Genomic DNA, 54490 nt, shown 5'->3' with positions numbered 1-54490 from the left:
CTTGCATGTATTAGGCACGCCGCCAGCGTTCGTCCTGAGCCAGGATCAAACTCTCCATAAAGTGTTTGACTTGCTCGTTGTTGTGACCGGAGTCACGTTGACGAAGCTTGCGCTTCATTCATTGTTTGTATCCGAAGATACGTTTTTTGCCTCATCGTTCAGTTTTCAAAGTCCGATATGTCGTTTGACGAATTTTAAATCTTACAGTAAAGTATTAACTGGTGTCAATGACTTTTTTATAAGTTATTTTTCGTTTTTAACGTGTCTGTGTGGCGTGTGCCTCAGCGACATGTATTAATATATCAACTCTGCTTTTTCCCGTCAACTGTTTTTCTAAAAAAATATTAAAAAAAGAGAGTCACCGTTCTAACAGATGATTTTGTTAGAACGGTGACTCTTCGTTTATGCTCTTTTTCCAGAAGGTGCCTTGGCTACAGCCGGTTTTTCCTGCAAGCGGTGCAACATCAAAATTTGATACGCATTACAAACGAGTAACGTGGCAAGTGCCGCCCATAACATCCGCTTGTCTTGCGTCGCCTGAAGTGCCGGAACCCATTCAATCAATGTAATGACCGTCATCAAAAATAACGTCGGCACGAATGCCGTGAAGTTCGTCTCTCGTGCTTTTGTTCGAGCGACAAAAAACGCAATGATTAATAACACGACCATTTCCCCGATGTATAGATTCGTCTTTTCGAATCCGAATGCCAATCCCCGTAAATAGATCCCGTCGAATAAGGCAAATGCAATCAAGACGATTTGGACCCGATCCCAGAGCTTAGCCCCTCGGAAGATATCCAGTCCGACCCGGTGAAGGATCAGGTATGAAAAGAATCCCATCAAGCTGATTGCAGTCCATGTACTACTGTAAGCCAGTGCTGTGACATATCCGCTAATCGATTGATTCCGGACATATCCTGGTTCAGCGACAAGGTTAAACACGAAGCCGGCGAGCGTCCCGATCAGGAGCGTCATCCAAAACAGCTTCAAAAATCCTCTAGTCTTCATTTTTATCCCTCTACTTTTTCGATGACACGCGTTGCGAGTTCATTATAGTGTGTTTCAAATGGATGACCGTCACGATAGATCGACGGTGCGAAGTCCGTCTCATTCGCATACGGCTGACCAAGTGGAATCTTAGCTAGAATATCTGTTTTTAACGCTTCTGACAACTTCTCTCCGCCACCTGAACCAAAGACATACTCTTTTTCACCTGTCGTCTTGCTTTCGAAATACGCCATGTTCTCGATGATACCGAGCAGGCGGTGGTTCGTTTTGATTGCCATCGCCCCGGCGCGTGCTGCAACGAATGCTGCGGTCGCGTGTGGTGTCGTGACAATCAGTTCCTGACAGCTCGGCAACATCGAATGGATATCGAGCGCCACGTCGCCTGTGCCTGGAGGTAAATCAAGCAATAAATAATCCAGTTCGCCCCACTCGACGTCTGAGAAGAAATTATTTAACATCTTCCCAAGCATCGGACCACGCCAGATGACAGGTGCGTTGTCTTCGACGAAGAAGCCCATCGAAATGACTTTGACCCCAAAACGTTCAGGCGGCACGATCCGGTCATTGACGACAGTCGGACGTGTTTCGATTCCCATCATATCCGGAACGCTGAATCCGTAGATATCCGCGTCGATCAAGCCGACCTTCTTCCCTGCACGTGCCAAGGCAACCGCTAAGTTGACGGATACCGTCGATTTTCCGACGCCCCCTTTACCGGAAGCAATCGCGATGAACGTCGTCCCTGAGTCTGGTTTGAGGATCGATGGTGTTGTCGCGGCTTGGATGCCGTGATCACCGAGTGCCTCAAAACGTAAACCAACTGTCTTGAATCCTTTTTCTTTTAACTCTTTGACGATCTGTTGCTGTAACGTCAACTGTTCACCGGTTCCTGCTTGTGCTAGCGCAATCTTGAGACTGACATAGTCTCCCTTGATGCGGACATCCCGAATCCCGTTCGTATCTGTAAGCGAGCGGTCAATCGTCGGATCGACGAGCTTACCAACCACCTCGCGAATTTCTTGTTCATTCAACATAGTGCCTTCCCCCTGAGAACGTTCGATTTAATCCATTTCAGTATAACAAAAATAAGATAGCGCTTGCACATTTCGACTCGGAAAGGATGACATTTCCTTGTCGACTTGGAAGAACCTACGTTGACGATGCCTAAAAAAAGAGATCGTCCTCTTCGCTACCGCAAAAAGAAGATCCCTTGTCTTTAAAACATACGATTCCACGTTGCGGGGCCGACGACCCCGTCGACTGCTAATCCTTGACGCGTTTGATAGGCACGGACCTTTTCAACCGTCTCGGCGTCAAATCGTTTTGTGACCGTCGCTTTGACAGCGCGTTGAATCCGCTCGATGTCCCGACTGTTCATGTTGACCGCCCCTCTATAAAGGGGTTGACCCGGATACGGAACTAAGGCATCCGTCGTTGATTTGTTTAATTCAAAGTGTGGATAATCCTTAAATCCGTCCCAATCCCCGCCCCAGGAGAAACCTTGTCGTTTCATCGCTAGGACGATTTGTTGAAAGTTAGCATCGGTATTAAAGATCGCCTCTGCCCCGTCCATCGAATACTGAAACAGATCAACAGCAATGCCCCGGTTATGATTCGATTGTCCGCCGCGGGCATTCGTGACGATTGCACCCGGAGCCGTGCGTCCTTGCGCATAGAGCTTCTCCTGCTCGGCATAGGAACGGAATCCTTGGGCGACGCCGACATAAATGCCTTTGACATGGAGCTCCCGGATGACTTGACGTGTCTTTCGGGCGACTTCCGGCGAGAGTCCCGGAACATTTAGTTTCCGATTGGCTCGTTCAAGCAACCAACTGACTGATACTGTCATCTTTCACCACACTCCTTTCTCATCTGTTCCCGAAAACGGAATCCGGTATACTTGACGGTGGACTTGTTCTCACAATTCATTCGGAAAAAGGAGTTTTTTGATGAAAAAGATTTTAGCCGTTGCGGGTGTCTTGACCGTTCTCTTACATATGGGTTATGCGATCTACTTTTATGCGGTCCATGAAGCGAACGCGACTTATCAGCCCGCTCTCCCTGAGAACAGCACCGTGTTAAGTCAGGATACATCATTTGTCGGTCAGGTCGGTTCACAAACGGAGTACGATCCTATTTCTTTTTTAAAGGATCTTTTCCTGTGGAGCATTCCGCTGACATTCATTGGTTTGATGGCACTTTTATTCCTCATCCGAACCATCCGACGTCGTACATCCTGAACAATAGACCGTTTTTTGACCATTTCCGGTCAAGAAGCGGTCTTTTTCAAACAAAAAAACCTCCCACCCGTAAGGATGAGAGGTAAAAACGATTAACGTTTTGAGAACTGAGGTGCACGACGTGCTGCTTTAAGACCGTATTTTTTACGTTCTTTCATACGAGCATCGCGTGTGAGGAAACCTTTAGCTTTAAGTGTGCCACGGAAGTCTGGATCCGCTTGAAGAAGAGCACGTGAGATACCGTGACGGATTGCGCCTGCTTGACCAGTGAAGCCGCCGCCTTTGACCGTTACCATGATATCGTATTTGCCTTCTGTTTCTGTGAGTACAAGTGGTTCTTTTGCAGTCATGATTAAAGTTTCATAACCGAAGTATTCGCTGATATCGCGCCCGTTAACTGTGACTTTACCGTCTCCAGCAACGAGGAAAACGCGAGCTGCCGCGCTTTTACGGCGACCAGTGCCGTAGTAACGTACATCTGCCATCGTGTAGTTCCTCCTAAATTCGTATTAACCGCGAAGTTCGTAAACTTCTGGTTGTTGTGCTTCTTGCTTATGAGTATCTCCAGCGTAAACGTGGAGTTTGTTGAACATTTGACGACCGAGGCTACCTTTTGGAAGCATCCCTTTGATCGCGAGTTCAAGCATACGCTCAGGTTTGTTAGCGAGTAAGTCGCGTGCGACAGTCTGCTTCAAGCCGCCTGGATGACCAGAGTGACGGTAGTAGACCTTTTTGTCGAGTTTGTTACCAGTTAATACGATTTTCTCAACGTTGATGAGGATAACGTGATCCCCACAGTCAACGTGTGGTGTGAACGTAGGTTTGTGCTTACCGCGGAGAAGTGAAGCCACTTCGCTCGAAAGACGACCGAGTGTTTTGCCTTCTGCGTCGATAAGGAGCCATTTGCGTTCTACATCAGTAGCTTTCGCCATGAAAGTTGTGCGCATGTAAAATACCTCCTAAGGAATTTAAAAATTTCTTTTTTGATTTTTCATTTATTCACTGTTTGAATCTATCAGAATCTTAGGTGTACGGGGCTAAGATTGTGGTTTCATAATAAATGAAATGCCAATAAACATTGTATGTTTTTTAGCGGCTAATGTCAAATGCCTTTTTTAGACTCTGGGTAGAAAACTTCCCAAAGGTATAACCCGTGCGGTGGTGCCGTCACACCAGCGACGTTTCGATCCTTCGCTTCGAGCATTCGTTTGATGTCTTCCGGAGCAAAACGCCCGCGTCCGACATCAAGCAACGTGCCGACCATGATCCGAATCTGATTGTAGAGAAAACCACTTCCGTGAAAACGGAAAATCAGTTCGTCTCCTTGCTCGATCAGTTCCGCCTCATAAATCGTCCGAACACGATTGTCCGTCTCTGTCTTCGCGACACAGAACGAACTAAAGTCATGAGTCCCGACTAAATACGCTAATCCCAGACGAATTTGCGCCACGTCGAGTGAATACGGAATCAAGACCGATTGATGACGCCGAAACGCATCTTCCGTCTGACGCACGAAGTACCGATATTCTTTCCCTACTACATCATACCTTGCTTCGAAGTCAGAAGCGACCTCTTTACAATCACGAATTCGAATATCGTCCGGTAATAACGTATTTAATGCCTTCACCATGCTGGCTGGAGCAATCGATAACTCCGTATTAAAATGAATGACCTGTCCCTGAGCGTGTACACGGGCGTCTGTACGTCCGGAGCCGATGATCTTGACCGGATGCTTGTGCATCCGCTCCAGCGTCTTCTCGATCACTTCCTGGATCGTCAGACCGTTCGGTTGGACTTGATACCCGGAATAGTCCGTCCCATCATACTGAATCGTACATTTAAAACGTCGCATCAAAACCCTCCTCGTAAATAAACTAAAAGGAGTCCGAGTGCGACAAGGAGAATCATCAGACCCGTATCTCGCCCTGTCCACTTCGACTCGCGGAGCCGTGTTCGGCCTTCACCACCACGGTACCCCCGCGCTTCCATCGCTGTCGCGAGATCCTCGGCCCGTTTAAAGGCCGAGATGAACAGGGGAATCAGCAGAGGAATGATGGCCCGCAACCGTTCCTTGATGGGTCCTGCCGATAGATCGACGCCACGTGCCTGTTGCGCCTTCATGATCTTCTCCGTCTCTTCTGCCAGGGTCGGCAGGAAACGGAGCGAAATCGACAGCATCAAGGCAATTTCATGCGTCGGGACACGGACGACCTTAAACGGTTTGAGTAACAACTCAATCGCATCCGTCAGTTCAATCGGTGACGTCGTCAGCGTGACGAGTGTCGTGATCGAGACCAGATAAAAGAATCGGAGCGAGACGATGATCGCAAGACGTAACCCTTCTTCGTAGATCTTGAACCAGCCGAATTCGAGCAGTACCGCCCCTTCCCGGGTAAACAGCAGCTGAATGATAAACGTAAAGACGATTAAAAATAAAATCGGCCGTAGTCCTTTTAAGACATAACGGATCGGTAATTTACTGCTCGCGAGCGCCAAAAATGTAAACACGAGTAAAAAAAGATTGGTTGCTGCATTGTTGGCCAAAAAGACGAGCGGAATGAAACAAAACGCAAAAATGATTTTAGCGACAGCAGACGAACGGTGTAAATACGATGTTCCCGGTATATGTTGGCCAACGATCATCGTCTTCCCTCCCGTACATGCAAAATCCACTCAATCAATTCGGCTTCTGTCTGAAGGGTCGGCCGGTTGATGTTCAACTGATCCGCCATTTGCCAAGCGAATGCTAAGACATGGGGTAAGTCGAGATGGAATTGACGCAATAACGTTTCTTGACGGAATAGACCCATTGGTTCTCCATCATACGCCACTTGCCCATCTTCCATGACAACGACCCGGTTCGTATATTCGAGCACTTGGTCCATATCGTGTGTGATTAACAGTAACGTCATCCCGGATTGTGCATGAAGCTCAGCGAACAGACGAAGCATCTGCTTACGTCCTTGCGGATCGAGTCCTGCCGTCGGTTCATCGACGATCAACACGTCTGGTTGACTAGCGAGTACGCCCGCAATCGCAACACGCCTCATTTGCCCACCAGACAGGTCAAACGGTGAACGTGACCAGAACACTTCATCCAGCCCGACGGTACGTAGTGCGTCCTTCGCCAAACGTTCAGCTTCTGACGGTTCGTGTCCGAAGTTCATCGGACCAAACATGACATCCTTCAAGACGGTTTCTTCAAACAGTTGATATTCCGGATACTGGAAGACAAGCCCAACCCGTTTCCGTAACGCTTTTAAATCTTGTTTACGTTTTGGTTCAATGATGATGTCATCGACCTGTACTTTTCCAGCAGTCGGTTTTAACAATCCGTTGATATGTTGAACAAGTGTCGATTTCCCGGAACCGGTATGTCCCACAAACGCAACAAGCGCCCCTGACGGAATCTCAAGATTCACATCACGCAGCGCGACTCGTTCAAACGGACTATTGAGTTGGTACGTATAATTCAATTCCTGGATTAAGATTGGCATAAGCGGTTCACCAAGTCTCTTTCATCTAGTATCGTGTCCTCATAAGTAAGACCACGTGCCGAAAGTTGCTCCTGCACCCGGACGACAAATGGAACATCCAGTCCAATCTGCTCAAGAAACGCGGATTGTGCAAACACCTCTTGCGGTGTTCCTTCTAATACGATTTGACCCGCATCCATGACAATCACACGACTTGCCCGTAAGACTTCGTCGAGTTCATGCGTAATGGCAACGACGGCCATCGGATGTTGTTCATATAATTCTTGAACGGTCGACATAACCTCAGTTCGTGCAATCGGATCAAGCATCGATGTTGCTTCATCGAGCACGAGAACATCAGGGCGCATCGCAAGCGCCGAGGCGATTGCGACACGCTGCTTCTGTCCGCCGGATAGTTGATGGGGTTCCCGATCAACAAAATCCGTAAGGCCAACGCGCGCTAGACTGTCGTCGATACGACGAACCATTTCCTCGCGTGGCACACCCCAATTTTCGAGGGCAAATGCCACGTCGTCGCGCACGGTCGTGCCAACGAATTGATTATCCGGATTTTGAAAGACGATACCGATTGCGCGGCGCATCTCCCACAGTTGCTCCGGCACTGCACTCGAGAACATCTCGTTGACAGTGACCGTTCCTTGTTCAGGAAGCAACAATCCGTTAAACAGCTTCGTCAGCGTTGATTTTCCAGAGCCGTTGTGTCCAACGATGGCGACCCATTCCTGCGAACGGATCGTCAGAGAGACATCTTGCAACGCTGGTTGTTCTTGTTCCGGGTAACGATAGGTCACCTGTTCCAACTCAATCAGCTTTGCCATGTCTGCTCCTCCTTCATCAAATCAAAATAATTTCATTTGTAACAAAAGGGCAGAAGCGAGTTACGCACTGCCCTTTTATCCGAATCATTTAAAAATTAAACGAGTTCGATGATGACCATTTCTGCGCCGTCACCACGACGTGGTCCCATTTTCATGATACGTGTGTAACCACCTTGACGCTCAGCAAAACGTGGAGCAACATCAGCAAACAATTTTTGGATTGCATCTTGTGTTTTACCAGCTTCGTTTTGACCAGCAGCTTCGCGACGAACGAACGATGCAACTTGACGACGAGCGTGGAGATCACCGCGTTTACCTAAAGTGATGAGTTTCTCAACGACTGGACGAAGTTCCTTCGCTTTTTGTTCTGTAGTTTGGATACGCTCATTGATGATGAGATCAGTCGCAAGGTCACGCAAAAGTGCCTTACGTTGTGAGCTTGTACGGCCTAATTTCGAGTATGCCATGGATGGATTCCCTCCTTCGTGCAATTAATAGTTTTAGTCTTCTTTACGTAGGCCCAGTCCGAGTTCATCGAGTTTCGCTTGAACTTCTTCGAGTGATTTACGTCCGAGGTTACGAACTTTCATCATCTCGTCTTCGCTCTTGTTCGCGAGTTCTTGAACCGTATTGATGCCGGCACGTTTCAAACAGTTGTACGAACGAACTGAAAGATCGAGTTCTTCGATCGTCATTTCAAGTACTTTTTCTTTTTGATCTTCTTCCTTTTCGACCATGATTTCGGCATGGAGCGCTTCGTCCGTAAGACCAACAAAGATGTTTAAGTGTTCTGTCATGATTTTTGCACCGAGTGACACTGCTTCTTCAGGGCGGAGTGAACCGTCCGTCCAAACATCAAGTGTCAATTTATCGAAGCTCGCATCTTGACCGACACGTGTTTTTTCAACTTGATAGTTTACACGTTGAATTGGCGTGTAAATGGAATCAATTGGGATGACGCCGATTGGCATATCGTCCCGTTTGTTATCTTCAGCCTGAACGTAACCACGACCACGACGAGCGGTCAGACGCATATGAAGTGATGCACCTTCTGCAAGTGTTGCAATGTGGAGTTCTGGGTTGAGGATTTCGACGTCGCTGTCATGCGTAATGTTCGCAGCCGTGACAACGCCAGCGCCTTGGATATCGATCTCAAGTGTTTTCTCTTCTTCCGAGTAAACTTTGAGGGCGAGTTTCTTAAGATTCAAGATGATTTGGGTAACGTCTTCTACAACGCCATCAATTGTCGAGAACTCATGAAGAACGCCATCGATTTGGACTGCAGTGACTGCAGCACCCGGAAGTGAAGATAATAGGATACGACGCAAAGAGTTACCAAGCGTTGTACCGAATCCACGCTCAAGCGGTTCTACCACGAATTTACCAAACGTAGCGTTGTCGCTTAATTCGATCGTTTCAATCTTCGGTTTTTCGATTTCGATCATCTGAACCCCTCCTTGAATATCGTCATGTTGGCCATCGCGTTCAATCGCCAACCGTCTTGTGTACGTGTCTACTGCCATGCTTGGTCAAACGATCAACGAAAGTCTACTCGAATTTCCGCTTTGCAGTACAAGACGGGTTACACGCGACGACGTTTTGGAGGGCGGCAACCGTTGTGTGGAACTGGAGTTACGTCACGGATCGCTGTTACTTCAAGACCGATTGCTTGGAGCGCACGGATTGCAGCTTCACGACCTGCACCAGGACCTTTAACGTTAACTTCTACAGTACGCATACCGTTATCCATCGCTGTTTTCGCAGCAGTTTCAGAAGCGAGTTGCGCAGCAAATGGAGTTGATTTACGTGAGCCTTTGAAGCCCATGTTTCCTGCAGTTGCCCAAGAGATTGCATTCCCTTGCATGTCAGTGATCGTAACGATTGTGTTGTTGAATGTTGAACGGATATGAACGATACCAGACTCAATATTCTTTTTGACTTTACGTTTACTACGAACATTCTGTTTACGTTTTGCCATCTTAGTTTACCCTCCCTTACTTCTTCTTGTTCGCTACTGTACGGCGTGGGCCTTTACGAGTACGCGAGTTGTTTTTAGTGTTTTGACCACGAACTGGAAGACCACGACGGTGACGAACACCACGGTAGCAACCGATTTCGATCAAACGTTTGATGTTGAGTGAGATTTCACGACGAAGGTCACCCTCAACTTTTACTTTATCTAATCCATCACGGAGTTGGTTGAGTTGTTCTTCAGTCAATTCACGAGTACGAGTATCTTCAGAGATACCAGCTTCTTTCAAGACTTTCTGAGCAGTCGTTTTACCAACACCATAGATGTAAGTGAGTGAGATAACGATGCGTTTCTCACGTGGAATATCTACACCAGCAATACGTGCCATGTGTGCACCTCCTTGTTTAATTACCCTTGTTTTTGTTTATGCTTAGGGTTTTCGCAAATAACCATTACTTTGCCTTTACGGCGGATAACTTTACACTTTTCACAGATCGGTTTAACCGAAGGTCTTACTTTCATTGTGAATACCTCCTCCTGAAAAAATCGGAGTTTTTATTTGAAACGGTATGTGATCCGTCCGCGAGTCAAGTCGTATGGTGACAACTCAACTGTTACTTTATCTCCTGGCAGGATCCGAATGAAGTGCATCCGAATTTTCCCTGAGACGTGCGCGAGGACCGTGTGGCCGTTTTCTAACTCCACCTTAAACATCGCGTTTGGAAGCGGTTCGATAACCGTACCTTCCACTTCGATTACATCTTGTTTCGCCATCAATTATACCCCTTTCTCTATAAAGTTGATTGGGAGCCCAGACGATTTGTAGCGCTTAGGGGCTTTCTACAGTAGCCGTGAGAGAATCATCGGTCACAAACACGAGTGGATAGCGGCTTATAGAAAGGTGACACCAATAACGCGCACAGCTCACTCTGCATCGACCGTTAAGATCTCGTAGCCTTCGTCTGTGATGGCGATGGTGTGCTCAAAGTGGGCGCACATGCTACCGTCCACTGTCACTACCGTCCAATTGTCGGATAGCGTGCGAACATAGCGTTTCCCGACATTGACCATTGGCTCAATCGCCAAAGTCATGCCGGTTTTCAGGCGCGGCCCTTTCCCCGGTGGTCCATAATGTGGGATTTGCGGATCTTCATGCAAATTTTGTCCCACGCCGTGGCCCACATATTCGCGGACTACAGAAAAATTCGCAGCTTCAACATGTGACTGGATCGCATGCGAAATATCTGTCAGGTGCACGCCAGCTTTGGCGCGCTCCAATCCTTTATACAGAGATTCTTCAGTTACGTCAAGTAACCGCTTCGTCTCTTCAGAGATTGTACCTACCGGATATGTCCAGGCTGAATCTCCGTGATATCCGTTATACTCCGCCCCGATATCAATCGAGATGATGTCTCCATCGTGGAGTACGCGGTCACCCGGAATACCATGGACAAGTTCTTCATTTACTGACGCACAAATGCTCCCAGTAAATCCATTATAACCTTTAAACGATGGTGTTGCCCCTTGACTTCGAATATAACGTTCAGCAATCGCATCGAGTTGCCCCGTTGTGACCCCTGGACGAATATGAGCTTGAAGCTCTTTATGCGTCCGGGCGACGATTTGTCCTGCCTTACGCATGATGTCGATTTCACGCGGCGCTTTCGTAATGATCATTACTGACCACCAAGAAGTGCTTGAACATCGGAGTAAACTTCATTAATCGGACGATCACCGTCCAAATTACGAAGATACCCTTTTTCAGCGTAAAAGTCAATCAAAGGTTGCGCTTGAGCGACGTTGACTTCAAGACGACGGCGAACCGTCTCTTCTTGATCATCTTCACGTTGAACAAGTGCTGACCCGTCGATATCACATACTCCGTCCACTTTTGGTGGGTTGTAGAGGACATGATACGTTGCTCCACATGTTGGGCAAATCCGGCGACCTGTCAAACGAGGCACAAGTTTTTCTGGATTCACACCGATGTGAATGACGTGATCGATTTGTTTGTTTAGATCCGCAAGCAACACTTCAAGTGCGTCTGCTTGTTTCACTGTGCGTGGGAAACCGTCAAGAAGAAAACCATTTGCACAGTCTTCTTTGGCGAGACGTTCACGTACGATGCCGATTGTGACTTCATCCGGAACGAGTTCCCCTTTATCCATGTACGATTTCGCTTCCTGCCCGAGCGGTGTTGAATCTTTAATCGCCGCGCGGAACATGTCGCCTGTCGAGATGTGTGGAATGGCGTAGTCTTCGATGATTTTCGCAGCCTGCGTCCCTTTTCCAGCACCCGGCAAGCCCATCAATACAAGATTCATGTCGGTAGCCTCCACTTCTATAGACTCTATAGACACAACAGAAAGGAAAGGGATGGTCCCCTTCCTCCCGCCTTATCGGATAAAGCCTTTGTAGTGTCGTTTAACCAGTTGACTTTCAATCTGTTTCATCGTCTCAAGACCTACACCGATGACGATCAGTAAGCTTGTTCCACCAATCTGGACCGAGTTCGGTAAGCCAGCGAACTTAATAAAGAACGTTGGCGTGACCGCGATCACAGCTAGGAAAAGTGAGCCGAAGAATGTCAGACGATATAGGATCTTCGTGATGTATTGTTCCGTTTGCTTACCAGGACGAATACCAGGAATGTATCCGCCTTGTTTTTGAAGGTTCTCTGCCATCTGTTCCGGATTAACCTGAACAAATGTATAGAAGTACGAAAATGCGATGATGAGCGCTACATAAATCGACATACCGATTGGACTCGTATAGTCGAAGATGTCACGAATCTTCGTCGCGTTTTCCGGACTTGCCAAGAAACTTGCAACCGTTGGTGGAGTCACCATAAACGATACAGCGAAGATAACTGGGATAACCCCAGCAGCGTTAAGCTTAATCGGCAAGTGTGTCGATTGGCCGCCAACTGGAGCACGGTTCACCGTACGCTTGGCGTACTGAATCGGAATCTTCCGGGCAGCTTGCTGCACATAGATGACACCGACGATGACCGCGATGATGATTAAAAGCAACAGTACGATATAAAGCACGTTGACAAACAAAGCATCCCCTGCATTTTGGAGCTTTGTTTCGTAAATCTGACGGAATGCGTTCGGGAAGCCCGCGACGATCCCAGCGAAGATGATCATTGATATCCCGTTACCAATGCCCTTCTCCGTGATGAGTTCACCGAGGAACATCAAGAATGCGGTACCCGCCGTCAAAACAAGTGCAATCATAACGTACGTCCAGGTGCCAAAATCTTCATTGACAAGACCTGGGTAGATACGGTTAAATCCAAGCGCGATTCCAAACGCTTGGACTAAGCCGAGTACGATCGTTCCATAGCGCGTTACCGTTGCTAACTTCTTACGGCCCGCCTCTCCTTGTTTTGCCCATTCGGCAAACTTTGGAACAACGTCCATCTGTAAGAGTTGGACAACGATCGAGGCCGTGATATACGGCATGATTCCCATCGCAAAGAGTGAGAAATTCTGCAAAGCATTCCCGCCGAAGGAGTTCAAGAAACCAAGAATACCATTCTCATCGATCTTGAATACTTCAGTGTTTACCATTGGTACTGGGATATGTGCTCCGATTCGGAAGACGATAATCAGGGCCAAGGTAAAGAGAATGCGCCGACGGATGTCGGCTACGCGCCACATATTGGAGATCGCTTGAAACATTAGATCACCTCAACCGTACCGCCGGCAGCTTCGATCGCTTGCTTCGCAGCTTCGGAGAACTTGTGAGCTTTTACTGTCAGTTTCTTTTCAATCTTACCGTTTGAAAGGATCTTCACGCCATCTTTCATACCTTTGACTGCGCGAGTCTCGATAAGAAGTTCTGGTGTTACTTCCGTTCCATCTTCAAAACGGTTAAGTGTGTCAAGGTTGATAACCGCGAACTCTTTACGAGTCGGGTTGTTGAAGCCGCGTTTTGGTAAACGACGGAAAAGTGGGTTTTGTCCACCTTCGAAACCTGGACGAACACCACCGCCTGAACGAGCTTTTTGACCTTTGTGACCACGGCCAGAAGTCTTACCGTTACCAGAAGACATACCGCGACCTACACGGTTGCGTTCTGAACGTGAACCAGCAGCTGGTTTCAATTCATGGAGTTTCATAGTGGGGCACCTCCTCATAAAATTATATCGAACTATTACTCTTGAATTTCTTTTACTGTCAATAAGTGTGACACGTGGTTAATCATCCCACGCATAGCAGCGTTGTCAGGTACGACAACAGTTTGGTGCATCTTATGGAGACCAAGCGTACGAGTAGTAACGCGTTGGTTCTCCGGACGACCGATCATGCTGCGTGTGAGGGTAACTGCGAGTTTCGCCATCTGTATTCCCTCCCTTTCTTAACCGCGAAGTTCTTCGACGGTTTTACCGCGGAGTTTCGCAACGTCTTCAGCACGTTTAAGTGATGTGAGACCTTTAACAGTCGCACGAACCATGTTGATTGGAGTGCTTGATCCAAGTGATTTCGAAAGAATGTCGTTGATTCCCGCTAATTCGAGAACCGCACGAACTGGACCACCAGCGATGACTCCAGTACCTTCAGAAGCAGGTTTCAAGAAGACGTGACCTGCACCGAAAATTCCGTTGATTTCGTGTGGAATTGTAGTGTTAACGATTGGAACGTTAACCATGTTTTTCTTAGCATCTTCGATTGCTTTACGGATCGCTTCAGGCACTTCCTGAGCTTTACCCGTACCGAAACCTACGTGACCATTCTTGTCACCTACGACGACGAGTGCAGCAAAACGGAAGCGACGGCCACCTTTTACTACTTTCGCGACGCGGTTTACAGTAACAACGCGTTCTTCGAGTTGATCCATGTTAATTTCTAACTGGCGCATGTAGAGGTTCCCTCCTTTTCTATTAGAATTTGAGACCAGCTTCACGAGCTGCTTCAGCTACAGCTTTGATACGTCCATGATAGAGATATCCTCCACGGTCGAAAACGACTGTTTCAATACCTTTTTCAAGAGCGCGTTCAGCTGCGAGCTTACCAACTGCTGTTGCAGCGTCAGTCGTGTTGCCTTTTTCAAGGTCGAGTGATGATGCAGATGCGAGTGTTGCATGTGTTGCATCGTCAATGACTTGTACGTAAATGTTCTTGTTCGAACGGAATACATTCAAACGTGGACGAGTTGCCGTCCCGATGATTGTACGACGTACACGACCATGACGCTTTTTACGCGTAGCGTTTTTGTCTGCCTTTGAGATCATTTATGCCACTCCTTTCCGGTCAATTCGTATCAACGAATTACTTACCTGTTTTACCTTCTTTACGACGAACGATTTCATCACTGTAACGAATTCCTTTACCTTTGTAAGGCTCAGGTTGACGGTACGAACGAATCAATGCAGCAACGTGTCCAACACGCTCTTTGTTGATACCGCGAACGATGATTTGCGTATTCGTAGGAACTTCGACTTCAATGCCTTGTTCCGGAGTGTACTCGATTGGGTGTGAATAACCGAGGTTGAGTACGATTTTGTTACCTTGCTTTTGAGCACGGTAACCAACACCTTGGATATCAAGTGTCTTAGCGAAACCGTTGTTTACACCTTCGACCATGTTCGCGATAAGCGCACGAGTCGTTCCGTGGATTGTACGGTTAGCTTTCTCGTCGTTTGGACGAGTGACAGTCAATTCATTACCTTCTACGTTGATAGCCATAGTCGGGTTGAACTCACGAGTGAGTTCACCTTTAGGACCTTTTACTGTAACTGTGCTGTTTTCAACTGTTACTGTAACGCCTGCTGGGATAACGACTGGCTTTTTACCAATACGTGACATTTAAGACACCTCCGTTCTTTTTATGCGTGAATTACCAGATGTATGCGATCACTTCGCCGCCGACTTTTTGTTGGCGAGCTTCTTTGTCTGTCATAACACCTTTAGATGTTGAAACGATAGCGATTCCGAGACCACCGAGTACTTTCGGGATTTCATCAGCTTTCGCGTAAACGCGAAGACCTGGTTTCGAGATACGTTTGAGTCCAGTGATGACGCGTTCGTTGCTTGCGCCGTACTTAAGGAATACGCGGAGCGTACCTTGTTTGCTGTCCTCGAGATATTCAACATCGCGGATGAAACCTTCACGTTTGAGGATTTCAGCGACTTCACGTTTGATTGTAGAAGCTGGCATTTCCAACTTCTCATGGCGAACCATGTTTGCATTACGAATGCGTGTAAGCATATCTGCAATCGGATCTGTCATAACCATGCGATGTACCTCCTTTCACAACTTTAATGAATTACCAGCTTGCTTTTTTAACACCAGGGATTTGACCTTTATGAGCAAGATCACGGAACTTAATACGGCTGATACCGAATTTACCAATGTAACCGTGTGGACGGCCAGTGATACTGCAACGGTTGTGTAAACGAACCGCTGAAGAGTTACGTGGGAGTTTGCTCAAGCCGATGAAGTCGCCTTGTGCTTTCAATTCTGCGCGTTGTTCAGCGTAGCGCTCTACGAGTGCTTGACGTTTTACTTCACGTGCGATCATTGATTTCTTAGCCATGTTGTCGGCCTCCCTTATTTTTGGAATGGCATGCCGAGTGCTGTGAGAAGCTCACGTGACTCTTCATCCGTATTAGCAGTTGTTACGATAACGATGTCCATACCACGGACTTTCGATACGCGATCGTAGTCGATCTCTGGGAAGATCAATTGTTCCTTCACGCCTAGCGTGTAGTTACCACGGCCATCGAATGATTTCTTCGATACACCACGGAAGTCACGTACACGTGGAAGTGACACGTTGATCAACTTGTCGAGGAACTCATACATGCGCTCTCCACGAAGTGTTACCTTCGCGCCGATTGGCATACCTTCACGAAGTTTGAAACCAGCGATTGATTTCTTAGCTTTCGTGATGAGTGGCTTCTGACCAGTGAGGAGCTGAAGCTCTTCGACTGCCATGTCAAGTGCTTTCGTGTTCGTAACAGCGTCACCAACACCCATGTTGATTACGATCTTATCGACTTTCGGCGCTTGCATTACAGAAGTATAGTTGAATTTCTCCATCATTACTTTGACGATTTCGTCTTGGTATTTTACTTTTAAACGGTTCATCAGAAAGTGGACCTCCTTTCTTTAAATCTTCTTATTTATCTAAAGCTTCGCCCGATTTTTTAGCGATACGTACTTTCTTGCCGTCAACCACAGTGAAACCAACGCGTGTTGGGTTTCCTGTCTTAGGGTCGATAAGCATAACGTTCGATACGTGAATCGGTGCTTCTTTCTCGACAATTCCGCCTTGCGGGTTGAGTTGAGAAGGTTTTGAGTGTTTCTTGATCATATTAACGCCTTCGACGATAATGCGATCTTTTTTAGGCATAGCAGTAAGGACAACACCTTGTTTGCCTTTATCTTTACCAGTCATAACCTGAACTTTATCACCTTTTTTGACATGCATCGTTAGAGCACCTCCTTGTAGGAATTCTTTGGAATTAAAGTACTTCCGGTGCCAACGAGACGATCTTCATGAAGTCTTTTTCACGAAGTTCGCGTGCGACTGGTCCGAAGATACGTGTGCCACGTGGGCTTTTATCATCTTTGATGATGACTGCTGCGTTTTCGTCAAAACGGATGTACGAACCGTCTTTACGACGAACGCCACGTTTAGTACGAACGACTACTGCGCGTACAACTTCACCTTTTTTGACAACGCCACCTGGTGTTGCTTGTTTAACTGTGCAAACAATTACGTCACCGATGTTAGCAGTTTTGCGACCAGATCCACCGAGGACTTTGATCGTCAAGACTTCACGAGCTCCTGAGTTGTCTGCTACTTTCAAGCGAGATTCTTGTTGAATCATACGATTGTACCTCCCTCCGGATGTTTATTCATCCGAACTAATTAGAGTTTAGATGATTACTGCTTTTTCGACGACTTCTACGAGACGGAAACGTTTGTCTTTAGAAAGTGGACGTGTTTCTTGAATGCGTACGACGTCACCGATTTTAGCTGTGTTACTTTCATCATGCGTTTTATACTTCTTCGAGTAGTTTACGCGTTTGCCGTAGAGCTTGTGCTTTACTTTTGTCTCAACTGAAACCACGATCGTTTTATCCATTTTGTCAGATACGACGCGTCCAGTTAATACTTTGCGGTTGTTAGTGCGTTCCATTGAGTGTTCCTCCTCTCAGAATCCGAGTGAATTATGCGTTGTTGATGCCGAGTTCGCGTTCACGAAGAACGGTTTTCGCGCGTGCAATCGACTTGCGCACTTCACGGATACGAGCAGGGTTCTCAAGCTGACCAGTCGCGAGTTGGAAACGAAGGTTGAACAACTCTTCTTTCCACGAACCGACTTTACCGTTGAGCTCTTCTGTAGTTTGCTGACGGAGATCAGTTGCTTTCATTCGTATCACCACCATTTTCTTCACGTTTTACGAACTTACATTTTACTGGAAGTTTGTGTGATGCAAGACGGAGAGCTTCGCGTGCGATCTCTTCCGATACTCCTGCGATTTCGAACATTACTTTCCCCGGTTTGACGACTGCAACCCAGCCCTCCGGAGCACCTTTACCTGAACCCATTCGGACTTCAAGAGGTTTTTTAGTGTATGGTTTGTGTGGGAAGATCTTGATCCACACTTTACCACCACGTTTCATATAACGAGTCATCGCGATACGCGCTGATTCGATTTGACGGCTAGTGATCCAGCTAGCTTCTTGAGCTTGGATACCGAACTCGCCGAAATGTACTGTAGTACCACGTTTCGCTTTACCACGCATGTTGCCGCGGTGAACACGACGATATTTTACACGTTTTGGTAACAACATGTTGTGTTGCCTCCTTCCCTAGACGGATGTGGATTATTGTTCGTTAGCTGCTGCTTTTTTCGTAGGAAGCACTTCACCGTGGTGGAGCCATACTTTTACGCCGATTTTGCCGTAAGTTGTATCAGCTTCTGCAGTACCGTAATCGATGTCTGCACGGAGTGTATGAAGTGGAACTGTTCCTTCTGAATACTTCTCTGAACGAGCGATATCAGCGCCACCAAGACGACCAGAAACTTCAGTCTTGATTCCTTTGATACCTGAACGCATAGAGCGTTGGATTGATTGCTTCATTGCACGACGGAACGATACACGGCCTTCAAGTTGGCGTGCGATGTTCTCAGCGACGAGTTTAGCAACTGCATCCGGGTTTTTCACTTCAACGACGTTAACGTGAACGCGTTTGCCTTTTGCAAGGTTAGTGATGTCTGTACGAAGTGTTTCGATTTCCGAACCGCCTTTACCGATAACCATACCCGGTTTAGCAGTGTGAAGTGAAATGTTCAAGCGGTTTGCTGCGCGCTCGATTTCAACTTTAGCAACACTTGCATCTTTCAGACGTTTTTCGATATATTCACGAACTACGTAGTCTTCATGAAGGAGATCAGCATAGTCTTTATCTGCGAACCAACGTGATTCCCAGTCTTTGATGATACCTACGCGAAGACCAGTTGGGTTAATCTTCTGACCCACGGTAATCCCTCCTTATTTTTCAGATACCACGATATGAACGTGGCTCGTACGTTTGTTGATGCGGCTTGCGCGACCCATTGCACGTGGGCGGAAACGTTTGAGCGTTGGACCTTCGTTGACGTAAGCCTCTGTTACTACGAGGTTTTCGATGTTCATGTCGAAGTTGTGCTCAGCGTTCGCGATTGCCGATTTCAATACTTTCTCAACGATTGGCGTTGCTGCCTTGTTCGTGTAAGCAAGAATCGAAAGTGCTTCGCCGATTTGCTTCCCGCGGATTAAGTCTACTACTAGACGTGCCTTACGAGGAGCAATGCGAACCATGTTAGCCGATGCTTTTGATTGCATAATGAGTACCTCCCCTCAGATTAACGTTTAGTCTTCTTATCGTTTCCAGCATGTCCTTTATAAGAACGTGTTGGCGCGAATTCACCAAGTTTGTGACCGACCATATCTTCTGTCACGTAAACCGGTACGTGTTTACGACCATCGTAGACAGCGATCGTGTGACCGATGAACTCTGGGAAGATTGTAGAACGGCGTGACCAAGTTTTGATAACATGCTTGTCACCAGCTTCATTGGCTTTGTCAACCTTAGCAAGCAAATGGTGATCTGCAAATGGACCTTTTTTCATGCTGCGACCCATAGTTGTACCTCCCTTTGGCATGATTCAGGAACGGTTCCTGCGAACCGTTCAGAAATCACGTAATTATTTTTTAGAACGACGGACGATATATTTATCGCTCGCTTTGTTTTTCTTACGAGTTTTGTATCCGAGTGCCGGTTTACCCCAAGGAGTAAGTGGGCCCGAACGACCGATTGGAGCACGTCCTTCACCACCACCGTGTGGGTGATCGACTGGGTTCATAACAGAACCACGAACTGTAGGACGTTTTCCGAGCCAGCGTGAACGACCAGCTTTACCGATATTGACGAGCTCATGCTCTTCATTACCGACAGCGCCGATTGTTGCACGGCAAGTAGCAAGGATCATACGTGTTTCGCCTGATTGGAGACGAACAATCGCGTATTTACCATCTTTACCGAGAAGCTGAGCAGAAGTACCAGCTGAACGAACGAGCTGACCACCTTTACCTGGCTTAAGTTCGATGTTGTGGATCAATGTACCAACTGGGATGTTTGAAAGTGGAAGAGCGTTACCGACTTTAATATCAGCGTCAACTCCTGACATGACTTGCATGTCAACTTTCAATCCTTTAGGTGCGAGGATGTAGCGTTTTTCACCATCGATGTAGTGTACAAGAGCGATGTTTGCAGAGCGGTTCGGATCGTACTCGATTGTAGCGATACGGCCAGCGATGCCATCCTTGTTACGTTTGAAGTCGATGATACGGTATTTACGTTTGTGTCCGCCACCTTGGTGACGTACTGTCAAGCGACCTTGGTTGTTACGTCCGCCCTTTTTCGTAAGCTTTTCAGTTAACGATTTTTCAGGACGTGAAGCCGTAATCTCAGCAAAGTCAAGCGCAGTCATATTACGACGACCGTTAGTGGTCGGTTTAAACTTTTTAATTCCCATCGAGAGTTCCCTCCTTTTCTACAGAGTACCGATTAACCGAGGTAATCGAGTTCTTTGCTATCTGCAGTAAGCGTGACGACCGCTTTTTTGCGGCGTGCTGTGTAACCAGCGTGACGACCTACGCGTTTTGCTTTTGGTTTTGAGATTAGTGTGTTGATTTTTTCAACTTTAACGCCGAAGATCGCTTCAACTGCATCTTTGATTTGTGGCTTAGATGCCTTTACGTCTACTTCGAACGTGTACTTTTTCTCAGCCATTTGGTTCACTGAGCGTTCAGTAATTACAGGACGTTTGATAATGTCGTGTGCGTTTGCCATTATGCAAGCACCTCCTCTACTCTCGCAACAGCATCCTTCGTGAAGATGACTTTGTCGTGTGCGACAAGATCAAGGACGTTTACTCCAGCAGCGTCAACGACTGTGACACCTGGAATGTTGCGTGTTGAAAGAACGACTGTCTCGTTGTAATCAGCTGTAACGACGAGGACTTTACGTTCGATTGAAAGAGCAGCGAAGACCGAAATCATGTCTTTTGTTTTCGGAGCATCGATTGTCAATCCTTCAAGAACGATGAACTCGTTGTTAGCGACTTTCGAAGAAAGTGCTGAACGTAATGCGAGACGACGAACCTTTTTAGGAAGTTTATAAGCGTACGAACGTGGTGTTGGACCGAAGACTGTTCCACCGCCAACCCATTGTGGCGAACGGATCGAACCTTGGCGTGCACGACCAGTACCTTTTTGTTTCCATGGTTTACGGCCGCCACCGCGAACTTCCGAGCGACCTTTTGTATCATGTGTACCTTGGCGACGTGAAGCTTGTTGCATGACGATTGCATCGTATACGACTGCTTCGTTTGGCTCGATTCCGAAAACGGCATCTGCGAGCTCAATATCTCCAACTTGTGTACCTGTTTGGTTAAGCAAAGCTACTTTAGGCATTCGTTATTCCTCCTTTCCTTGCAAACAAATTAGTTGCCTTTTACCGCAGTTTTGACGACAACTTGGCTCTTACGTGCGCCCGGGATAGCACCCTTGACGAGGAGTAAGCCGCGTTCTACATCAACTTTTACGATTTCAAGGTTTTGAACAGTGACTTGCTCTCCACCCATGCGTCCTGGGAGCAATTTCCCTTTGAATACACGGTTTGGAGCGACAGGACCCATTGAACCTGGGCGACGGTGGTAACGCGAACCGTGAGCCATTGGACCACGTGATTGGTTGTGACGCTTGATTGCTCCAGCGAAACCTTTACCTTTCGACGTACCTGTTACATCAACCATTTCGCCTGCAGCGAAAGTATCTGCTTTCATCTCTTGACCGATTTCGAAATCTGCTACTGATGTACGGATTTCTTTAATGAAGCGCTTAGGTGTCGCACTAGCTTTCGCTGCGTGACCTTTTTGCGGTTTGTTTTGACGACCTTCTTTAATATCACCAAAGCCGAGCTGGACTGCTTCGTAACCGTCCACTTCCATTGTCTTCAATTGAAGAACAACGTTACCTTCTACTGAAACGACAGTAACTGGTACTACTTCACCTGATTCGTTAAAGATCTGTGTCATACCGAGTTTAGTTCCTAAGATTCCTTTAGCCATGAGATACACCTCCTAATATTGAATGATTTTGATCTTCTGGCTAGTATCAACTATTTATAGAAGAAAAATTAAAGTTTGATTTCAATGTCAACGCCCGATGGAAGTTCAAGACGCATAAGCGCATCAACTGTTTTCGGTGTTGGGTTAACGATGTCGATCAAACGTTTGTGTGTACGCATTTCGAACTGCTCACGAGCATCTTTGTACTTGTGAACGGCACGAAGTACTGTGTAGATCGCTCTCTCTGTTGGGAGTGGGATCGGACCAGATACAGTAGCACCAGAACGTTTTGCTGTTTCGACAATTTTCTCAGCCGATTGATCAAGCACGCGGTGATCGTATGCTTTCAAACGGATCCGAATTTTTTCATTTGCCATGTTGTTTCCCTCCTTTTCGCCTATTTTGTAAATAGACATTCTCCGCGGAAATTTCCACACTAGCCATGGCAATGCCGCCTGGTGTGTCATAACCTCCCGCTTCATCGCGTTGTGTTTGTGACCAACATATTCTAGTGTACTTAATTCCAAGACGGAAAGCAAGTAAAATAAAATAGAATTTGTTTTCAAGTCTCTCACCACTCGCACAAACACTTTCCTCAGTATATAAGATGTCAGACCATGTTGCAAGACTGTTTTCAAAGAAACAAAAAAAGGTCTTCCGTCACGGGAGACGGAAGACCTTTTTGCTTAAAAATTACTCAACGATTTCTGTAACTGATCCAGCGCCTACTGTACGGCCACCTTCACGGATTGAGAAACGAGTTTCTTTTTCAAGAGCGATTGGCGCGATGAGTTCAATAGTCAATTCGATATTGTCCCCAGGCATAACCATTTCAGTTCCTTCAGGAAGTTGGCACATACCAGTTACGTCAGTTGTACGGAAGTAGAACTGTGGACGGTAGTTACCGAAGAATGGCGTGTGACGGCCACCCTCTTCTTTTGAAAGGATGTAAACTTGCGCTTTGAAAATTTTGTGCGGTGTGATTGTGTTTGGTTTCGCGAGAACTTGTCCACGCTCGATGTCGTCACGTGATACACCACGGAGAAGAGCTCCGATGTTGTCGCCAGCTTCAGCATAGTCAAGAAGCTTACGGAACATCTCTACACCAGTACATACTGATTTTTTAGTTTCTTCGTGAAGACCAACGATTTCAACTTCGTCGTTGACTTTAAGAACTCCACGCTCAACGCGGCCAGTAGCTACTGTACCACGACCAGTGATTGAGAAAACATCCTCAACTGGCATCATGAAGTCTTTTTCAGTGTCACGAGTTGGCTCAGGGATGTACTCATCAACAGCTGTCATGAGTTCCATGATTTTTTCTTCCCATTTAGCTTCGCCGTTAAGCGCGCCAAGAGCAGATCCTTGGATAACTGGGAGGTCATCGCCTGGGAAATCGTAAGCAGAAAGAAGTTCACGGATTTCCATTTCAACGAGTTCAAGAAGCTCTTCGTCGTCAACCATGTCGACTTTGTTCATGAATACTACGATGAAAGGAACACCTACTTGACGTGAAAGCAAGATGTGCTCACGTGTTTGTGGCATTGGACCATCAGTTGCAGAAACAACGAGGATCGCGCCGTCCATTTGTGCAGCACCAGTGATCATGTTTTTAACATAGTCAGCGTGACCTGGGCAGTCAACGTGTGCATAGTGGCGTTTTTCTGTTTCGTACTCGATATGAGCTGTTGCGATCGTGATACCACGTTCGCGCTCTTCTGGAGCACCATCGATTTGGTCAAACTTAGTAGCAGTTTTCCCTTGTGATTTTGCAAGTACAGCTGAAATAGCAGCTGTTAAAGTTGTTTTACCGTGGTCGACGTGACCAATTGTACCAACGTTAACGTGCGGTTTAGAACGGTCGAATTTTTCTTTACCCATTCTGAATTCCTCCTCTATATGTCTGATAATATTTTATAACTAGGAAGGTGAATCGTCGAATAACGTACACCTTCCTTAGCTTACACTAATCAAATAAGCGTGACAACCTGTGAAGGATTAGCCGTTTGCTTTTTTAATGATTTCTTCAGCAACTGATTTCGGTACTTCTTCATAATGATCGAAGTGCATCGAGTACGTACCGCGTCCTTGTGTCCGCGAACGAAGTCCTGTTGCATATCCGAACATTTCTGAAAGTGGAATCATCGAGCGAACGACTTGTGCGTTCCCACGTGCGTCCATACCTTCAACGCGTCCACGGCGTGATGTAACATCACCCATGATGTCTCCCATATATTCGTCTGGGATGACGATTTCAACTTTCATCATTGGCTCAAGGATAACAGCGCCGCTCTTATCTTTAAGTTGTTTGACGGCCATTGAAGCCGCGATTTTAAATGCCATCTCGTTTGAGTCGACATCATGATACGAACCGAAAACGAGTGCCGCTTTAACGTCAACTACTGGATAACCAGCAAGGATACCGTTTTGAAGTGCTTCTTCGATTCCGTGTTCAACCGCTGGGATGTATTCACGTGGAACGACACCACCGACGATTTTGTTGTTGAACTCAAAGCCAGCACCTTCTTCGTTTGGCTCGAATTCTACGACGACGTGACCATACTGACCACGACCACCTGATTGACGAGCAAACTTAGAATCGATTTTCGCCGCTTGGCGGATCGTTTCACGGTAAGCTACTTGTGGAGCACCAACATTTGCTTCGACTTTAAATTCGCGACGCATACGGTCAACGATGATGTCGAGGTGAAGCTCACCCATACCTGAGATGATCGTTTGACCAGTCTCTGGGTTTGTTTCAGTGCGGAACGTTGGATCCTCTTCAGCAAGCTTAGCGAGTGCTTGACCCATTTTATCTTGGTCAGCTTTCGTTTTTGGTTCGATTGCGACCGAGATAACTGGTTCTGGGAATGTCATTGATTCGAGAACGACGTTGTCTTTCTCAGAACAAAGCGTATCACCAGTAGTAGTATCTTTAAGACCTACAGCAGCTGCGATGTCACCAGCGAAGACCATTGGGATCTCCTCACGGCTGTTCGCGTGCATTTGAAGGATACGTCCAAGACGCTCACGTTTCCCTTTTGTTGAGTTCTTGACATATGATCCTGCCGTAGCTGTACCTGAGTACACACGGAAGAATGTCAATTTACCAACATACGGGTCAGTCATAACTTTGAATGCGAGTGCAGAGAATGGCGCTTCGTCAGTTGACTCACGAATAACCTCTTCCTCTGTATCCATGTTAATCCCTGTGATTGCTTTTACGTCGACTGGTGATGGGAGGTAGTCAAGAACTGCGTCAAGCATAAGCTGAACACCTTTGTTCTTGAATGCCGAACCTACGAGAACTGGGTAGAAATCAACTGTAAGAGTCGCTTTACGGATACCCGCTTTAAGCTCTTCAATCGTGATTTCCTCGCCCTCGAGGTATTTCATCATCATTTCTTCTTCGTAATCCGCAACGGCCTCGATCAATGATGCACGAAGTTCTTCAGCTTCTTCTGCAAATTCTGCAGGGAACCCTTCAGTTTCTTCGATATCTGTACCAAGGTCATTTCCGTACATGTATGTTTTCTTTTCAACGAGGTCGATGATTCCTTTGAATTCATCTTCCGCGCCGATTGGAATTTGGATTGCGTGTGCGTTTGCTTGAAGGCGATCGCGAAGCGTTCCAACCGAGTACAAGAAGTCTGCACCGATTTTATCCATTTTGTTAACGAAAACGATACGTGGTACGCCGTAAGTTGTTGCTTGACGCCATACTGTCTCAGTTTGTGGCTCAACACCAGACTGAGCATCAAGTACTGCAACGGCACCATCAAGTACACGGAGTGAACGTTCAACTTCAACAGTGAAGTCTACGTGTCCAGGTGTATCAATGATGTTTACGCGGTTCCCTTTCCATTGAGCAGTTGTTGCTGCCGATGTAATCGTGATTCCACGCTCTTGCTCTTGCTCCATCCAGTCCATCTGTGAAGCACCTTCGTGCGTTTCACCAATCTTGTGGATACGACCCGTATAATAAAGGATACGCTCAGTCGTTGTTGTTTTACCAGCATCGATGTGGGCCATGATTCCGATATTACGGGTGTTCTTAAGGGAGAATTCTCTTGCCATCTTTAAACATTCTCCTTTCGCATTTTAGTTTAGTGTCCGTGTGTTGCCACACGTCATGACTATACCCGAAAGCCACCTCATATTTCCATACAAAATGGCATAGATGAGGTGGTTGATTCCGGATTTACCAGCGGTAGTGAGCAAACGCTTTGTTCGCTTCCGCCATTTTGTGCATATCTTCGCGCTTCTTAACTGAAGCACCAGTGTTGTTTGCAGCGTCCATGATTTCATTCGCAAGACGAGCATCCATTGTTTTTTCGTTACGGAGACGTGAGTAGTTCACGAGGTAACGAAGTGCAAGTGTCGTACGGCGCTCAGGGCGGACTTCGACAGGAACTTGATAGTTAGCTCCACCTACACGGCGTGCTTTTACTTCAAGAACTGGCATGATGTTGTTCATCGCCTCTTCAAAAACTTCCATTGCGTCGCGACCTGAACGTTCAGCGACAGCTTCAAAAGCTTTGTATAAGATTTGTTGAGCAGTACCTTTTTTACCATCTAACATAAGACGGTTGATAAGGCGGGTAACGAGTTTAGAGTTGTAGATCGGATCAGCCATTACATCACGGCGTTCTACTTGACCTTTACGTGGCATTCCGAGTCCCTCCTTTCATATAGTGAGGTGATATCTTTTGATATCTAGATTATTTTTTTGCTGCTTTTGGACGTTTAGTACCATATTTCGAACGACCTTGCATACGGCCGTCAACTCCAGCTGTATCGAGTGCACCACGAACGATGTGGTAACGTACCCCTGGTAAGTCTTTTACGCGACCGCCGCGAATAAGAACAACACTGTGTTCTTGCAAGTTGTGGCCGATACCTGGGATGTAAGCTGTTACTTCCATTGTGTTCGTTAAACGTACACGTGCGTACTTACGAAGAGCCGAGTTCGGTTTCTTCGGAGTCATTGTACCTACACGAGTACAAACACCACGTTTTTGTGGTGAGCTGATGTCAGTACGAGCTTTGATAAAGCTGTTGTACCCTTTGTTCAGCGCTGGCGAATCTGATTTCACAACTTTTGATTGACGTCCTTTACGGACTAATTGGTTGATAGTAGGCATCTTTGAGATCCTCCCTTCCTGAATTCATGACAAGTTTCAAAACCACCGAGCCGGGTGGTTCATCGAAAGTCATAATGAAACGTTTTGCGTGGCTCAGGCATTCCATCGCCACACAAAACGTATTATCAAACTTTCTTAATAGCAACGGCAGTTGCCGCAACGTCGATTCCACAAGCCTTACCAAGCTCAAGCTTAGAAGGAACGCTCACGACTGGAACGTCTGCTTGTTTCGCCGCGTCGAGCAATGCTTGCTTTACGTGTTCATCTGCGTCATCTGCAATGATCACTTCCGACGCCTTGCCAGAACGCAATGCTTTGAGCGTTTGTTTTTGACCAACAAACTTCAAATCTGCGCCGACTACTTTTTTGTAAGACATGAAGATATCCTCCAAAATAACACAGCCGGTTGGCAACACTATATCATAGTAGCACCGCCATACCGACGTGTCAAGGCGTTTTATTCTACAGGAGAATCTGCTTCTACAGGTGTTTCGCCTGCTATCTCGAGACCGATTTGACGGTAACGTGTCATTCCTGTACCAGCTGGAACAAGTTTACCGATAATAACGTTCTCTTTCAAGCCGCGAAGGTAGTCGCTCTTCCCTTTAATCGCCGCATCCGTAAGGACACGAGTAGTTTCCTGGAACGAAGCAGCTGATAGGAATGAATCCGTCTCAAGCGACGCTTTTGTGATACCAAGGAGAACTGGTTTAGCGGAAGCGAGTGCTTTACCGGCACGGAGCGCTTCTTTACATGCTTCTTTAAATGTGCTGATATCGACAAGCGAACCTGGTAAGAGTGAAGTCTCACCCGACTCGATGACACGAACGCGACGGATCATCTGACGTACCATGACCTCGACGTGCTTATCACCGATCTCAACCCCTTGCATCCGGTATACTTTTTGAACTTCTTGGAGAAGATAGTTCTGTACGCCAGATACACCTTTGACGTTCAAGAGTTCTTTCGGGTCGATTGAACCTTCCGTGAACACTTGACCAGCAATGACTTCTTCACCGAGTTGAACACGTAGACGTGATCCGAAAGGAATCGTGTATGTCCGTGTTTCGCTCAGACCTTGAATCGTCAACTCACGCTTATCACGCGACTCTGTAAAGTCGATGACTTGTCCATCAATTTCCGAGATGACCGCTTGACCTTTCGGGTTACGGGCCTCGAACAACTCCTGGATACGCGGGAGACCTTGTGTGATATCATCTCCGGCAACACCACCTGTGTGGAAGGTACGCATTGTAAGCTGCGTTCCTGGCTCACCGATTGATTGTGCCGCGATGATTCCGACTGCTTCGCCGACTTCGACGTCGTTACCAGTCGCAAGGTTACGTCCGTAACATTTCTTACAGACACCATGACTTGTGTTACAAGTAAAGGCTGTACGAATCTCAACATTGTCGATACCGGCGTCCGTAATCGCACGTGCGATATCTTCGTCGATGAGTTCGTTAGTTGAAACGAGGATTGCTCCTGTTTCTGGGTGGACGACTTTCTCGAACGCCGTACGGCCGACAAGTCGGTCGTAGAGATTTTCGATTTCTTCCGTCCCTTCACGAAGTGCTGTGACACGAATACCACGATCCGTTCCACAATCATCTTCGCGAATGATAACATCTTGCGCAACATCGACGAGACGACGAGTCAGGTAACCTGAATCGGCAGTCTTCAAGGCTGTATCGGCAAGACCTTTACGCGCACCGTGCGTCGAGATGAAGTATTCCTGAACCGTCAGACCCTCACGGAACGAAGATTTGATCGGGAGCTCGATGATCCGTCCACTTGGAGCGGCCATGAGTCCACGCATCCCTGCAAGCTGCGTAAAGTTTGATGCGTTACCACGGGCACCAGAGTCACTCATCATGAAGATCGGGTTCAGACGGTTAAGAGATTTCATCAGACGAGACTGAATTTCATCCTTCGCGTCATTCCACGATTTAACGACACGCTCATAGCGCTCTTCTTCCGTGATGAGACCACGGCGATATGACTTCATAACGCGGTCAACATTATCTTGTGCTTCGACCAGGATTTCCTGTTTGTCCGGAAGTACGATGATATCCGCGATACCAACCGTAATACCCGCACGTGTCGAGTGTTTGAAACCAAGGTTTTTCATGCGGTCAAGCATGCGGCTTGTTTCAGTCGTTTCAAAACGCTTGAAGACTTCCGCAATGACATTTCCGAGGAATCCTTTTTTGAATGGTTCGATGATCGGACGGCTCTTGATTTCAGCAGCGACATCCGTTCCTCTTTCAAGGAAGTATTGATCAGGCGTTGCTTCCTGAAGATTGTTCATCGATGGCTCATTCAAGTATGGGAACGTCGTTGGGAGGATCTCGTTGAAGATCAACTTACCGACCGTCGTAACCAATAACTTCTCGTTTTGCGCTTCCGTGAATGTCGGGTTTTTGAGAACACCGGCCGGAACAGCAACACGTGTGTGGAAGTGGACATACCCATTTTGGTAGGCAATCAACGCTTCGTTCACCGTCGAGAATGTTTTCCCTTCGCCGATTGCGTTTTCACGCTCAAGCGTCAGGTAGTAGTTCCCGAGGACCATATCCTGCGATGGTGTAACAACAGGCTTACCGTCTTTCGGGTTCAAGATGTTTTGTGCAGCGAGCATGAGAAGACGTGCTTCTGCTTGTGCTTCTGCTGAAAGTGGTACGTGAACCGCCATTTGGTCACCATCGAAATCGGCATTGTATGCCGTACATACGAGTGGGTGAAGACGGATTGCGCGACCTTCGACGAGTGTTGGTTCGAACGCCTGGATACCGAGACGGTGAAGGGTCGGAGCACGGTTCAAGAGAACCGGATGCTCACGGATGACTTCTTCTAACACGTCCCAAATTTCAGGTTGGACACGTTCGATTTTGCGTTTCGCACTCTTGATGTTTGGTGCGATGCCACGCGAGACAAGCTCTTTCATGACAAACGGTTTGAAGAGTTCAAGGGCCATTTCTTTCGGAAGACCACATTGATACATCTTCAGGTTCGGACCAACGACGATAACCGAACGACCTGAATAGTCGACTCGTTTACCGAGTAAGTTTTGACGGAAACGTCCTTGTTTCCCTTTCAACATATGTGAAAGAGATTTCAACGGACGGTTACCTGGTCCCGTGACCGGACGACCACGACGGCCGTTATCGATCAAGGCATCAACCGCTTCTTGCAACATCCGTTTTTCATTCTGAACGATGATGTTCGGAGCGCCAAGGTCAAGAAGACGCTTGAGACGGTTGTTACGGTTGATGACACGACGGTACAAATCGTTTAAGTCAGACGTCGCGAAACGTCCACCATCAAGCTGTACCATCGGACGAAGTTCCGGTGGAATGACTGGTAATACTTCGAGAACCATCCATTCCGGATTGTTGCCTGAGTTACGGAAAGCATCTAAGACTTCAAGACGTTTGATCGCACGTGTACGACGTTGTCCTTGGATCATTCGAAGATCTTCACGTAAACCAGCTACTTCTTTTTCGAGTTCGACGTCACGGAGCAATTTACGAACCGCTTCCGCACCCATTTCAGCCGTAAACGAACTACCGAATTTCTCACGGTAAGCCCGGTACTCTTTTTCTGAAAGGAGTTGCTTCTTCTCGAGTGTCGATTCGCCCGGATCCGTCACGACGTACGACGCGAAGTAAATGATCTCTTCGAGTGCACGGGGTGACATATCAAGGACGAGACCCATACGACTTGGGATTCCTTTGAAATACCAGATGTGCGAAACCGGTGCAGCAAGCTCAATGTGACCCATGCGCTCACGACGGACTTTCGACTTCGTTACTTCAACACCACAGCGGTCACAAATGATTCCTTTATAACGGATTCGTTTGTATTTCCCGCAGTAACATTCCCAGTCTTTTGTTGGACCAAAAATCCGTTCACAGAACAAGCCGTCTTTCTCTGGCTTGAGCGTACGATAGTTGATCGTTTCCGGCTTCTTCACTTCCCCGAAAGACCACGAACGGATCTTTTCAGGGGAAGCGAGGCCGATTTTCATATATTCAAATCTATTAACATCTACCAAGGGGTGGACCTCCCTTTCGCTTATTCCTCTTCAGTAACAACTGGTGCGACAGGCGCTTGAACTTCTTCGAGTGCTGGAGTCGCGTTCGGGATATTGTCATCGTCATCGTCTTTCATTTCGATCTCTTCATCTTCGGCAGACATCATCTTAACATCCATACCGAGGGATTGAAGCTCTTTAATGAGGACTCGGAACGATTCAGGTACGCCCGGTTGTGGTACGTTTTCACCTTTAACGATCGCTTCATATGCTTTAACACGACCGATTGTATCATCCGACTTGATCGTCAGGATCTCTTGGAGCGTATAAGCGGCACCATATGCTTCCAGTGCCCATACTTCCATCTCACCGAAACGCTGTCCACCGAACTGGGCTTTACCACCGAGCGGCTGTTGCGTAACGAGTGAGTAAGGACCCGTCGAACGTGCATGAAGTTTATCATCGACCATGTGGGCGAGTTTGATCATATACATGACACCAACCGAGATACGGTTATCGAAGGCTTCACCAGAACGTCCATCATAGAGGATAGTTTTAGCGTCACGGTCCATACCGGCTTCTTCAATCGTTGCCCAAACATCTTCCTCACGCGCACCATCAAATACTGGCGATGCGACTTTGATTCCGAGTTGGCGTGCAGCCATACCAAGGTGAAGCTCGAGCAACTGCCCGATGTTCATCCGCGATGGTACACCAAGTGGATTCAACATGATGTCGATTGGTGTGCCGTCTGGCATGTACGGCATGTCTTCTTCTGGCAGGATACGTGAGATAACACCCTTGTTACCGTGACGTCCCGCCATTTTATCTCCTTCGTGAATCTTACGCTTCTGAACGATATACGCACGGATCAACTGGTTGACACCAGGTGACAGTTCGTCGCCGTTATCACGATCAAAGATTTTCACGTCAAGGATGATACCGTCGCCGCCGTGTGGTACACGGAGTGAAGTATCACGGACTTCACGTGCTTTTTCACCGAAGATTGCATGAAGCAAACGTTCTTCAGCCGTCAATTCCGTTACGCCCTTAGGTGTAACTTTACCGACTAGGATATCCCCGTCTTTCACCTCAGCACCGACGCGGATGATTCCGCGATCGTCGAGATTTTTCAAGGCGTCGTCGCCGACGTTCGGAATGTCACGAGTGATCTCTTCCGGTCCGAGTTTTGTATCACGTGACTCACACTCATATTCCTCAATGTGGATCGACGTGTAGACATCATCTTTCACAAGACGTTCGCTCATGATGACGGCATCCTCGTAGTTGTAACCATCCCATGTCATGAAACCGACGAGTACGTTACGACCAAGCGCAAGTTCCCCACCGTCCATCGATGGACCATCTGCAAGAATCTCGCCTTTGTCGACTGGATCGCCTGCTTTGATGATTGGTTTTTGGTTATAGCACGTTCCTTGGTTGGAACGAATGAATTTTTGGATCTTATAACGATCGAGTTCGCCTTGAACGATGTTGCCATCGACTTCCGTCGTACGACGGACAAGGATTTCACGCGCCGTTACACGCTCAGCGATACCTGAATGTTTTGCAACAACGGCAGCACCTGAGTCTTTTGCAGACACGTACTCCATCCCAGTCCCAACAATCGGTGATTCCGGGTCGAGAAGTGGTACGGCCTGACGTTGCATGTTCGCTCCCATGAGGGCACGGTTCGAGTCATCGTTCTCTAGGAACGGGATACATGCCGTCGCTGCCGAAACAACCTGTTTCGGTGAAACGTCCATGTAATCGACACGAGGTGGTTCAACAGACAAGTTTTGTCCGCGGAAACGAGATAAGACGTGTGTATCTTGGAACGTCTTCTCTTCCGTCAATAACATGTTTGCCTGTGCGACGACGTAGAGATCTTCTTCGTCTGCCGTCATGTAGTGAATCTCATTCGTGACGACACCCGTTTCCGGATTGACACGACGGTATGGCGCTTCAATGAAACCATACTCATTGACCTTCGCGAACGAAGACAGTGAGTTGATCAGCCCGATGTTCGGACCCTCAGGCGTTTCGATTGGACACATACGGGAATAATGCGAGTAGTGAACATCTCGAACTTCAAAGCCGGCGCGCTCACGTGTGAGACCACCGGGTCCAAGTGCAGAGAGACGACGTTTGTGCGTCAACTCAGCAAGCGGGTTCGTTTGGTCCATGAACTGCGATAACTGCGAGCTACCGAAGAACTCTTTAATCGATGCAATAACCGGACGAATGTTGATCAATGCCTGTGGCGTGATCGCATTCTGATCCTGAATCGACATCCGCTCCTTAACGACACGTTCCATCCGGGAAAGACCGATCCGGAACTGGTTTTGGAGCAATTCACCGACTGAACGGAGACGACGGTTACCGAGGTGGTCGATATCGTCTGTCGTTCCTACTTCATGCAACAAGTTGAAGAAATAGTTGATCGCAGCAATCATGTCAGCAGGCGTAATGTGCTTGATGTCACGATCGATGTTACCGTTACCGATGATATTGATGATGCGTTCACCTTCAGCATCGTCCGGTGCGAACACCTTGATCGACTGTAAGTTGAAAGCTTCACCTTGTGTCACGCCGCCAGTTGGCGTCGCTTCGATGTAACCAACAGATCCTTCAAGGAATGGTAAGACTTTGTCGAGCATACGACGGTCAAGTACTGTTCCTTCTTCTGCGATTACTTCCCCTGTCTCAGGATCCACAAGCGTTTCTGCAAGTTTCTGTCCGAACAGACGATTCTTCAAATGAAGTTTTTTATTGATTTTATAACGACCAACGTTTGCCAAATCATAACGTTTCGGGTCAAAGAACCGTGACACGAGAAGTGCTTTCGCATTTTCGACAGTCGGTGGTTCTCCCGGACGTAGACGCTCATAAATCTCGATGAGGGCTTTTTCCGTTGTTTCTGTATTATCTTTTTCAAGGGAGTTACGGAGGTATTCATCATCTCCAAGAAGATCGATGATTTCCTGATCCGTACCGAAACCAAGAGCACGTAAAAGAACCGTTACTGGAATCTTACGCGTGCGGTCGATTCGGACGTATACGATATCCTTCGCATCTGTCTCAAGTTCGAGCCATGCTCCACGGTTCGGGATGACCGTTGCCGAAAATCCACGTTTACCGTTCTTATCTAACTTATTGTTGTAATACACACTTGGCGAACGAACAAGCTGAGAAACGATGACTCGTTCCGCACCATTAATAATGAATGTTCCCGACTCCGTCATAAGCGGGAAGTCACCCATGAAGACTTCTTGTTCCTTCAATTCACCCGTCTCTTTGTTTTGAAGACGGACTTTTACGCGTAGTGGTGCCGAATAGGTCACATCGCGTTCTTTTGATTCATCAGTCGAATACTTTGGCTCTCCGAGCGAGTAATCGATGAATTCTAATACGAGATTTCCTGTGAAGTCGGAAATCGGCGAGATATCACGAAACATCTCACGAAGACCTTCCCGCAGGAACCATTCATATGAATTCGTTTGAATCTCAATAAGGTTTGGAAGTTCTAAAACTTCGCTGATACGTGCATAGCTTCTTCTCTGACGGTGACGACCGTACTGAACAAGTTGACCAGTCAACTGATTCACCTCTCAGACCCAGTTCTTCTTCTAGAGAAGGACGGGTGTAATATCGAACATTGAAGCCATTTTTTGACCGATAAGCGCAAAAAAAGCGACGTCTTGTCTACTCAATCATCTGTAGTCGAGAACGCCAGCTGCTTCAAACTGCTTATCCAAAAATCACTCCAATGGCATTTTATAATATTATCATAGACACTAGACAAGGTCAACGACAAATCACTCGATTTGTCAAGACCGAATTGATTTAAATATCGAGTACCCTTTATCCCGGGTAATCGTCTCACATGAACCGAAGACTTCTTCCATCAATTTTTTAGCTGACGGTCCGCCTTGTTTTTTCTGAATGACGACCCATAAGGCACCGCCGACTTCCAAATGATCATACGCTTCTCGTAAAATACGGTGGACAACTGTTTTCCCTGCCCGAATCGGTGGATTCGTCACGATCGCTGCAAACGTCTGATCAGCCACGCCAGCATATCCGTCACTTACACCGGTCGTCACGGAAACACCATTCGCGCGTGCATTTTCAGCAGCAAGCTCAAGTGCTCGCTCATTCACATCCACTAAAACCACATCTCGTCCTGTCGTCTTCGCAAGCGAAATCCCCATCGGTCCATACCCGCAACCCACATCCAGAATCGCACCCGTTATGTCCGGTTCGACAAACGCTTCAATGAGTAGATGTGACCCAAAATCAACGCCACCCTTCGAAAAGACTCCATGATCGGATGTAAAACGGAACGTTTCACCACGCAAGATAAACTCCCACGACTTCGGATCCCGTTTCGAGGAGGGATCATTTGTATAATAATGATCTGCCATGTTTCCTTCCCCTCTCTGCATTAAAGTTGAAAACAAAAGAAGCCCGCAAAGCGAGCTTCTTTTGTTTTTTAAGGAAGAAGAAAATTACTTAACTTCTACGCTTGCGCCAGCTTCTTCAAGCTTAGCTTTGATTGCGTCAGCGTCTTCTTTCGAAACGCCTTCTTTAACTGGAGCTGGAGTTCCGTCAACGAGTGCTTTCGCTTCTTTAAGACCGAGGCCTGTCAATTCGCGAACTGCTTTGATGACGTTGATTTTACCAGAACCTGCGCTAGTAAGGATTACGTCGAATTCAGTTTGCTCTTCAGCTGCTGCTGCGCCTGCACCTGCTGCTGCTACTGGAGCTGCTGCTGATACGCCGAATTCTTCTTCGATTGTTTTTACGAGTTCGTTAAGTTCAAGAACAGTCATGCCCTTGAGGTCTTCGATAAATTGCTCTTTGTTGAAAGCCATTATGGTTTTCCTCCTTTGATTTAGCCCACGTTGGGGTTTGAAAAATTGTGTGTTTGCCTATCCCGCTAAGCGGACATTAAGCAGATTGTTCTTCTTTTTGCTCTGCAATTGCGTTCGTTGCCACCGCAAGACCGCGGATTGGCGCTTGAAGCACGCTGAGAAGCATCGAAAGGAGACCTTCGCGTGACGGAAGTTCCGCAAGGGCTTTGACATCTTCTACTGAAGTGACTTTGCCTTCGATGATACCACCTTTAAGCTCAAGAGCTTTGTGTTCTTTCGAGAAGTTGTTTAAGATCTTAGCTGGAGCGATAACGTCTTCATTGCTGAAGGCGATCGCAGTAGGACCTGTAAAGACTTCCTCAAGACCTTCAAGATTGCTTTGAACTGCTGCACGGCGGAGGAGACCGTTTTTGTAAACTTTGAATTCAACGCCCGCTTCGCGGAGTTGTTTACGAAGTTCAGTTACTTCGTCTACTGTGAGACCACGGTAGTCGACGACGATCGTTCCAGCACTCGCTTGCATTTTCTCAGCGATCTCAGATACGAGATCCGCTTTGACAGCGATAACTTTTTCGTTTGCCATTTCTGTTGCACCTCCTGGTAAATGGAATGTACCGGCGCGAGGGGCTGCTCGATTTCAAATAAAAAGCCTCCGTCTGCAAAGCAGAGGAGGCGTAATCGTCAAAAAGGATACCTGAACAAACAGGCTCTCTGAGCAAGAACACCTCGGAAGGGTTTATGCTCAATCGATGAGCACCTTCTGTCTACGGTATGTCGAATATATCAACGTTTTATACTGTAACAGCGTTCTTAGAACGTTGTCAAGTTCGTTTTAGACGAAATTATTTCGCGAAGTCAACCGCAGATACTTTTACACCAGGACCCATTGTTGAAGCGATCGCGATGTTCTTCAGGTAAACACCTTTAGCAGTAGCTGGTTTAACTTTGACGAGAGTTTCCATAACGGTCGTGATGTTTTCAATCAACTTCTCGTTATCGAATGATTTTTTACCGACTGGAACGTGGATGTTACCTGATTTGTCAACGCGGTACTCAACTTTACCAGCTTTGATATCGTTGATTGCTTTTGTGACGTCAAATGTAACTGTTCCTGTTTTCGGGTTAGGCATGAGGCCTTTAGGTCCGAGAACACGGCCGAGTTTACCAACTTCACCCATCATGTCAGGTGTCGCAACGATAACATCGAAGTCGAACCATCCTTGTTGGATTTTAGTGATGTACTCAGAATCACCAGCGAAGTCTGCTCCAGCAGCTTCCGCTTCTTTTAATTTCTCACCTTTAGCAAAGACGAGAACTTTTTGTGTTTTACCAGTACCGTGTGGCAATACGACTGCTCCACGGATTTGTTGATCTGCTTTCTTCGGATCGACTCCGAGACGAACAGCAAGTTCGATTGTTTCATCGAATTTCGCAGTTGCAGACTTTTTAGTAAGATCTACAGCTTCAGCGAGTTCGTATGAAACCGTACGATCGATAAGTTTAGCAGCTTCTTTATACTTCTTACCCATTTTAGGTTCCTCCTTTGTGGTTGTGCGGAAAATCCTCCCACATAATGAAAGGGTAGCAAGGCTTCAAGTAACTATCCGCCTGCGACCCTCATCGTTGTTCATTGTAATCAAAAGACTTAGTCTTCGATTACGATACCCATAGAACGTGCAGTACCTTCAACCATCAACATCGCTGTTTCAACAGATGCTGCGTTGAGGTCTGGCATTTTCGTTTCAGCGATTTCGCGAACTTTGTCACGTTTGACAGTCGCTACTTTCTTACGGTTAGGCTCGCCTGAACCGCTCTCGATTCCAGCTGCTTTCTTCAAGAGAACTGCTGCTGGTGGAGTTTTAGTAATAAACGTAAATGAACGATCTTCAAAAACCGTGATGACTACAGGAATAATCAAGCCGGCTTGGTCTTGTGTACGAGCGTTAAACTCTTTACAGAAGCCCATAATGTTCACACCTGCTTGACCGAGTGCCGGTCCAACTGGTGGAGCTGGGTTTGCTTTGCCCGCAGGAATTTGAAGTTTAACTAGTTTCATAACCTTCTTCGCCACGAGACACACCTCCTTAATTCTTTAATGTGGTTTAATTGGACGTTGCGCGTCCTCCCACTCATTCTATTCGACGAGTAATTTATCGAAATAAGCACAACATCAAACAGGAAAAATTGTACCATTAAAACAAAAGTTTCGCAATAGGAAACTTAATCTATTTTCTCAACCTGCGAGAAATCAAGCTCCACTTTCGTTTCACGACCGAACATATCGACAGAAACCTTCATTTTTTCCGTTTCCGTGTCGAGCTCTTCAACCGTTCCTTCTAGGTTCTCAAACGCACCTTCTTTGATCCGAACAATTTGTCCCATCGTAAAGTCATAACGACTCTTCATGTCGACAAGTCCCATTGATCCAAGAATGTTTTCTGCTTCTTCAGGAAGAAGTGGTGTCGGTTTTGAACCGCCGCCGACCGAACCAAGGAATCCTGTGACGTTCGGCGTGTTACGGACGACATACCAAGAATCATCGGTCATGACCATTTCCACAAGGACATACCCTGGGAAGATCTTGATTTCACGTTCCTTGATTTTCGTCTCACCTTTTTTATTTGTTACTTCTTCCTGTACCGTTTCGATCGGAACGAGTACACGGAAGATCTTCTCGTCCATGTTCATAGATTCGATCCGACGTTCAAGGTTTGCCTTGACGTTGTTTTCGAATCCAGAGTACGTTTGGACAACAAACCACTGCTTATCCATGGTACGTCACCTCTTCTTTTTACTTAATCAACCAACTCATGAATGCGCTGAGCCCAGAATCGATACCGAAGATGAAGACACCCATGAAAATGACCATACCGATTACGGTCAGCGTATACTTCGTCAGTTCTTTTCGTTTTGGCCAGCTCGTCTTTTTCAGTTCATTCCATACGTCACGCAAAAATTTCATCGTACTTTCCCTCCAGGATGTATTAAATCGGGACAGATGAAGCCTTATTTCGCTTCTTTATGAATCGTATGCGCGTTACAGCGGCGACAGAACTTTTTTAGTTCCAAGCGGATGCTGACATCCTCTTTTTTCATCGTCGTGTAGTCGCGGGCACCGCAAATATCACAAGCAAGGCCTACTTTCTTAGCCATCTCAAACGACCTCCTTCTTTGCCACTCCTTCTCTTCAAGAAGAGAACCCTCTCTCCAAAAAAGAGCGTAAAAAAAAACGCCTCTGAGCGGCGTCTCGCTAGTAAGGCGCTATTTATACAGTAGCACACCGGGATGAGGTGGTCAATCCACCTCTCGATCATACGGTCAGTTTCCGTGCCTCGAGGTACCGTTCTAATTTCTTCTTGACACGTTGAAGGGCATTGTCGATTGACTTGACATGACGATCGAGATCATCCGAAATTTCTTGATACGTTCTCCCATCGAGATAAAGAGCAAGGACTTTACGTTCGAGATCACTCAAAATTTCATCCATCTTACTTTCGATGTCCGCATACTCTTCCCGGTTCACAATCAGAATTTGTGGATCGGAAGGGACCGTCGATGTGATGATGTCGAGTAACGTCCGCTCTGATTCATCATCGTAAATCGGCTTATCAAGCGAAATGTATGAATTGAGCGGAATATGTTTTTGCCGTGTCGCGGTTTTGATTGCCGTGATCATCTGTCGTGTGATACAGAGTTCGGCAAATCCTTTGAAAGAAGCGAGCTTATCCGTCCGATAATCACGGACTGCTTTATATAGTCCGATCATTCCTTCTTGAATGATATCTTCCCGGTCCGCCCCAATCAAGAAATAGGACCGTGCCTTTGCACGCACGAAGTTCCGATACCGCTCGATCAGAAATTCGAGCGCATCACTGTTGTCAAATACCTTCGCTTGTTCCACAAGCGCCTCATCGGTCATGCACTCAAACTGGTCGAACGAAACCAAACTCATCCTTCATCCCTCCAAGCTTCTCTGACAAACTAATCGATTGTTTCTAATTATACAATAATTTCCTATCGTACGACAATAAAAATTGGCATGACCTCTTTTTTCTTCCATTTTGGCACATGGTGATCTGACAGATGATTTAAAGACAAAAAACGAGATCCACGATTTACTCGTGAATCCCGTTCGTCCAACCCTGTCATGAATCCGAGTTTTTACGCCGGCGTATTTGTTCGAGACGTTCGATGACATCTGCCGGCATATCAATCGTCGACCGTGGTTTTTTGCTTGTCTTCGAAACCGACGTCTGTCCTCGAATGACCACGACAGCTGCTTTCCAATCGCGGCGTAACTCTTGTGCCGAGATACGAAGCGCCCCCAGCGTAAAGATGACCCATTGCTCCGTAAAATCATTGGTCGCAACGGTCAACTTGACCCGGATATCTTGTAACCACTCTGCTGCTGTTTTCTCAATCCATTCATCGGCCGTTTCATTTTCACGGGTATAAATGACTTCAATCCCACTTTTCTTGATCCGGGATTCTCGTCCCGGTTGGAGATAGGCATCGAAGACAATCGTCACGCTAATTCCTGTTACAGCTTGGTACTCGGCCATCGCATCGACCAATCGTTCCCGTGCTAATTCAAAATCCTGCTCCCGCAATGTCCGGAATTCCGGCCATGCGCCAATGATATTGTAGCCATCAACGATCAGACGGTCATATTTCATCGCGAATACGGCTTTCTCGTCCGGTAGACCTCATACAACAGTAAAGAGGCTGCGACGGACGCATTCAGCGACGTGACGTGCCCTGCCATCGGGAGATGGACAAGAAAATCACATTTTTCGCGGACGAGCCGGCTCATCCCTTTTCCTTCACTGCCGATGACGATCCCGAGTGGCATCGTCCCGTCGAGCGTCCGGTAGTCGTCACTTTCACGTGCATCCGTTCCGACAAACCAGATGCCTTTTTTCTTCAAGTCTTCCATCGTCCGGGTCAAGTTCGTCACACGGACGACCGGTATATGTTCGATCGCACCGGTAGATGCTTTCGCGACGACCTGCGTCAATCCGACGGACCGGCGTTTTGGGATAATGACGCCGTGAGCACCGACCGCATCCGCCGTCCGGAGAATCGATCCCAGATTATGCGGGTCTTCCAGTTCATCCAGCAAAATCATCAATGGGGTCTCGTCTTTTTTCTCCGCGAGCGCAAAAATGTCATCGAGTTCCGCATATTCGTAAGCCGCGACGGCCGCGACGACTCCTTGGTGGTTGTCACTCCCCGTCAGGCCATGGAGCTTCGAACGGGGAACGATTTGCGTCTGGACACCGGCTTCTTTGGCCATCGCGTGAATGACCGCGAGTGGTCCTTTCTGTTGCCCTTCTTGAATGAACAGCTTGTTCATCTCACGTCCCGTCCGTAAGGCTTCAAGGACCGGGTTCCGTCCGTATAAGAAATCTTGCCCTTCTTCGAGCGGCTCAATCACGATCGGGTCTTCCTGTTTCTTTTCAATCCATTTCTGTTTCTCAACACTCGGCTTATCGCCTTTTGGTTTCCGTAATGGGTGGCCTGATTTATTTTCCGTCCGTTGCTTCGTTTTCGAGTAATGTGAACGCTTGTCCGATGAGTTCTTCAAGACGATTCCCTCCTTTTGAAAGATAAACATATCCTAACAGGGCTTCAAATGCCGTCGCGTAACGATACGTGTGGACATCCGTACTTTTAGGTACAGAACCTGATTTCGCATTTTTACCACGACGGACGACAGCCTGTTCTTCTTCCGTTAACGTGTCCGTGTTCAGCCAGTGGGTGACGACTAAGGCCTGAGCTTGCGCCCGGACATATCGGATCGCCGCCTGATGCAGGTCTCCCGGTTTGACGAACCCTTGATCGAGTAACCGTTCCCGGACATGTAATTCATACACGACATCCCCCATATAGGCGAGTGCCAAGGCATTTAATTGTTTATAATTTTTCATCCGCGCTTCCACCGCATCCCTTGCGCCGTGTCTTCAAGTAAGATGCCCTGGTCACGCAGTTGATCCCGGATTGCGTCAGCCCGTGCGAAGTCACGGTCTTTTCGTGCCGTGTCCCGGTCACGGATCAATTGTTCGACTTCTTCGTCGAGCAATCCTTTATCGACCGTGAGTGTGACACCAAGAACGGTCGACAATTCATCGAAGACGGCTAAAAATCGTTCAAGGACTTCCGTTGCGACTTGGTCCTCTCCGAGATACAGGTTTGCTTCTTTGGATAAATCAAACAAATCCGTTACCGCATTCGCCGTATTGAAGTCGTCATCCATCGATGTCACGAAATGTTGTTTGATCGCTTCAATCCGTTTCAACCACTTTTCATTTGATGTGCCCAGGTTCGCCGTCATCGTCAGACGATGTTCGACGTTTGCGACCGATTCACGGATCCGCGCCAGACCATTTGCCGCCTGATCGATCAGTTCACGGCTGTAGTTGATCGGATGACGGTATTGGACCGATAACATGAAGAAACGTAAGACCATCGGATCGACCGCTTGGATCGCTTCGTGGACCGTCAGGAAATTCCCGAGTGATTTTGACATCTTTTCATTTTCAATATTGAGGAATCCATTATGCATCCAGTAATTGGCGAACTTTTGCGAGTTACAAGCTTCCGACTGAGCAATCTCATTTTCATGGTGTGGGAATTTTAAGTCTTGTCCTCCCGCGTGAATATCAATCGTATCGCCGAGATACTTTTTCGCCATCGCCGAGCATTCGATGTGCCAGCCGGGACGCCCTTCGCCCCACGGACTGGTCCATGCCGGCTCACCTGGTTTTGCCGCTTTCCATAACACGAAGTCGAGTGGATCTTCTTTTTTCTCACCCACTTCAATCCGGGCGCCGGACCGGAGCTCATCGATCGACTGTTGGCTCAATTGCCCGTAGTTCTCAAAGCTGCGTGTCCGGAAATAGACATCGCCACTTGATGCATAGGCGTTTCCTTTTTCGACGAGCACTTCGATGAAGGCGATGATATCGTCCATCGTTTCCGTGACGAGCGGATGGATATCTGCTTTTTGGACATTCAACGCGCCGGTATCCGCATGATACGCGTCGATGAAACGTTTCGTTAATTCGTGGTAATCTTCTCCCAGTTCATTGGCCGTCCGAATGATTTTATCGTCGACATCCGTGAAGTTCGAGACGTATTTCACTTCATATCCACGATACGTGAAGTAGCGGCGGACGGTATCAAACACGATGGCCGGACGGGCATTTCCGATATGAATGTAATTGTAGACAGTTGGTCCACAGACATACATCTTGACCTTGCCTTCTTCTAACGGTTTAAATGGTTCCTTTTTTCCGGTCATGCTGTTGTAAAGTTGTATCATGGCGGCGTCCTCCTTTTATTCGTTCAATCTCACGTTTTAGTTGTTCGAGCTCTAGTTCAATTCGTTCTTGGCATTCACGGACCGGGTCCGGTAACTGATGATCTAATGGCGCATCGACTTTGATCCCGTCTTGGACGACGACTCGACCAGGAATCCCGACGACTGTTGCGTTTGCCGGCACATCCTTTAACACCACGGAACTCGCACCGATTTTGGAGGAATCTCCTATTTTAATATCTCCGAGCACGCGGGCTCCCGCTGAAACGAGGACCCCATTTCCGAGTGTCGGATGCCGTTTCCCCGTCTCTTTCCCCGTTCCGCCAAGCGTCACACCTTGAAACAGGGTGACATCATCCCCGATGATCGCCGTTTCACCAATGACGACCCCCATACCATGGTCGATGAAAAAGCGTCGTCCGATTGTTGCTCCAGGATGGATTTCAATCCCCGTTAAGAAACGACTGAATTGAGCGAGCATCCGGGCAGCCAGATGCAGATTCATCTTCCACAAACGATGAGCGAATCGGTGCATCCAGACGGCATGGAGTCCAGGATAGGTCAATACGACTTCGACCGTACTCCGTGCTGCCGGATCTTGCTTAAATACATTTCGGATATCTTCACGCATCCGTGTCATGTTCGTTCTCCTCTCCATAAGAAAAAGCGCCCCCGTGCATCGCTGCACAGAGACGCTAATCAGCGCGGTCCCACTCTGTTTGGATGAAAAACTTCATCCCTCTCCGATCCGTTAACGCCGGAGATACGTCTACGCCTACTCTCACTGATTTCGGGTAGCACTCAGAGGGGCATTTCGAAACGCGTCTGTTCAAGCTCTCTCATCACGCAAGCTCGTCTCTGTACAACAGGCATCGTTCCTACTTTCCTCATCTACGCTTTATTTATGCGTCCAGACGCGCGAGTACGCGGTCTTTTCCTAATAGTTGAATCGTGTTCGGAAGTTCTGGTCCGTGTGTCTGTCCGGTCGTTGCGACGCGGATTGGCATGAACAAGTTTTTTCCTTTTTGTCCAGTTGCTTTTTGTGTCGATTTAATCGCACCTTTGATGGCTTCCGGCGTCCAGTCTTCAAGTGTCCGCAACTGAGTCGCGAACTCACTTAAGACGGTAGGAACCATTTCTCCTGCCAAAACAGTGTTTGCCTCTTCATCATACACCAGTTCTTCTTCAAAAAACATCTCTGAAAGCTCAACGATTTCTGCACCATGTGTCATCTGTTCCCGGTACAGTCCGACTAGATCTTGTGCCCAGATTCGTTCTTCTTCCGTCGGCTCACTTGATACACGACCCGCTTCTTGTAAAAACGGTAAACTGGCTTCGAACACTTCTTCAAACGATTGGTGTTTCATATATTGTCCGTTGATCCAAGCCAATTTCTGCTGATCGAAGACAGCTGGACTTTTCGAAAGACGGGAGGCATCGAAGATTTCAATGAACTCTTCCTTCGTAAAGATTTCTTGTTCACCAACCGGCGACCAACCAAGTAACGTCACGAAGTTGAGTAACGCTTCTGGCAGATATCCGAGATCTTTATACTGCTCGATGTATTGAATGATCGATTGGTCACGTTTTGACAACTTTTTATGCTCTTCATTGACGATCAGCGTCATGTGACCGAACGTTGGATATTCCCAACCGAACGCATCATAAATCATCATCTGTTTTGGTGTGTTCGAGATATGATCGTCACCACGAAGCACATGGCTGATTGCCATCAAGTGATCATCGATGACAACAGCAAAGTTGTATGTCGGGATACCGTCCTTCTTGACGATGACCCAATCTCCGAAGTCTTTTGACTCAAACGAGACGTCTTCTTTAACGATATCATGCCATGTATACGTCACATCTTCCGGTACACGAATCCGGATCGATGGTGTTCGTCCTTCTGCAACAAATGCCTCTTCTTGCTCTTGCGTCAAGTTACGGTGTGCACCAGAATAACGTGGCGCTTCACCACGGGCGATCTGGGCTTCCCGCTCTGCTTCGAGCTCTTCTGATGTCATATAGCAGCGATACGCAAGCCCTTTTTCAAGCAACTCGTCCGTATACTTTTTGTATAGATCCAGTCGTTCCATCTGGAAGTAAGGACCGTATTCGCCGCCACGACCCGGACCTTCATCCCAATCGATGCCGAGCCACTCCAGATACTTCATCTGACTTTCGACACCGCCGTCAATGTTTCGTTTCTGGTCCGTATCCTCGATTCGTAAAATCATTTTCCCGCCTGCATGTCGTGCGAACAGGTAGTTAAACAACGCTGTTCGTGCGTTTCCAATATGAAGATGTCCCGTTGGACTTGGTGCATAACGTACACGTACTTCTGCCATTACCGATCCACTCCCTTAGTCTAAAATTCGCTTACCTAGTATACCTTATTCTTCGATTCGTTTCAGCAAAATCACAGCCTGGCATGCGATTCCTTCTTCACGTCCCGTAAAGCCAAGCCATTCTGTCGTCGTTGCCTTCACATTGATTTGTTCAATATCTGCTTCGAGCAGTTCTGCGATCCGGGCACGCATCGTATCGATATATGGACGTAATTTCGGCGCCTGTGCAATCACCGTCGCATCGAGATTACCAAGTTCATATCCCTGCTCCTTGACGAGCGCATACACATGTTGCAACAGTTTTGCGGAATCCGCATCTTTGAATTCCGGATCCGTGTCCGGAAAATGTTTCCCGATGTCGCCTGCTGCGATCGCTCCAAGTGCCGCATCGGCAATCGTATGTAACAAGACATCCGCATCGGAATGACCGAGTAATCCTTTTGTGTGCGGAATTTCGATTCCACCTAAAATCAGTTTCCGATCCTCTGCAAACGCATGTACATCAAATCCTTGTCCAATTCGAATCATCATCATTTCCCCCGTTTCGTTAAAATCGCTTCACCAAATACTAAATCGTCGGGTGTCGTTACTTTAATGTTCTCGTATTGTCCGGTCACCTGAGTCACCGTACCTCCGTCCCATTCTATCAAACTTGCATCATCCGTACCTAAAAATTCTGTGGCTGCTTTTTCATGGACCGTCCGAATCGTCTCGAGTTGAAACGCTTGTGGGGTTTGAGCCGCCATCAACTGCTCCCGTGGAACGGTTTCGACAATCCTATCCTGCTCGACCCGTTTGACGGTATCTTTGATAGGGACGGCAAGAATGGCCGCACCCGTTACTTCAGCTGCTGCGACGACACGGTGAATCGCGTCGAGTGTCACGAATGGACGTGCCCCATCATGGATCAGGACGATGCCGGGCTCGGTGATCACGGCTAATCCTCGCCGGACACTCTCCTGCCGTTCGCGTCCACCTGGAATCAGTTGGATTGTCGTCTCGTACTGCGCCGTGATCGATTCAAACCAAGTCTGTTCTGCTGGATTGATTGCAAGGATGATTTCAAGACATTGATCGTCTTGTTCGAAGACATCCAGTGTCCACTCGATGATGGAGCGGTTTCGTAACAACAACATCAATTTATTTCGATCGGCTCCCATCCGTTTACCTGCTCCGGCAGCCGGAATGACAATGCGATAAGTCTGTTCTTTCATCTAGTTCCCTCTTTTCCCATAAGTAAAGACTGCCAAAACGAATTTGGCAGCCTGCTGTTTATTTTTCTTGAGGTTTTGCAAAAATCATCCGTCCAGCAGACGTTTGAAGCACACTGGTCACGACGACACCAATCGTCTTCGAAATCAGATGTTTTCCTTCTTCGACGACGACCATCGTTCCGTCTTCGAGATAAGCGATCCCCTGCTTTTGTTCTTTTCCTTCTTTGATGACAAGAACCGTCATCTCTTCACCGGGAATGACCACCTGCTTGACGGCATTCGCTAAATCATTGATGTTGAGAACAGGAACATTCCGGACTTCGCAGACCTTATTTAAGTTGTAGTCATTTGTGACGACGATCCCTTTGATCAATTCGGCGAGCTTAATCAACTTGATGTCCACTTCCGACACGTCTTCAAAATCACCATCATAAATTTCGACTTCCATTCCGGGAATCGACTGCAATTCTTTTAAGACATCCAGTCCACGGCGTCCACGGTTCCGTTTCAGTGTATCCGATGAGTCCGCGATATACTGTAACTCTCCGATGACGAATTGCGGAACGATCAATTTCCCTTCGACGAAACCTGTTTTCGCGATGTCGGTAATCCGACCGTCGATGATGACACTCGTATCGAGGACTTTACTGTTCGATTTTGTGACGACGACAGGTTCTGCCACCGCTTTTTTCTCTGCTTGATTACTGTTATTGCGCAAGAAGACTTTTGTCAGTTCGTGACGTTTCCGGTAACCGACCGTAAATCCAAGGTACCCGAACAGTGCCGTGACAAAAATCGTTAAGACGTTGCTGAGTAGCGGAATATCAACGAGTTCGATTAACATGCTGACGAGAAAGGCCATGACGAGACCAATCAGTAGACCGAATGTGCCGAAAAATAAATCAGCGACAGGTGCTTTGACTAACTTTTCTTCTAAAAACCGGAGAAGTCGAATCACAGAATCCGTAATGAATAATCCAATTAATAAAAATATGAGTGCACCAATCGTTCCTGTTACATATGTGGTCATCAACCAGTCCGGGAAAGCCATCTTCGTCGCGGCTTCAATCAGTTGAAATAATTCAGGAAGCAACAAGATACCAAGCGCAAGACCTAGTAACGCAAAAAAGATCCTGATGACGATTTTCAATCTCCCCACCTCCTTTTATTATTTTAAGTTCATTGTAACATGTATTTATTTGAATCACCTACGCCTTAGGAAGGGGATACTGTTTACAGGTCTGTGACAGTTGCCCCTTCCTTTATCGTAGTTGCACTGACTTAAAAAGGAATCGTTTCGCGTAATGCTTCATCCACACTTTCGACACCAATCACTGTGATGCCTGGAGGATACGTCCATCCACCTAAGTTGTTTTTCGGAATGATGGCACGCGTGAAACCAAGTTTTGCAGCTTCCGCGACCCGTTGCTCGATCCGTGACACCCGTCGGACTTCTCCTGTCAAGCCGACTTCGCCGATGACGACGTCGGTCGGTCGTGTCGGTTTATCCCGAAAACTCGAAGCGACGGCGACACAAATCGCTAAATCAATCGCTGGTTCATCCAGTTTGACACCACCCGCTGCCTTGAGATATGCATCTTGTGTCTGAAGTAATAAGCCGGACCTTTTTTCTAAAACCGCCATCAACAGGGCCACTTTATTCTGATCGATTCCGGTCGCCATACGACGTGGGTTTCCGAATGAAGTCGGTGAAATCAAGGCTTGTAATTCGACAAGAACCGTTCGTGTCCCTTCCATCGAAGCAACGATCGTCGAACCGGACACCCCGGACGTCCGTTCTTCCAAGAAGATTTCTGACGGATTCAAGACTTCTTCGAGACCTGACTCCCGCATTTCAAAGATTCCAATCTCATTGGTCGAGCCAAATCGGTTTTTGACAGCCCGTAAAATCCGAAACGTATGGTGACGTTCCCCTTCGAAATACAACACGGCATCCACCATGTGCTCAAGCAGACGTGGACCGGCAATCGACCCTTGCTTCGTCACGTGACCAACGATGAAGATGGCAATCCCACGACTCTTAGCAATTTTCATCAACATGGCTGTACATTCACGAACTTGGGTCACACTTCCTGGTGCGGACTGAATCTCATCAATATAAACCGTTTGGATCGAATCGATGATTAAGAAAGCAGGATTTTCTTCATCGACGACCCGCTCGATCATGTTCATGTCAGTCTCACTGAGGACAAATAAATCCTGAGTCGGTAAGCCGAGTCGCTCCGCTCTTAATTTCGTCTGCTTCAGTGATTCCTCACCGGAAATATAAAGCACCTTTTCACCACGCTGTGCGAGACGAGCACTCGTCTGGAGTAAAATCGTCGACTTCCCGATTCCGGGATCACCTCCGACGAGCACCATCGAGCCTGGTACGATTCCGCCACCGAGGACACGGTCAAACTCACTACTCCCTGTGAAGACACGACTCTCTTCTTGCGATACGATATCCGACAGTCGCTCCGGTTTTAATTGTTTAGTTGTCGTATGGACAAAAGCCGATCCACGCCGTGCCTTTTTCTCCTCGATGACTTCCTCCACCATCGTATTCCACTCACCACAGCCGGAGCAACGCCCCATCCATTTTGGAGATTCCGTCCCACAGCTTTGACAAACAAATTTTGTCTTCAGTTTAGCCAATCGATTCATCCTTTCTCTTTATCAAGAAAAAAGTCCAGCTTTCGCCTCATACTTGCGAAAGCTGGACCCTGTTGATCACTTATTCAGTGGTTGCTGGTTCAGCTTGATGACGGCGGACGATGAATTCGCCATCTTCGACATCAAGTGCTACACGTTCACCTTTTTGGATGTCTCCCGCAAGCAAGGCTTCCGACAAACGATCCTCCGCTTCACGTTGAAGCGCACGGCGAATCGGACGCGCTCCGTACTCTGGATCATATCCGATATCCGCAATTTTCGAGAGCGCAGCTGGCGTCAACTCGAAATGCACTTGTTGTTCAGCAAGTCGTTTTTCAAGCGTTTTAGCCATCAATTTAACGATTTCTTCGATGTGTTTCTTCTCAAGTGAGTGGAAGACGATCGTTTCGTCGATCCGGTTCAAGAACTCAGGGCGGAAGGCTTTTTTCAACTCATCCATGACTTTACCCTTCATGTCTTTATACTCACGATCCGTGTCATCTGATACGGCAAATCCAACATATTTATTTCGTTTGAGTGCACTTGCTCCGACGTTTGATGTCATGACGATGATTGTATTCCGGAAGTCGACAGTGCGACCTTTTGAATCCGTCAAACGTCCGTCATCCAGCACTTGAAGTAAGATGTTGAAGACTTCAGGGTGCGCTTTTTCGATCTCATCGAGCAAGATGACAGAGTATGGTTTGCGGCGAACTTTTTCTGTTAATTGACCGCCTTCTTCATACCCGACATATCCCGGAGGCGAACCGACTAGGCGACTTGTCGCATGTTTCTCCATGTACTCAGACATGTCGATTCGGATGATGGCATCCTCGTCACCGAACATCGCTTCCGCAACCGCTCGTGCGAGTTCCGTTTTACCGACACCAGTCGGACCGAGGAAGATAAACGAACCAATCGGACGTTTTGGATCTTTGAGTCCAGCCCGAGCACGACGGATGGCTTTTGAAATGGATTTAACCGCTTCGTTTTGACCGATGACGCGACCATGAAGAATTTCTTCGAGACGCAATAAACGATCTGTTTCTTCTTCCGCGATTTTCGTGACGGGAACACCTGTCCAGTTGGCGACGACTTGTGCGATATCGTCTTTTGTGACTTCAAGTTTTTCGTTGCCTTGCTTGTTCTGCCATTCCTCTTTCAAACGCTCCAGCTCGTCGCGCAATTTTTGTTCCGTGTCGCGAAGACTTGCTGCCTTTTCGAATTCCTGACTTTGAACGGCTTCATCTTTATCTTTACGAATACCTTCAAGCTTTGCTTCGACTTCTTTTAAGTTGGGTGGTGCTGTATACGAACGAAGACGGACTTTCGAAGCTGCTTCATCAACCAGGTCGATGGCTTTATCCGGTAGGAAACGGTCCGAAATGTACCGATCCGAAAGTGTAACCGCTTCGTGAATCGCTTCATCCGTGATGGTGACACGGTGATGTGCTTCATAACGGTCACGAAGACCAAACAAGATTTGTGTTGCTTCATCCGTTGTGGGCTCAGCAACTTGGATTGGTTGGAAACGACGTTCGAGTGCCGCATCTTTTTCGATGTATTTCCGGTACTCATCAAGTGTCGTTGCTCCGACACATTGAAGTTCCCCACGTGCGAGTGATGGTTTCAGGATGTTCGACGCATCAATCGCACCTTCTGCTCCACCAGCACCGATCAACGTGTGCAGTTCATCGATGAAGAGAATGATGTTACCAGCCTGACGAATTTCGTCCATGACCTTCTTCAACCGATCTTCAAACTCACCACGATACTTCGTGCCCGCGACGAGTGTCCCCATGTCGAGTACCATGACGCGTTTATTCCGTAACGTCTCCGGCACTTCATTATTGACGATTTGTTGCGCTAGTCCTTCGACGACAGCTGTTTTACCAACACCTGGTTCCCCGATTAAGACGGGATTATTTTTCGTCCGGCGGCTTAAGACTTCAATGACACGTTGGATTTCTTTTGCACGACCAATGACTGGGTCAAGACGTGTCTCACGAGCTTGCTGTGTCAAGTCACGAGCCAGACCATCAAGCGTTGGTGTCGCGACGCCTGATCCAGCTTGTGAGGCGTTTGCTGTCGTTTCACTGTTGCCTAACAGTTGTAATACTTGTTGACGCGCTTTTGAGAGACTGATCCCGAGGTTGTTTAAGACACGTGCCGCGACACCTTCTCCTTCACGGATCAAACCGAGCAAGAGGTGTTCTGTTCCGACATACGAGTGACCCAGTTTACGCGCTTCATCCATCGAAAGTTCGATAACCTTTTTCGCACGTGGTGTATAGTGAATCGTCGTCGCACCATCTTGACCACGACCGATCAATGCTTCGACTTCCATTTGAATCTTATCTGAACTGAGTCCGAGTGCCGTTAATGCTTTCGCCGCAATCCCGTCTCCTTCACGTACAAGTCCGAGTAAAATATGTTCTGTCCCGATATTATGGTGACCAAGACGTACCGCTTCTTCTTGAGCAAGTGCGAGTACGCGTTGAGCACGTTCTGTGAATCGTCCAAACATCATTACGCAAAACCTCCTTGTGTGTGATCCCTTTTTGTCTGCTCGGTTAACATCTCGCGAATGACAGTCGCTCGTTCGATGTCCCGTTCTCTTGATGTTAATTGTTTCCCGAAATGCTTTTGTAGAAAACCTGTTTGTAACGATACGAGTAAATGATGGAACAAACTTGGCGGAAGTTCGACTGCTAAACCTAAGCTGTCAGCCAACCGAACATCGGATAACCGTTCCGTCGCTTCTCGCGCCGTAATCAAACGCGCAGATCTTAGAATGCCGTACGACCGATACAACCGGTCCTCTAGTTCTTCTTGATACATCTCCAATAATCCTTTTCTTGCGGCTTGTTCCGCCTCAATTAATGCTTCGACGGCGAATTGATAATCGGTAATCAGCATATCTTCACTCGCTCCAAGCGTCCGTTGATTCGACAATTGAAACATTCTTCCAGACGCATCGCTACCTTCGCCGTAACGTCCACGAATCGCAAAACCCAGCTGTCGCAAGTGTTTGATATAGCCTTGGATTTGATTCGTTAGGACAAGACCAGGCAAATGTAACATCACAGACGCACGAAGACCTGTGCCGACGTTGCTCGGACAAGTCGTCAAGTAACCAAGTGTATCGTCAAAAGCGATTTTAAAGCGTTCACTAATCAACAGATCGACTTGTTTCGCTACCCGAAAAGCCTCTTCTAGTTGCAGGCCGGGTAACAATGTCTGAATGCGGAAATGATCTTCTTCATTCACCATGACACTAATTTGTTCATCTTCACTCACAAAGAGTCCTGTGCGTGGATGAGTTGCGAGTGCCGGACTGATTAAATGTTTTTCTACTAAAGCAGTTCGTGTTAAAGCATCGACTTGGTCGACCCGTCCGAATTGAAACCCTTTTAACCCCGATAGCTGTCGCTCAGTTTCATCAATCAAGGCAGCAGCCTGCGTTTCTGTCAATCTTGTCGAGAACGGATAATGGGTGACATTCCGAGCTAAACGAATCCGGGTCGAGACGACGATATCATCGTAGGGTGCTTGTTGATTCATCTTTTCGCTAAGAGGTTGCGTCAATAATTTTTCAAACATGGCGCAAATCCTCCTCCACATTTAAAATTTGTTGTTTCAGGACCTCGGCTTCTTCATAATCTTCTGATAAGATCTTACGATTCAACTGTTCTTTGAGTCGACTTAATTGTTGCGATAAACGTCTTTCGACCGACTCTTCTTCAGGCCGTGAACCATAATGTTTCGTATGACCGTGTTGAAATTGGCGAATCATCCCATCGACTTCTTCTTTAAAAAACGAATAGCATGTCGCACACCCAACTTTTCGTAAATGTAATACCTGTTGACGTGTCATTCCACATGAAGGACAAGCTGTTTCTTGATAGGCTTTGGCCATTTCCTTTACACAAACCGAACAGAGTACTTGTTCGGTTTCCTCTGTATCTTGTGGAAGTTTGACACGGACAACGGCTTCACGTTCACCACACCGTTGACAACGCATACACATTCCTCCCGTGTCAAAGTCGTTTGATTGTTTTCAAAAGTGTCTGCATCAAATGAGCCCGCATACGACGTTGATCTTCAAGTACCATCGGCAAACTTTCTTTTTGTAACAAGGATTGGACGACAATGGCTTCACGTCGTGTTAAAAGTTGTTCATTCACTAAGCGAATCAAATAATCTTCCGCTGCTTGTTCCGTCAAGTCATTCCCAATCCATCGGCTCATCTCGTCTAACAGATCATGGCTATCCAAAATTACGATTTTTTGAATCCGGATATAACCGCCACCACCACGCTTACTTTCAACAAAATAACCTTTTTCAATCGTAAAACGGGTATTGATGACATAGTTGATTTGTGATGGTACACAATCAAAACGTTCAGCAATTTCTTGACGTTTGATTTCAATTTTTTTCTCATCATGTAAAATCTGCTTTAAATAGGCTTCGATGATATCTGTGATGTTTTGCATGGGCACCACCTCTCTGACCATCTTTGACTATTGTTTGATTTAATAGTAATCATCTTAAAAGTGAAATGCAACCATTTAGTCTTTTCATTTGGTATACACAAAAAGGACCGATCTGCATATGCAGATCGGTCCTTTCAATGGCCTGGCAACGTCCTATCCTCACAGGGGGAAGCCCCCAACTACTTTCGGCGTTCAAGTGCTTAACTTCCGTGTTCGGCATGGGAA

The 54490-nt window shown here is 47.2% G+C and carries 70 protein-coding genes, 2 rRNA genes and 2 other annotated features; of the genes, 1 reads left to right on the top strand and 71 read right to left on the bottom strand.

The window, feature by feature from the left end:
* The 4 genes from KNQ13_RS08540 to KNQ13_RS08525 all read right to left on the bottom strand — a co-directional run.
* A 16S ribosomal RNA gene (locus KNQ13_RS08540) occupies positions 1-61 on the bottom strand; the annotation flags it as partial.
* A 341-nt stretch (positions 62-402) separates the two neighbouring features.
* Positions 403-1008 carry a KinB-signaling pathway activation protein gene (locus KNQ13_RS08535; RefSeq protein ID WP_014969175.1) on the bottom strand — a complete coding sequence of 202 codons (606 nt, stop codon included), beginning with the start codon at positions 1006-1008 and terminating at the stop codon, positions 403-405.
* 2 nt (positions 1009-1010) lie between these two features.
* On the bottom strand, positions 1011-2042 hold the full coding sequence (locus tag KNQ13_RS08530) for a P-loop NTPase (RefSeq protein WP_014969174.1): 1032 nt from the start codon (positions 2040-2042) through the stop codon (positions 1011-1013).
* A 182-nt stretch (positions 2043-2224) separates the two neighbouring features.
* Positions 2225-2857, bottom strand: coding sequence for a M15 family metallopeptidase (locus KNQ13_RS08525; RefSeq protein WP_026830528.1), 633 nt, complete (start codon positions 2855-2857; stop codon positions 2225-2227).
* 100 nt (positions 2858-2957) lie between these two features.
* Between KNQ13_RS08525 and KNQ13_RS08520 the strand changes: the two genes are divergently transcribed.
* The gene (locus KNQ13_RS08520) at positions 2958-3248 is read left to right on the top strand and encodes a hypothetical protein (RefSeq protein ID WP_026830527.1); all 291 of its coding nucleotides are present in this window, start codon (positions 2958-2960) and stop codon (positions 3246-3248) included.
* Between the two features lie 92 nt (positions 3249-3340).
* Here the strand turns inward: KNQ13_RS08520 and rpsI are convergent, their stop codons facing one another.
* From rpsI to rrf, 67 genes are all read right to left on the bottom strand, one after another.
* On the bottom strand, positions 3341-3733 hold the full coding sequence (gene rpsI / locus KNQ13_RS08515) for a 30S ribosomal protein S9 (protein WP_014969171.1): 393 nt from the start codon (positions 3731-3733) through the stop codon (positions 3341-3343).
* A gap of 24 nt (positions 3734-3757) precedes the next feature.
* Entirely contained in the window at positions 3758-4195 is a 438-nt protein-coding gene (rplM, locus tag KNQ13_RS08510) for a 50S ribosomal protein L13 (RefSeq protein WP_012369041.1), read from the bottom strand.
* A gap of 155 nt (positions 4196-4350) precedes the next feature.
* Positions 4351-5100 carry a tRNA pseudouridine(38-40) synthase TruA gene (gene truA, locus KNQ13_RS08505; RefSeq protein WP_014969170.1) on the bottom strand — a complete coding sequence of 250 codons (750 nt, stop codon included), beginning with the start codon at positions 5098-5100 and terminating at the stop codon, positions 4351-4353.
* Entirely contained in the window at positions 5100-5891 is a 792-nt protein-coding gene (locus KNQ13_RS08500; RefSeq protein ID WP_014969169.1) for an energy-coupling factor transporter transmembrane component T family protein, read from the bottom strand. Before KNQ13_RS08500 ends, truA begins: the two co-directional genes overlap by 1 nt.
* Entirely contained in the window at positions 5888-6745 is an 858-nt protein-coding gene (locus KNQ13_RS08495; protein ID WP_014969168.1) for an energy-coupling factor transporter ATPase, read from the bottom strand. The genes KNQ13_RS08500 and KNQ13_RS08495 overlap by 4 nt, the downstream gene beginning before the upstream one ends.
* Complete coding sequence (locus tag KNQ13_RS08490) at positions 6733-7563, bottom strand: energy-coupling factor ABC transporter ATP-binding protein (RefSeq protein WP_014969167.1); 831 nt, start codon at positions 7561-7563, stop codon at positions 6733-6735. The genes KNQ13_RS08495 and KNQ13_RS08490 overlap by 13 nt, the downstream gene beginning before the upstream one ends.
* 95 nt (positions 7564-7658) lie before the next feature.
* Positions 7659-8030: a 50S ribosomal protein L17 gene (gene rplQ, locus KNQ13_RS08485; protein ID WP_012369036.1), complete on the bottom strand. Its 372-nt coding sequence runs from the start codon at positions 8028-8030 to the stop codon at positions 7659-7661.
* Between the two features lie 33 nt (positions 8031-8063).
* Positions 8064-9008, bottom strand: a complete 945-nt coding sequence (locus KNQ13_RS08480; protein ID WP_014969166.1) for a DNA-directed RNA polymerase subunit alpha — start codon at positions 9006-9008, stop codon at positions 8064-8066.
* A gap of 137 nt (positions 9009-9145) precedes the next feature.
* Positions 9146-9541 carry a 30S ribosomal protein S11 gene (rpsK, locus tag KNQ13_RS08475; protein WP_012369034.1) on the bottom strand — a complete coding sequence of 132 codons (396 nt, stop codon included), beginning with the start codon at positions 9539-9541 and terminating at the stop codon, positions 9146-9148.
* A 16-nt stretch (positions 9542-9557) separates the two neighbouring features.
* Positions 9558-9923, bottom strand: a complete 366-nt coding sequence (gene rpsM / locus KNQ13_RS08470) for a 30S ribosomal protein S13 (RefSeq protein ID WP_012369033.1) — start codon at positions 9921-9923, stop codon at positions 9558-9560.
* A 20-nt stretch (positions 9924-9943) separates the two neighbouring features.
* Positions 9944-10057, bottom strand: a complete 114-nt coding sequence (gene rpmJ / locus KNQ13_RS08465; RefSeq protein ID WP_003156543.1) for a 50S ribosomal protein L36 — start codon at positions 10055-10057, stop codon at positions 9944-9946.
* Positions 10058-10090: 33 nt separating this feature from the next.
* A complete protein-coding gene (gene infA, locus KNQ13_RS08460) occupies positions 10091-10309 on the bottom strand; it encodes a translation initiation factor IF-1 (RefSeq protein WP_012369032.1) in 219 nt (72 codons plus the stop codon).
* A 150-nt stretch (positions 10310-10459) separates the two neighbouring features.
* On the bottom strand, positions 10460-11212 hold the full coding sequence (gene map / locus KNQ13_RS08455; RefSeq protein WP_014969164.1) for a type I methionyl aminopeptidase: 753 nt from the start codon (positions 11210-11212) through the stop codon (positions 10460-10462).
* The gene (locus KNQ13_RS08450; protein WP_014969163.1) at positions 11212-11859 is read right to left on the bottom strand and encodes an adenylate kinase; all 648 of its coding nucleotides are present in this window, start codon (positions 11857-11859) and stop codon (positions 11212-11214) included. Before KNQ13_RS08450 ends, map begins: the two co-directional genes overlap by 1 nt.
* Positions 11860-11931: 72 nt before the next feature.
* Positions 11932-13221, bottom strand: a complete 1290-nt coding sequence (gene secY / locus KNQ13_RS08445; RefSeq protein ID WP_014969162.1) for a preprotein translocase subunit SecY — start codon at positions 13219-13221, stop codon at positions 11932-11934.
* Positions 13221-13661, bottom strand: a complete 441-nt coding sequence (gene rplO / locus KNQ13_RS08440) for a 50S ribosomal protein L15 (protein ID WP_012369028.1) — start codon at positions 13659-13661, stop codon at positions 13221-13223. Before rplO ends, secY begins: the two co-directional genes overlap by 1 nt.
* Positions 13662-13696: 35 nt before the next feature.
* Positions 13697-13882 carry a 50S ribosomal protein L30 gene (gene rpmD / locus KNQ13_RS08435; protein WP_014969161.1) on the bottom strand — a complete coding sequence of 62 codons (186 nt, stop codon included), beginning with the start codon at positions 13880-13882 and terminating at the stop codon, positions 13697-13699.
* A gap of 18 nt (positions 13883-13900) precedes the next feature.
* Positions 13901-14401, bottom strand: a complete 501-nt coding sequence (rpsE, locus tag KNQ13_RS08430; RefSeq protein WP_012369026.1) for a 30S ribosomal protein S5 — start codon at positions 14399-14401, stop codon at positions 13901-13903.
* Positions 14402-14423: 22 nt separating this feature from the next.
* Complete coding sequence (gene rplR, locus KNQ13_RS08425; protein WP_014969160.1) at positions 14424-14774, bottom strand: 50S ribosomal protein L18; 351 nt, start codon at positions 14772-14774, stop codon at positions 14424-14426.
* 37 nt (positions 14775-14811) lie between these two features.
* On the bottom strand, positions 14812-15348 hold the full coding sequence (gene rplF, locus KNQ13_RS08420) for a 50S ribosomal protein L6 (protein WP_014969159.1): 537 nt from the start codon (positions 15346-15348) through the stop codon (positions 14812-14814).
* A 31-nt stretch (positions 15349-15379) separates the two neighbouring features.
* On the bottom strand, positions 15380-15778 hold the full coding sequence (rpsH, locus tag KNQ13_RS08415) for a 30S ribosomal protein S8 (RefSeq protein WP_012369023.1): 399 nt from the start codon (positions 15776-15778) through the stop codon (positions 15380-15382).
* A 31-nt stretch (positions 15779-15809) separates the two neighbouring features.
* Positions 15810-16079, bottom strand: coding sequence for a 30S ribosomal protein S14 (rpsN, locus tag KNQ13_RS08410; protein ID WP_014969158.1), 270 nt, complete (start codon positions 16077-16079; stop codon positions 15810-15812).
* Positions 16080-16093: 14 nt separating this feature from the next.
* On the bottom strand, positions 16094-16633 hold the full coding sequence (rplE, locus tag KNQ13_RS08405; RefSeq protein ID WP_014969157.1) for a 50S ribosomal protein L5: 540 nt from the start codon (positions 16631-16633) through the stop codon (positions 16094-16096).
* Between the two features lie 31 nt (positions 16634-16664).
* Positions 16665-16976: a 50S ribosomal protein L24 gene (gene rplX / locus KNQ13_RS08400; RefSeq protein ID WP_014969156.1), complete on the bottom strand. Its 312-nt coding sequence runs from the start codon at positions 16974-16976 to the stop codon at positions 16665-16667.
* A 34-nt stretch (positions 16977-17010) separates the two neighbouring features.
* Positions 17011-17379, bottom strand: a complete 369-nt coding sequence (gene rplN, locus KNQ13_RS08395; protein ID WP_012369019.1) for a 50S ribosomal protein L14 — start codon at positions 17377-17379, stop codon at positions 17011-17013.
* Between the two features lie 48 nt (positions 17380-17427).
* Positions 17428-17691 carry a 30S ribosomal protein S17 gene (rpsQ, locus tag KNQ13_RS08390; protein WP_014969155.1) on the bottom strand — a complete coding sequence of 88 codons (264 nt, stop codon included), beginning with the start codon at positions 17689-17691 and terminating at the stop codon, positions 17428-17430.
* Between the two features lie 31 nt (positions 17692-17722).
* Complete coding sequence (rpmC, locus tag KNQ13_RS08385) at positions 17723-17926, bottom strand: 50S ribosomal protein L29 (protein ID WP_012369017.1); 204 nt, start codon at positions 17924-17926, stop codon at positions 17723-17725.
* Positions 17913-18350 carry a 50S ribosomal protein L16 gene (gene rplP / locus KNQ13_RS08380; protein ID WP_012369016.1) on the bottom strand — a complete coding sequence of 146 codons (438 nt, stop codon included), beginning with the start codon at positions 18348-18350 and terminating at the stop codon, positions 17913-17915. The genes rpmC and rplP overlap by 14 nt, the downstream gene beginning before the upstream one ends.
* Before the next feature lie 33 nt (positions 18351-18383).
* Positions 18384-19040, bottom strand: a complete 657-nt coding sequence (gene rpsC / locus KNQ13_RS08375; protein WP_014969154.1) for a 30S ribosomal protein S3 — start codon at positions 19038-19040, stop codon at positions 18384-18386.
* A 12-nt stretch (positions 19041-19052) separates the two neighbouring features.
* Positions 19053-19385 carry a 50S ribosomal protein L22 gene (gene rplV, locus KNQ13_RS08370; RefSeq protein WP_012369014.1) on the bottom strand — a complete coding sequence of 111 codons (333 nt, stop codon included), beginning with the start codon at positions 19383-19385 and terminating at the stop codon, positions 19053-19055.
* Between the two features lie 20 nt (positions 19386-19405).
* Entirely contained in the window at positions 19406-19684 is a 279-nt protein-coding gene (rpsS, locus tag KNQ13_RS08365) for a 30S ribosomal protein S19 (RefSeq protein ID WP_014969153.1), read from the bottom strand.
* A 63-nt stretch (positions 19685-19747) separates the two neighbouring features.
* Positions 19748-20578 (bottom strand): 50S ribosomal protein L2, encoded by an 831-nt coding sequence (gene rplB, locus KNQ13_RS08360; RefSeq protein ID WP_014969152.1) that lies wholly within the window; start codon positions 20576-20578, stop codon positions 19748-19750.
* 32 nt (positions 20579-20610) lie between these two features.
* On the bottom strand, positions 20611-20895 hold the full coding sequence (gene rplW / locus KNQ13_RS08355) for a 50S ribosomal protein L23 (protein ID WP_014969151.1): 285 nt from the start codon (positions 20893-20895) through the stop codon (positions 20611-20613).
* Positions 20895-21518 (bottom strand): 50S ribosomal protein L4, encoded by a 624-nt coding sequence (gene rplD, locus KNQ13_RS08350; RefSeq protein ID WP_012369010.1) that lies wholly within the window; start codon positions 21516-21518, stop codon positions 20895-20897. Before rplD ends, rplW begins: the two co-directional genes overlap by 1 nt.
* 29 nt (positions 21519-21547) lie before the next feature.
* Positions 21548-22174 (bottom strand): 50S ribosomal protein L3, encoded by a 627-nt coding sequence (gene rplC, locus KNQ13_RS08345; protein ID WP_014969150.1) that lies wholly within the window; start codon positions 22172-22174, stop codon positions 21548-21550.
* 68 nt (positions 22175-22242) lie between these two features.
* Positions 22243-22551 (bottom strand): 30S ribosomal protein S10, encoded by a 309-nt coding sequence (gene rpsJ, locus KNQ13_RS08340; RefSeq protein ID WP_014969149.1) that lies wholly within the window; start codon positions 22549-22551, stop codon positions 22243-22245.
* A gap of 316 nt (positions 22552-22867) precedes the next feature.
* The gene (gene tuf, locus KNQ13_RS08335; protein WP_014969148.1) at positions 22868-24055 is read right to left on the bottom strand and encodes an elongation factor Tu; all 1188 of its coding nucleotides are present in this window, start codon (positions 24053-24055) and stop codon (positions 22868-22870) included.
* A gap of 117 nt (positions 24056-24172) precedes the next feature.
* Positions 24173-26251 (bottom strand): elongation factor G, encoded by a 2079-nt coding sequence (gene fusA / locus KNQ13_RS08330; RefSeq protein ID WP_014969147.1) that lies wholly within the window; start codon positions 26249-26251, stop codon positions 24173-24175.
* 124 nt (positions 26252-26375) lie between these two features.
* Complete coding sequence (gene rpsG, locus KNQ13_RS08325) at positions 26376-26846, bottom strand: 30S ribosomal protein S7 (protein ID WP_014969146.1); 471 nt, start codon at positions 26844-26846, stop codon at positions 26376-26378.
* Positions 26847-26895: 49 nt separating this feature from the next.
* A complete protein-coding gene (rpsL, locus tag KNQ13_RS08320; RefSeq protein WP_012369004.1) occupies positions 26896-27318 on the bottom strand; it encodes a 30S ribosomal protein S12 in 423 nt (140 codons plus the stop codon).
* Between the two features lie 125 nt (positions 27319-27443).
* Entirely contained in the window at positions 27444-27695 is a 252-nt protein-coding gene (locus KNQ13_RS08315) for a ribosomal L7Ae/L30e/S12e/Gadd45 family protein (RefSeq protein WP_014969145.1), read from the bottom strand.
* 80 nt (positions 27696-27775) lie between these two features.
* Positions 27776-31375 (bottom strand): DNA-directed RNA polymerase subunit beta', encoded by a 3600-nt coding sequence (gene rpoC, locus KNQ13_RS08310; protein WP_026830526.1) that lies wholly within the window; start codon positions 31373-31375, stop codon positions 27776-27778.
* A gap of 20 nt (positions 31376-31395) precedes the next feature.
* Positions 31396-34953, bottom strand: a complete 3558-nt coding sequence (gene rpoB, locus KNQ13_RS08305) for a DNA-directed RNA polymerase subunit beta (RefSeq protein WP_026830525.1) — start codon at positions 34951-34953, stop codon at positions 31396-31398.
* Between the two features lie 231 nt (positions 34954-35184).
* Positions 35185-35781, bottom strand: coding sequence for a class I SAM-dependent methyltransferase (locus KNQ13_RS08300; protein WP_026830524.1), 597 nt, complete (start codon positions 35779-35781; stop codon positions 35185-35187).
* A gap of 84 nt (positions 35782-35865) precedes the next feature.
* Positions 35866-36231: a 50S ribosomal protein L7/L12 gene (rplL, locus tag KNQ13_RS08295; RefSeq protein WP_012368999.1), complete on the bottom strand. Its 366-nt coding sequence runs from the start codon at positions 36229-36231 to the stop codon at positions 35866-35868.
* A gap of 76 nt (positions 36232-36307) precedes the next feature.
* On the bottom strand, positions 36308-36814 hold the full coding sequence (gene rplJ, locus KNQ13_RS08290) for a 50S ribosomal protein L10 (protein ID WP_014969141.1): 507 nt from the start codon (positions 36812-36814) through the stop codon (positions 36308-36310).
* Between the two features lie 50 nt (positions 36815-36864).
* Positions 36865-37019, bottom strand: a sequence feature (ribosomal protein L10 leader region).
* A 54-nt stretch (positions 37020-37073) separates the two neighbouring features.
* On the bottom strand, positions 37074-37760 hold the full coding sequence (gene rplA, locus KNQ13_RS08285) for a 50S ribosomal protein L1 (protein WP_014969140.1): 687 nt from the start codon (positions 37758-37760) through the stop codon (positions 37074-37076).
* A 116-nt stretch (positions 37761-37876) separates the two neighbouring features.
* Entirely contained in the window at positions 37877-38302 is a 426-nt protein-coding gene (gene rplK, locus KNQ13_RS08280) for a 50S ribosomal protein L11 (protein ID WP_012368996.1), read from the bottom strand.
* A gap of 149 nt (positions 38303-38451) precedes the next feature.
* Positions 38452-39003 (bottom strand): transcription termination/antitermination protein NusG, encoded by a 552-nt coding sequence (nusG, locus tag KNQ13_RS08275; protein WP_014969139.1) that lies wholly within the window; start codon positions 39001-39003, stop codon positions 38452-38454.
* A 19-nt stretch (positions 39004-39022) separates the two neighbouring features.
* On the bottom strand, positions 39023-39193 hold the full coding sequence (gene secE, locus KNQ13_RS08270; RefSeq protein ID WP_014969138.1) for a preprotein translocase subunit SecE: 171 nt from the start codon (positions 39191-39193) through the stop codon (positions 39023-39025).
* Positions 39194-39237: 44 nt separating this feature from the next.
* Entirely contained in the window at positions 39238-39384 is a 147-nt protein-coding gene (gene rpmG, locus KNQ13_RS08265) for a 50S ribosomal protein L33 (RefSeq protein ID WP_012368993.1), read from the bottom strand.
* A 157-nt stretch (positions 39385-39541) separates the two neighbouring features.
* On the bottom strand, positions 39542-40183 hold the full coding sequence (gene sigH / locus KNQ13_RS08260) for an RNA polymerase sporulation sigma factor SigH (protein WP_026830523.1): 642 nt from the start codon (positions 40181-40183) through the stop codon (positions 39542-39544).
* Between the two features lie 193 nt (positions 40184-40376).
* On the bottom strand, positions 40377-40907 hold the full coding sequence (locus tag KNQ13_RS08255) for an NYN domain-containing protein (protein ID WP_026830522.1): 531 nt from the start codon (positions 40905-40907) through the stop codon (positions 40377-40379).
* A complete protein-coding gene (rlmB, locus tag KNQ13_RS08250) occupies positions 40904-41668 on the bottom strand; it encodes a 23S rRNA (guanosine(2251)-2'-O)-methyltransferase RlmB (RefSeq protein ID WP_014969135.1) in 765 nt (254 codons plus the stop codon). Before rlmB ends, KNQ13_RS08255 begins: the two co-directional genes overlap by 4 nt.
* An 88-nt stretch (positions 41669-41756) precedes the next feature.
* Complete coding sequence (locus KNQ13_RS08245) at positions 41757-42161, bottom strand: Mini-ribonuclease 3 (RefSeq protein WP_026830521.1); 405 nt, start codon at positions 42159-42161, stop codon at positions 41757-41759.
* Complete coding sequence (cysS, locus tag KNQ13_RS08240) at positions 42158-43555, bottom strand: cysteine--tRNA ligase (RefSeq protein ID WP_026830520.1); 1398 nt, start codon at positions 43553-43555, stop codon at positions 42158-42160. Before cysS ends, KNQ13_RS08245 begins: the two co-directional genes overlap by 4 nt.
* Positions 43509-44192: a serine O-acetyltransferase gene (gene cysE / locus KNQ13_RS08235; protein ID WP_014969132.1), complete on the bottom strand. Its 684-nt coding sequence runs from the start codon at positions 44190-44192 to the stop codon at positions 43509-43511. The genes cysS and cysE overlap by 47 nt, the downstream gene beginning before the upstream one ends.
* Positions 44193-44237: 45 nt before the next feature.
* Positions 44238-44455 (bottom strand) — a binding site (T-box leader).
* Positions 44455-45900, bottom strand: coding sequence for a glutamate--tRNA ligase (gene gltX, locus KNQ13_RS08230; RefSeq protein ID WP_014969131.1), 1446 nt, complete (start codon positions 45898-45900; stop codon positions 44455-44457). Its footprint overlaps the feature before it by 1 nt.
* Before the next feature lie 45 nt (positions 45901-45945).
* Positions 45946-46428, bottom strand: coding sequence for a 2-C-methyl-D-erythritol 2,4-cyclodiphosphate synthase (ispF, locus tag KNQ13_RS08225; protein WP_014969130.1), 483 nt, complete (start codon positions 46426-46428; stop codon positions 45946-45948).
* A 2-nt stretch (positions 46429-46430) separates the two neighbouring features.
* Complete coding sequence (gene ispD / locus KNQ13_RS08220) at positions 46431-47114, bottom strand: 2-C-methyl-D-erythritol 4-phosphate cytidylyltransferase (protein ID WP_026830519.1); 684 nt, start codon at positions 47112-47114, stop codon at positions 46431-46433.
* 58 nt (positions 47115-47172) lie between these two features.
* Positions 47173-48264: a PIN/TRAM domain-containing protein gene (locus tag KNQ13_RS08215; protein ID WP_014969128.1), complete on the bottom strand. Its 1092-nt coding sequence runs from the start codon at positions 48262-48264 to the stop codon at positions 47173-47175.
* Between the two features lie 131 nt (positions 48265-48395).
* A complete protein-coding gene (gene radA / locus KNQ13_RS08210) occupies positions 48396-49772 on the bottom strand; it encodes a DNA repair protein RadA (RefSeq protein WP_026830518.1) in 1377 nt (458 codons plus the stop codon).
* Between the two features lie 79 nt (positions 49773-49851).
* Entirely contained in the window at positions 49852-52299 is a 2448-nt protein-coding gene (clpC, locus tag KNQ13_RS08205) for an ATP-dependent protease ATP-binding subunit ClpC (RefSeq protein ID WP_014969126.1), read from the bottom strand.
* Complete coding sequence (locus tag KNQ13_RS08200) at positions 52299-53372, bottom strand: ATP--guanido phosphotransferase (RefSeq protein WP_026830517.1); 1074 nt, start codon at positions 53370-53372, stop codon at positions 52299-52301. The genes clpC and KNQ13_RS08200 overlap by 1 nt, the downstream gene beginning before the upstream one ends.
* Entirely contained in the window at positions 53365-53793 is a 429-nt protein-coding gene (locus KNQ13_RS08195) for a hypothetical protein (RefSeq protein ID WP_026830516.1), read from the bottom strand. The genes KNQ13_RS08200 and KNQ13_RS08195 overlap by 8 nt, the downstream gene beginning before the upstream one ends.
* A gap of 16 nt (positions 53794-53809) precedes the next feature.
* On the bottom strand, positions 53810-54265 hold the full coding sequence (locus KNQ13_RS08190; protein ID WP_014969123.1) for a CtsR family transcriptional regulator: 456 nt from the start codon (positions 54263-54265) through the stop codon (positions 53810-53812).
* A 140-nt stretch (positions 54266-54405) separates the two neighbouring features.
* Positions 54406-54490, bottom strand: a 5S ribosomal RNA gene (rrf, locus tag KNQ13_RS16325); the annotation flags it as partial.

Source organism: Exiguobacterium sp. s128 (genome assembly GCF_018618815.1).
In the GTDB taxonomy this organism is placed as follows: Bacteria; Bacillota; Bacilli; order Exiguobacteriales; family Exiguobacteriaceae; genus Exiguobacterium_A; species Exiguobacterium_A antarcticum.
Note: the sequence above shows the minus strand (reverse complement) of the source record. Positions and strands in the feature narration are given on the sequence as shown.

Bases quoted from the DNA above. Each gene is read 5' to 3' on its own strand.
- rpsH (WP_012369023.1), bottom strand. From the start codon at position 15,778: ATGGTTATGACAGATCCGATTGCAGATATGCTTACACGCATTCGTAAT.
- rplA (WP_014969140.1), bottom strand. From the start codon at position 37,760: ATGGGTAAGAAGTATAAAGAAGCTGCTAAACTTATCGATCGTACGGTT.
- rplQ (WP_012369036.1), bottom strand. From the start codon at position 8,030: ATGGCATACTCGAAATTAGGCCGTACAAGCTCACAACGTAAGGCACTT.
- gltX (WP_014969131.1), bottom strand. From the start codon at position 45,900: ATGGCAGAAGTACGTGTACGTTATGCACCAAGTCCAACGGGACATCTT.
- rplF (WP_014969159.1), bottom strand. From the start codon at position 15,348: ATGTCACGTATTGGTAAAAAGCCAGTCGTTATCCCAGCAGGCGTTACA.
- rplW (WP_014969151.1), bottom strand. From the start codon at position 20,895: ATGGCAAACGCACACGACATTATCAAACGTCCTGTAATTACTGAACGC.
- ispD (WP_026830519.1), bottom strand. From the start codon at position 47,114: ATGAAAGAACAGACTTATCGCATTGTCATTCCGGCTGCCGGAGCAGGT.
- rpsE (WP_012369026.1), bottom strand. From the start codon at position 14,401: ATGCGCCAGTTAGAAATTAACATGGATCAACTCGAAGAACGCGTTGTT.
- rpsI (WP_014969171.1), bottom strand. From the start codon at position 3,733: ATGGCAGATGTACGTTACTACGGCACTGGTCGCCGTAAAAGCGCGGCA.
- rpsQ (WP_014969155.1), bottom strand. From the start codon at position 17,691: ATGGAACGCACTAACAACCGCAAAGTATTAACTGGACGCGTCGTATCT.
- rplD (WP_012369010.1), bottom strand. From the start codon at position 21,518: ATGCCTAAAGTAGCTTTGCTTAACCAAACAGGTACACAAGTTGGAGAT.
- infA (WP_012369032.1), bottom strand. From the start codon at position 10,309: ATGGCGAAACAAGATGTAATCGAAGTGGAAGGTACGGTTATCGAACCG.
- nusG (WP_014969139.1), bottom strand. From the start codon at position 39,003: ATGGATAAGCAGTGGTTTGTTGTCCAAACGTACTCTGGATTCGAAAAC.
- KNQ13_RS08500 (WP_014969169.1), bottom strand. From the start codon at position 5,891: ATGATCGTTGGCCAACATATACCGGGAACATCGTATTTACACCGTTCG.
- fusA (WP_014969147.1), bottom strand. From the start codon at position 26,251: ATGGCAAGAGAATTCTCCCTTAAGAACACCCGTAATATCGGAATCATG.
- rpsL (WP_012369004.1), bottom strand. From the start codon at position 27,318: ATGCCTACTATCAACCAATTAGTCCGTAAAGGACGTCAATCAAAAGTT.
- KNQ13_RS08520 (WP_026830527.1), top strand. From the start codon at position 2,958: ATGAAAAAGATTTTAGCCGTTGCGGGTGTCTTGACCGTTCTCTTACAT.
- rpsJ (WP_014969149.1), bottom strand. From the start codon at position 22,551: ATGGCAAATGAAAAAATTCGGATCCGTTTGAAAGCATACGATCACCGC.
- rplJ (WP_014969141.1), bottom strand. From the start codon at position 36,814: ATGGCAAACGAAAAAGTTATCGCTGTCAAAGCGGATCTCGTATCTGAG.
- truA (WP_014969170.1), bottom strand. From the start codon at position 5,100: ATGCGACGTTTTAAATGTACGATTCAGTATGATGGGACGGACTATTCC.
- cysE (WP_014969132.1), bottom strand. From the start codon at position 44,192: ATGACACGGATGCGTGAAGATATCCGAAATGTATTTAAGCAAGATCCG.
- rpmG (WP_012368993.1), bottom strand. From the start codon at position 39,384: ATGGCTAAGAAAGTAGGCCTTGCTTGTGATATTTGCGGTGCCCGCGAC.
- KNQ13_RS08525 (WP_026830528.1), bottom strand. From the start codon at position 2,857: ATGACAGTATCAGTCAGTTGGTTGCTTGAACGAGCCAATCGGAAACTA.
- KNQ13_RS08245 (WP_026830521.1), bottom strand. From the start codon at position 42,161: ATGAAAAATTATAAACAATTAAATGCCTTGGCACTCGCCTATATGGGG.
- rplN (WP_012369019.1), bottom strand. From the start codon at position 17,379: ATGATTCAACAAGAATCTCGCTTGAAAGTAGCAGACAACTCAGGAGCT.
- rpmD (WP_014969161.1), bottom strand. From the start codon at position 13,882: ATGGCGAAACTCGCAGTTACCCTCACACGCAGCATGATCGGTCGTCCG.
- KNQ13_RS08255 (WP_026830522.1), bottom strand. From the start codon at position 40,907: ATGAAATATGACCGTCTGATCGTTGATGGCTACAATATCATTGGCGCA.
- KNQ13_RS08315 (WP_014969145.1), bottom strand. From the start codon at position 27,695: ATGTCTTACAAAAAAGTAGTCGGCGCAGATTTGAAGTTTGTTGGTCAA.
- KNQ13_RS08530 (WP_014969174.1), bottom strand. From the start codon at position 2,042: ATGTTGAATGAACAAGAAATTCGCGAGGTGGTTGGTAAGCTCGTCGAT.
- secY (WP_014969162.1), bottom strand. From the start codon at position 13,221: ATGTTTCAAGCGATCTCCAATATGTGGCGCGTAGCCGACATCCGTCGG.
- KNQ13_RS08190 (WP_014969123.1), bottom strand. From the start codon at position 54,265: ATGCAAAACATCACAGATATCATCGAAGCCTATTTAAAGCAGATTTTA.
- rplM (WP_012369041.1), bottom strand. From the start codon at position 4,195: ATGCGCACAACTTTCATGGCGAAAGCTACTGATGTAGAACGCAAATGG.
- rpmC (WP_012369017.1), bottom strand. From the start codon at position 17,926: ATGAAAGCAACTGATCTCCGTCAGCAAACTACAGAAGAGCTCAACGGT.
- KNQ13_RS08195 (WP_026830516.1), bottom strand. From the start codon at position 53,793: ATGCGTTGTCAACGGTGTGGTGAACGTGAAGCCGTTGTCCGTGTCAAA.
- rplX (WP_014969156.1), bottom strand. From the start codon at position 16,976: ATGCATGTCAAAAAAGGTGATAAAGTTCAGGTTATGACTGGTAAAGAT.
- rplR (WP_014969160.1), bottom strand. From the start codon at position 14,774: ATGATCTCAAAGGCAGACAAAAACGCTACGCGTAAAAAGCGTCATGGT.
- KNQ13_RS08300 (WP_026830524.1), bottom strand. From the start codon at position 35,781: ATGGCAGATCATTATTATACAAATGATCCCTCCTCGAAACGGGATCCG.
- rplP (WP_012369016.1), bottom strand. From the start codon at position 18,350: ATGTTGTTACCAAAACGTGTAAAATATCGTCGTGTTCACCGCGGCAAC.
- KNQ13_RS08200 (WP_026830517.1), bottom strand. From the start codon at position 53,372: ATGTTTGAAAAATTATTGACGCAACCTCTTAGCGAAAAGATGAATCAA.
- KNQ13_RS08535 (WP_014969175.1), bottom strand. From the start codon at position 1,008: ATGAAGACTAGAGGATTTTTGAAGCTGTTTTGGATGACGCTCCTGATC.
- KNQ13_RS08490 (WP_014969167.1), bottom strand. From the start codon at position 7,563: ATGGCAAAGCTGATTGAGTTGGAACAGGTGACCTATCGTTACCCGGAA.
- KNQ13_RS08450 (WP_014969163.1), bottom strand. From the start codon at position 11,859: ATGAATCTTGTATTGATGGGCTTGCCGGGTGCTGGAAAAGGGACGCAG.
- rplC (WP_014969150.1), bottom strand. From the start codon at position 22,174: ATGGCTAAAGGAATCTTAGGAACTAAACTCGGTATGACACAGATCTTT.
- rplO (WP_012369028.1), bottom strand. From the start codon at position 13,661: ATGAAACTCCATGAATTGAAACCAGCTGCTGGTTCACGTTCAGAACGC.
- rplE (WP_014969157.1), bottom strand. From the start codon at position 16,633: ATGAACCGTTTAAAAGTAAAATACCAAGACGAAATCGTCAAAGTAATG.
- tuf (WP_014969148.1), bottom strand. From the start codon at position 24,055: ATGGGTAAAGAAAAATTCGACCGTTCTAAACCGCACGTTAACGTTGGT.
- rpsG (WP_014969146.1), bottom strand. From the start codon at position 26,846: ATGCCACGTAAAGGTCAAGTAGAACGCCGTGATGTAATGGCTGATCCG.
- rplB (WP_014969152.1), bottom strand. From the start codon at position 20,578: ATGGGAATTAAAAAGTTTAAACCGACCACTAACGGTCGTCGTAATATG.
- rpsK (WP_012369034.1), bottom strand. From the start codon at position 9,541: ATGGCAAAACGTAAACAGAATGTTCGTAGTAAACGTAAAGTCAAAAAG.
- sigH (WP_026830523.1), bottom strand. From the start codon at position 40,183: ATGAGTTTGGTTTCGTTCGACCAGTTTGAGTGCATGACCGATGAGGCG.
- rpsM (WP_012369033.1), bottom strand. From the start codon at position 9,923: ATGGCACGTATTGCTGGTGTAGATATTCCACGTGAGAAACGCATCGTT.
- rplL (WP_012368999.1), bottom strand. From the start codon at position 36,231: ATGGCTTTCAACAAAGAGCAATTTATCGAAGACCTCAAGGGCATGACT.
- rpsS (WP_014969153.1), bottom strand. From the start codon at position 19,684: ATGGGTCGCAGCATGAAAAAAGGTCCATTTGCAGATCACCATTTGCTT.
- rpsN (WP_014969158.1), bottom strand. From the start codon at position 16,079: ATGGCTAAGAAATCAATGATCGCACGTGAAGTAAAACGTCAAGCACTC.
- secE (WP_014969138.1), bottom strand. From the start codon at position 39,193: ATGAAATTTTTGCGTGACGTATGGAATGAACTGAAAAAGACGAGCTGG.
- rpmJ (WP_003156543.1), bottom strand. From the start codon at position 10,057: ATGAAAGTAAGACCTTCGGTTAAACCGATCTGTGAAAAGTGTAAAGTT.
- cysS (WP_026830520.1), bottom strand. From the start codon at position 43,555: ATGATACAACTTTACAACAGCATGACCGGAAAAAAGGAACCATTTAAA.
- ispF (WP_014969130.1), bottom strand. From the start codon at position 46,428: ATGATTCGAATTGGACAAGGATTTGATGTACATGCGTTTGCAGAGGAT.
- rplV (WP_012369014.1), bottom strand. From the start codon at position 19,385: ATGCAATCAAAAGCATCGGCTAACATGGTTCGCATTGCTCCTCGTAAG.
- map (WP_014969164.1), bottom strand. From the start codon at position 11,212: ATGATCATTACGAAAGCGCCGCGTGAAATCGACATCATGCGTAAGGCA.
- KNQ13_RS08480 (WP_014969166.1), bottom strand. From the start codon at position 9,008: ATGATCGAAATCGAAAAACCGAAGATTGAAACGATCGAATTAAGCGAC.
- KNQ13_RS08495 (WP_014969168.1), bottom strand. From the start codon at position 6,745: ATGCCAATCTTAATCCAGGAATTGAATTATACGTACCAACTCAATAGT.
- clpC (WP_014969126.1), bottom strand. From the start codon at position 52,299: ATGATGTTTGGACGATTCACAGAACGTGCTCAACGCGTACTCGCACTT.